The organism is Nostoc linckia z4, assembly GCF_002608075.1.
GTDB classification, from domain to species: domain Bacteria; phylum Cyanobacteriota; class Cyanobacteriia; order Cyanobacteriales; family Nostocaceae; genus Nostoc; species Nostoc linckia.
The window spans coordinates 1-57563 of record NZ_LAHA01000050.1; the positions used below are offsets into that span (position 1 = coordinate 1).

A 57563-nucleotide genomic window follows, 5' to 3' on the forward strand; every position below is an offset into this window, starting at 1 on the left:
AAACCGCTTTCCGAATTAGTAGTTGAGGTTGCATCGTTAATTGCTGAAATTAACCAGCATCCTGAGTACGAAGAGATAGAGAAAAAAGGCTACGAATCGAATGCATCAGTCGGGGATGCCTACCAAGCGATGGTTGACCTGAACTATGAAATCTGTCAGACAGAAAAGAAGGTCAACGATGAGCAAGTTTAACTGGAACTTATACGCTGCTTCCTTTGAGGCACTCGTCGAACGTGGTGCGCCCCCGGAAAAGGCTGAGGCAGCGTCACAAGTTATTGGCAGAGATGATGGCGCAAAGGACAACTTTGGCAGAACTGCCGAAGACCAGCAAGCGGTAAACGACATCCTTGAATATCTGCAAGAGGAAAGCGATGCCCAGCAGTAGCATTCCTCCCGACTGGTATCAGTCCCAGGCAGAACTCGCCGCCCAAGAACTCGACTACGACTTACATCTAGCCGCCTGCGAAGCCGAAATCAAACAAGGCATCGCCGCCAGCCTAGAGCCGATGCCCGAACCAGTGCCAGACAACTCTGTTTACAACTTCAACGCCATACTTGACGGCTTACTCGACTAACCAACAAGCCCCCAAACCACGGGGGCTAAACCTATGAACAAAGAACCATCAAAATTAACATCTGCTTTGGGGGAAGCGATGGGAGCGTTGATCATCCTTTTATTGCTCATGCCCTTAGTGGCCTTGTGTTTGAAAGCAACAGTAGATATTGTTCGCATTAACTGTGAGGTCAACAGCAATGGCAGATGAACAGCCAAAAATTGTAGTTGAAGTGCCGAGCGATCGCGGCTACTCCCCACTCCCTCCTCCCCAGTCCAACAAACTGGAGGAATTTAAGAAGGGGTGGATAAACGCGATCGCGCTGCCCGATAATATTCCCGACTTAGCTTATGAGCTTACTTCCACGGTGGCGATTCCCGCTTTATTAAGTAGCTGCTGGGTTACGCTGCCTTTGCCCGGATTTGTCCGGCTGGGAGTATGGGGAGTGTTAGCAGTGTCAGGAATTATGGTGTTTTACATACACCAAGCGATACCAGAGGTCAAAGATTTTTTGCTATTGCGCGTTGGATTGATTGCTGTAGGAGTGTTGCTAGGGTTATGAAAACCTACAAAATTAAGTACTGGGATAACGAAGGACAAGGTACTACCTTAATTGATTCATCTGAGAAATTAGATGCAGATGAGGCAGCCAACCTAGTACAAGAACAGTTACGGGAAAACGGCATTGATACCAGTCCGGTGCAAGTAGAGGAATTTCGAGAAGTCAAAAACCCTTTAGATATGTTAGTAGCAAATATTCAAAGACTGGGTTTTGGGGGATAAAAATGACCACGGATTTACACCCTTCCCAACTCCACCAGCAATTGCAAATATACACTCGCGCCAAGTGGTCGTTTTGGGGTGGCTTGGTTGTCAGTTGTGGATTATTGTTCTTTGGAACTAGTCAAAAGGCTAACAAACCGTTGATTCTAGGGGCATCTGTCGCTACTTTAGAAGTCGGTCGCAGACATCGCCAAACTGCCAAACTGCTGCAAGAATCACTAGGCGACATCGAGCAAGCATCCCGGCTAAATTATCAAGTTTGGATTAAATCTCAAACCCAACCCACGTCACAGTTAGCCCTGACAGTGGGCACTTTTGATGCCAATTGGCAACCAGAAAATATGATTACCGAACCGGTCGAATACATCCAAAAGAAACAGAAACACGTTGCCTTGATTGGTGGTACTGGGGACGGTAAATCAACCCTTACTCAGTTTCTCTCCTCCAAAATTGGTGGTCGAGTTGTTGTTTATGACAGCGATGCCAAACCAGACGATTGGTCATGGCTGGATCAAAACGATGTCATCGGGCGCAAAGGCAACTTCAGAGCCATAGACACTGCTATGGGCAAAGACTTAGAGAACCTAGAAGACCTAGTTCAGCTTCGGGGTGAAGGGGGAGACAACGCGATCGCTGGGCGGGAACGCTTTCTGATTGCCGAGGAATTCCCAATTCTGGTTGACGAATGCGGCAACGCTTCCCCTTGGTTGAAGAAACACGCCAAGCGGGGACGACGTTATAAGCAGTTCATTCTCGCCATTGCCCAAAATGACACTGCCGAGAACTTTGGGCTGCAAGGCGATAAAGACACGCTCTACAGCTGCTTTGTGCTGGTGCGTTTGGGACAGTTCGGACGCGACCACGCCAGGACTAAACTCAAAGACCCTCAACTAGAGCAATGGTTGAAAGCCGGAGGGAAAAAGCGGTTTATGGTCGATGATTGCCCTTGTGAACTCGATTTGAGCAACTGGGGACAAAGCGCGATGCCTGCGGCGGGCTTTGCCAACGCACTTCCCCAAACCTCCAGCCGGGAAGGTGATGAGGAGAGATCGCCCGCAAAAGACCTTAATGAGTACGAGCAATTTATCGTTAACTGGGGTCAGCGGCACCCTGGAGAGATTTTAAAAGCTGGTATGCTCAGCCGCGGTACACGGTTATTTGATGGTATGCAGCCAGATGAAGTGCGAATCATCTTCGCTTCTATGGCTGACAGGGGTTTGGGGGAAGTGGAGGGAAATGGCGATCGACTCGGCTGGAGGTGGTCGTAGTATTGTCTACAGTTTGTCTACAGTTTGTCTACACCTTGTCATTACTGCCTTGTGGTCGATTTTGTTAGCAAGTCTCCAATACTGCCAGTTTTACTAGAGACGACTTTCACCCCGTCACCACCTCATTAGCAGACCGTCTACAGCGTCTACAATTTTTCAGCACAAAAATCTCGGCTGTAGACGCCTAAAACCCTTGAAAAATAAGGATTTTGGCAATGTAGGCAAAATTTTTTGGAAACGCGATCGCGCTATTTAGAGGAGGGCGATCGCGACACATATCAATTAAAAACTAACACAGGGTTCAATCATGAAAGACAAGCATCTTGCCGTTAACTGGGCTAGAAATATTTTGACCGAAAATAACTGGTGTATTTTAGACACAGAAACAACAGATTTAAAGCAGGCGGAAATATGCCAAATAGCTATTATCACGCCAGAAAGACCAGGGTGGCAAACACTTGTTAAACCAACCATACCGATTTCAGAGGAAGCGATTGAAATACACGGAATAACAAATGATGCTGTAGATGATGCCCCAACATTCGATCAGGCTTTCTTGCAGTTGATGAAACGAATAGGAACCAGGGATTTAATTATTTACAATGCTGATTTTGACTTACGAGCTATCAAAAACTCTATGAGAGCGCACGGAATTCAACTAGCATTTCCAACAAGCGATCGACGCCAGTGCCGCATCTTTACAAACGGCGGCTCTATCCACTGCGCCATGCTGTGGTATTCCCAATGGGTAGGAGAGTGGAATTCTTACCACTGTGATTACAAATGGCAACCTTTACCTGGGGGCAATCATTCCGCATTAGGTGATTGCGAGGCGACTTTAAAAGTAATCGAAAAAATGGCAGCAGAATGACGGACGACGATAAATGGATGAACGTAGATCCGCGAACTAATAAGCTATCAATTCGCTTTCGTGTTCGCGGTTTTCCTAAACAGTTTTATGTTAGCAGTGGACTAAAAGATACTAAACGTAACCGCGAAATTGTCAGAATAAAACGAGATGCAATCGCCAATGACATTACACTAGGACGCTTTGACAATACATTGTACAGCTACCAATTTCGGGCTAGCGCGATCGCTGCTCCCTCAATTCTTCCCCCAGAAAGTGAGGGCGACTTAGGGAAGTTGTGGGAGATGTTTACAGCATTTCAATCCAAACAAATAGAAGTAACTACAATCTACTCTACCTACAGAGTGGTAAGGAACACTATCGAGCGTCTCCCATCACGCTCACTTTCAGATGCCCCAAAAATCAGGAATTGGCTAATGCAGAACACAAGTCAGTTTATGGCTTCAAAATATTTACTGCGATTCGATCAATGTTGTCGTTGGGCACTGGATGAAGAAATCATCAAAGCTAACCCATTTGAGAAACTCAAAATCAAGAAAGCAAAGAATAACACTGATGATTGCCTAGCTTTTACAATTGAACAGCGAGATATAATCATCGAAGCTTTTGAGTCTGATGACCGATTTTGTCATTACAGTAATCTTTTAAAGTTCCTCTTTTGGACTGGTTGTAGACATGGTGAAGCATTCGCCCTTAATTGGAAAGATGTTTCTGAAGATTGCTTGCGGATCAATATTTCTAGATCAAAAAATCTTTTAGGAATAGAGAAAGGCACAAAAAACGGTAAAAGCAGAGTCTTTCAGTGCAGTCCTGGATCTAAACTTCAAAATTTATTGCTGTCCATGAAAACAGATTCAAGTGATTCCCTCCTTTTCTTGACCAAAAGAGGACATGCGATGACCAGTTCAGCGTTAAGCCATGCTTGGAATCGAGATGGAAAAAACCAGATTGGGGTAGTGAGGAGCTTGTCAAATAATGATAATAAAAAAGTTCCGTATTTGAATCCTTACGCCACCCGACATACCTTTGCAACTTGGGCGGTTGCGGTGGGAATTTCGCCTGACAGAGTAGCGTATTTGATCGGGGATGATATAAACACGGTACTTCGTTATTACGTTCACCCAGAAGCTACCAAGGGCGAATGCCCTGATTTTTGATGATTTTGTACCTGAATTAAAAATAGAGCGACTAAATTCTACTTGCTTCAACACAAGTAAAATTTAGTCGCTTTTGGCATATTTTTGCTACTTTTTTGCTACTCAAAAATCTTTCAAAGCACCCAGGACAGGGACTGCTATTACCACCCTTGCATTTCCACTAATTCCATACACAATTCATTAATTTGTTCTACATTTGGTTTATGAGGTAGGGTGGATTGTTCGTAAACTATTTCCATTTCGGCAACTAAATCTTCTGCCATTTTCATCACTTGTTCGTAAGAATATTCACCTTTGAGAATGGCTTTTAAATCATCAGCATCGCCAGCTATTCTCCTATCTACAATCACTTTTCCTTGACGCAATATTTCTAGTCCACTGCGTAATAATCTAATGCAGTGCATCCCATGTTTGAGGTCAAAACCAGATTTGCTTTCCATTTCTGCTCTAGCGGGATTTCGGTTTTCCTGCCAAGATAAGTAAGCTTTCCATTCTCTGAGGGCTGTTTGATAACTTTGACTTTTCTGAAGCAGGCGGATAAAGTCTTTACGGCTATTAGTTAAGTTTTGGGTATATTCTAAAGTTTCGTCTGGTAAGGTATATTGTTTTAATACTCCTTTAAAATCAATATCTGCTGTTAGTAATTTATATAATTGTTCGGCTTCTTCCAAAAATTCAATTCTGCCTCTAATTAAGTTATAAAGATATTCTAAAAATGCATTTAGTTCGTCTTTGCTTAGTGCTGTTTCTTCTTCTATGCCAAAGTCAGATGGTAATGGCTTTTTTTGCGGCGGTTTTAATAACCACTTGCGATGAGTTTCCATTTTTTTGATTTGGGCGAAGGCGTAACCAGTGTAGGTATGCTTGACTTTTTTACTCAAAAATAATTGTTTGTGGTTAATTAAATGTTGTCCTACAGGAGTGAGAAAAGGATAGTTATTTAACCAAAGTAATTCTAAAACATTGGGGTTGGCTCCAGATAATAACTGGAGGATTTTTCTTAGCTCATATATAACTGTATCTTTGTTGTTATCTAGAAATGAAAATATACCTGGTTCGTCCCAACCAGCATCTTTTTGTTCTATGCGATCGAATCCCAAATAGTACTTTTTGGATGCGATAAACACTCCGCGATAATCAAAGTCCGAATCGGGACGATTTAAACCATAGCCGTGGCTACCTGCTAAACCAACTAAAATAGTTCTTTGTTCAATTTCTATTCTTTTCATGTCTACGGAGTTTTAATTACGATGATTGTGCTATTTTAGTCCACTAAATCAGAATGTCTTGTAATCTGGCGAAAATTGGGGTTTTAGAGCTTATTTGAGGGTTGGAGTTTAAACGCAGAGGAGCGCAGAGGTACGCGCAGAGGTACGCAAAGAATTTGGTATGAATTAATGAAAAGTTAGGAGTTAGAAGTTTTATCTTTGTCTTTGTTGTCCGGCTATATCAATTAATTATCTGTGCATGACGCTGCTTGCAATGTGGGGTAAATTGCAAATCTAACTTTTGATGGATGATTTAAGGTTTATATATTTGCAGATATAGATGAGAATAAACACTCTACAAGTTTATATTTCTGTAAAACTATATCACTGATATATCTAAGTTTAAATATTAATTTATACCTTGTGCTTCTTAACAAAAAGTTTCATGATTGACTTAGAAAATAAATATCAATCGAGTAAGAATTAAATTCGCTATTCAGAAAAAATAATCTAATAATCATCTCAAAAGAACTCATACTGGAGTTAGATTATTCCAATGCTAGAAGGATGGATTCAAATTATCTTAACGCTACTGATTGTAGTAGTGATTACTCCATTTTTTGGGCGCTATATGGCGCGTGTATATCAAGAACAAAGTACTTTTCTCGACCGGGTTTTAGATCCGGTTGAGAAAGTGCTTTATTCTTTGGTTGGGGTGAAAGCTAAAGAAAATATGACTGGTTGGCAGTATGGACGAGCAATCTTGTATAGCAATGTGGCAATGGGGTTGCTGATTTTCTTGATTATTATGAATCAAGGATGGCTACCATTAAATCCAACTAAGATAAATGCTCCGACTTGGGATACAGCGCTGCACACTACTATTTCCTTTATTACTAACACTAACCAGCAGCATTATTCTGGTGAAACTTACATGAGTTATGCCAGCCAAATCTGGGGGCTTGGGTATCACATGTTTACCTCAGCAGGTACTGGTTTGGCGGTGGGAATAGCTTTTATTCGCGGACTAACTGGTAAACCCTTGGGCAACTTTTATGTAGATTTAATTCGCTCGATGACGCGAATTTTGTTGCCTATTTGTATTGTCGGCGGGATTGTTTTAATGGCGGCTGGTGTGCCGGAAACATTGGGTGGTGTGGTGGTATTGCCTACTTTGGAAGATCCTAACATTAGTCAGGCGATCGCTCGCGGCCCTGTTGCCCATTTTGAAATTATCAAGCAATTAGGTGAGAACGGCGGCGGCTTTTTCGCCATCAACTCAGCACACCCCTTTGAAAATCCCAACGGATTTTCTAACTTAATTGAAATTGTCGCCATGCTTTCCATTCCCACTTCCTTAATCTACACCTATGGCTTGTTTGCTAACAACACAAAGCAAGCTTGGTTAGTGTATGGCATGGTGGGTGTTATTTATATAGTATTTATTATCGTTACAGCCATTGGTGAATACAACGGTAACCCGGCTGTGAATGCTGTGCTTTCAAGTCAACAACCGAATTTAGAAGGTAAAGAAGTCAGGTTTGGTTGGGCACAGTCTGTGTTGTTTGCAGTCAGTACCACTGGTACTATGTGCGGTGCAGTCAACAGTTTACACGATTCCTTCATGCCCAACGGCGGTTTTATTACCCTTTCCAACATGTTCCTGCAAATTATCTGGGGTGGACAGGGTACAGGAACCGCTTACTTATTTGCTTACTTGATTTTGGCTGTATTCGCCACAGGATTAATGGTGGGACGCACACCAGAATTTCTCGGACGCAAAATCGAAAAGCGGGAAGTTGTACTGGCTAGTTTCTTGATTTTGCTAGTTCACCCCATCGCCATTATGATTCCTGCTGGTATCGCCTTGGCATTTCCCGAACAATTATCAGGAATTAGCAATCCCGGCTTCCACGGCTTGAGTCAAGTTATTTATGAATACGCTTCAGCTGCTGCTAACAACGGTTCTGGGTTTGAAGGTTTAGGTGATTCCCAACCTTCGCCATTAGCAATAGCCACAGGTACACAGCCTACTTTAACCGCCTTGTGGTGGAACTTGAGTACCTGCTTTAGTTTACTAGCGGGGCGCTATATTCCCATACTCGGTTTACTGTTTTTAGCAGATAGCATGTCTCGCAAACAAGCCGTTCCCTACACCAGAGGAACATTGCGAACCGATACCGGATTATTTACAGGCGTTACCGCAGGTGTGATTTTAATTCTCGGCGCACTTACATTCTTCCCAGTACTAGCATTAGGGCCCATCGGTGAAGCGTTTTTTATCGGAAAAGGTATTGGGTGAGGAAATTTTAGATTTTGGATTTTGGATTAGTCAGATTGTTCTGATATTACTAATTAATTTGAAAAATGATTGCGATAAACGGATCGTCAAAAAGCTTATTTAGTAATTCTTCCATAATCCAAAATCTCAAATCTCAAATCCAAAATCTCAAATCCAAAATCCAAAATTGTATATGCCAATTACTACTAATTCTCCATCGCCCCGTGTTCCTTCAGGAACTCGTGATTCCCGTAAGCACACTCCCAAGGCAGATATGCGGGGAATTTACAAAAGAGCAATTCGCGAGTCATTTGTCAAGCTCGATCCGCGAATTACTGTGAAAAATCCAGTTATGTTTGTTGTTTGGGTGGGGACAGTTGTTACCTTTTTAGTCACCCTAAACCCAAATTTGTTTGGCACAATTGAGGCAAATGTCAACCAACAACGTTTATTAAATGGGTTGATTACTTTTATTTTGTTTTTCACGCTGCTTTTTGCCAACTTTGCAGAAGCTGTGGCTGAAGGACGGGGTAAAGCTCAAGCTGATTCTCTGAGAACGACGCGATCGGATACCATTGCTAATAAGATTCTTCCTGATGGTTCCATTGAAAAAGTCAATTCTACCCAACTGCGACGGGGTGATTTGGTAAAGGTAATTGCTAATAATCTCATTCCTGCTGATGGTGAAGTCATAAAAGGCATTGGTTCGGTGGATGAGTCTGCAATTACTGGGGAATCTGCCCCTGTGTTGAAGCAACCAGGTACGGATATTGCCAGTTCAGTGACGGGAGGTACGCGCTTACTTTCTGATGAATTGACCATTAAGATTACCGCCGATCCCGGTCAAGGCTTTATTGACCGCATGATTTCTTTGGTGGAAGGAGCAAAACGCACCAAAACTCCCAATGAAATAGCCTTGACGGTATTGCTAGCGGTGCTGACACAGGTGTTCTTAATTGTGGTGGCCACTATGCCGCCCTTTGTGAATTACATTGCCAATTTTATCAGCACTGTATTTAGTGTGGAGGCGGGAAATAGTTTACGTGCCGGTGCTAGCGTGGCGATTTTAATATCGTTACTGGTAGCTTTAATTCCCACAACTATTGGTGGTTTACTGAGTGCCATCGGTATTGCTGGTATGGACAGAGTTGCCCAATTTAATGTGATTGCTACCTCTGGGCGAGCGGTGGAAGCTTGCGGTGACATTAATACTTTGGTGCTAGATAAAACAGGAACCATCACCTTGGGTAACCGTATGGCTGATGAGTTTATTCCTTTAGATAATCATTCCATCGCAGATGTAGCGCGAGTTGCTTTAGCTGCTAGCTTATTTGATGAGACGCCGGAGGGCAAGTCAATTGTGACATTAGCAGAAAAGTCCCAGGTTGCGGTGGATTTTAATCTCGAAAAAGCTGAAGGTGTGGAGTTTTCCGCCAAAACCCGCATGAGTGGGACAAATTTACCCGATGGTAAACAAGTCCGCAAGGGTGCGGTGGATGCCATTAAGGGATTTGTGCGTTCTCGTGGCGGTTATGTCCCTGATGATATCGATGCAGCTTATGAGCGAGTTTCCCGCTTGGGGGGTACACCTTTAGCTGTTTGCCAAGATGAAAAAATTTATGGTGTAATTTACCTCAAAGATATTGTCAAGCCTGGTTTGCGAGAAAGATTCGACCAACTCCGCCGTATGGGTGTTCGCACCATTATGCTCACGGGTGATAATCGAATTACCGCTTCAGTAATTGCTCAGGAAGCTGGAGTAGATGATTTCATTGCGGAAGCAACTCCAGAAGACAAAATTGAAGTGATTCGCTCGGAGCAATCCCAGGGTAAACTGGTGGCAATGACTGGGGATGGTACAAACGATGCGCCCGCCTTAGCTCAAGCAAATGTGGGTTTGGCTATGAACTCTGGGACACAAGCTGCCAAAGAAGCTGCTAACATGGTGGACTTAGACTCAGACCCCACCAAATTAATTGACTTAGTAACTATTGGTAAACAGCTACTCATTACCCGTGGAGCATTAACAACCTTCTCCATTGCCAATGATATTGCCAAATATTTTGCTATTATTCCCACTATCTTTGCGGCGGCGGGAATTGGCGCACTTAATATCATGGCACTCAAGAGCGCTCAATCTGCCATTATCTCAGCATTAATTTACAACGCCTTAATTATTCCGGCACTAATTCCCTTAGCACTTAAAGGAGTAAAATTCTTGCCTCTTTCAGCAGACCAATTACTACGCCGCAACATTTTAATTTATGGTGTGGGAGGTATTATTGCTCCCTTTATTGCTATCAAAATTATAGATATCATCTTGCCCTTGTCTTAAGACTAGTACTCTGGCAACTCAACTTTGCTGAGTTCGGACTGGGAAAAGGGTAAAGGGGAAGGGGGAAAGAATCAAATTATTCATCCGCCACTCCTATGAAATTCATAGGACTTACGCAAAAGTATGAATAAACTAACCGCAAAGACGAGGCAGTGCGTTGGGCGGGTTCCCCGACTTGAAGCAACTGCCGTGCAAAGGGCACGAAGTTATAAGAGTTTGAGAGAGTTCTTGCGTAAGTCCTAATTCATTCTGAATTCTGACTCCTGACTCCTGAATTCTGTTTGATAATTTATTTCTTGAAAAATCCTGAATTCACTTATGAAATTCGTTCATATCCAACACATTATTCCCATATTCAAAGTGTCGGAAGTAATAGCTGAAATTTGGTATCAATGGCAAAGACAAAAACTGCCATTGTATTTATTTCTAGCAATGTGCTTCAACTTAGTGGTTGCACCTGTGGTTTATGCGGCCACAAGCGAACAACTTTCCAAGAGTCAAGCTTGGGGAGTGGGACTGCTAGGAGTGGTGACGGTGGGACTTTCTATTTATTTATTTTTTGTGATGTTTGTACCGGAGAAATTTTAATGAGTTTTGCACGTGAAGCTAGCAGGGCTATTCGTTCTACCTTGGTACTGTGGGTAATAGGAGCAATTATTTATCCTTTTTTGATGATTGCCATTGGGCAAATTGCGTTTCCCTTTCAAGCAAATGGTAGCCTACTGACAAATAGTACAGGTGAAGTTGTCGGTTCTGCGTTGATTGGTCAACCTTTTAGTAGCGATCGCTATTTTAACAGTCGTCCCAGCACCACTAGCTACAGTACTGCCAACCCCAAAAAAGATGATGCGGGAATTTTGCAAACTGGAGTTTCCGGTGCTAGTAACTTAGCTCCCAGTAACCCCGCATTATTAGAACGCATCAAAGGAAAAGATGACCCAGACCCCAGTAAAAAAGTTGAAGGTGATTTTAATCGTCTAAAAACAGCAGGAGTAGAGCCAACTGCGGATCTTGTCTACACCTCTGGTTCCAGCCTTGACCCCCACATCACCCCAAAAGCCGCCAAAGCCCAAATTCCACGAGTCGCCAAAGCGCGAAAAATTGAGCCAAACCAACTGGAAACTTTAATTGCTGAAAACACCGATGGGCGCTTTCTCGGTATTTTTGGTGAGCCTGGAGTTAATGTTTTGAAGTTGAATTTAGCTTTAGATAAACTCAAGGGATAATATCATGAAAATTGCCTAAAAATTTTATTGGTTCAGGCTTTAGCTCTCCGAATTTTAGAAAAATTTGGGGAGTTTTTTGTTGGCAATTATGAATAATATGAATCTTGGATTTTAAAACTATATCTCTAAGTATATGCTTTTTAATTATTTAATAGATATATCAATTTATATTTTCTCATAATGCAAAATATATCATCGATCAATCAAATTTTTCTCTAACTTGTTGGACAATGTTATTAGAGTTCAATAACAAGTTTTGTGTTAACTAACAAAAAAGCTTTAGAACCAAGTTTATTTGGTGTTTTAATCCAAGCAAATAGTATTTACTGCGGCATTTGTTTAACTGAAATTGAGTTACCAGAAAAATGTGCATTTTTGGGAATTTTAAGAAACAGTAAAGTGATTTCAGTCAGTGATAATCCGATTATTTATGCAGGAGATTATATTTTAGCGATCGCAATTCATCCAATGATGGTTCCCGCTCTGAAAGTCACTCTTAAAAAAATCCATTCTCTTTATTATTCTTTAAACAATTGCTTATTGGAAGCTCGACCAACAGACAAACAATTTTTCAATTCAGATGATGCAGAATTTATTCTTCCAAAAGAATCTTCATCAGTCTACCCTGATTGAAGTTAAACTGATTGCAACGACACATTATGACACCAAATCACGGGATGGAGATATTCCCTTTGTCGCAGTATTTTTAGCCCACATTTCCTTCATAATTGCTTGGGGGATTGTTGTTTATATTGTTTCATGTTTTTGCAAATCTTTAGAAGATTTTCCAAAAAATAAAGATGAAATAGTCAGCATCAAAACCGTACAGCAACATCCCTGTATAAACTGTCATTATTTTCACAAAAATTCTGATCTCAAGTGTGCAGTGCATCCTTCTATTGCTCTGACTAAAGAAGCGTGGAATTGCTGCGATCGCAAATCTCGATGAATGATTTTATTTAGCTGCAATTTTAATTTATGAATCTTATTGTACGACCATTGATTCCGTTGATGTTTATCTTAGCTCCATCCTTAATTAATCAAGGCAATGATTTGTTGAGACGACATATTATTCAACACCTCCAAGAAACAAGAAATTGTTTTGGTTGTAATTTATCAAGAGTTAATTTTTCAAAAGCTAATTTACAAGGAATTGATTTGCGATCGGCAAATCTTCAGGGAGCTAAGTTAAAAAACGCTAATCTCCGGTATGCAAATTTAGAATGGGCAGACCTCCGGGAAGTGAACCTCCAAGGAGCCGATTTAACTGGAGCAAACCTCAAAAATTCATTATTAACTAATGCCAATTTACAACAAGCAAATCTACAACATTCCAATCTCCAAGGCACTGATTTTAGAAATGCCAATCTTAGTTATGCCAATCTTAGTCAAACTTCCAAAAATAACGATATCCAAAATCGTAATTCTGTGATTCTCTGCAAAACAGTCATGCCCAATGGAATTAGAACGAATCACTGCTATGAAACCAGCAAAACTTGATGATTGATATTATGGCTTGATTAAACAATCACAAACTACATTTATGGAATACCAAGTAATAACATACACAAAAAAATACCATAGCAATCACATTTCAGTTGTGAATAATGTCGGTGTTGACTGTTGACTGTTAACCGTTGACAGTCAACAATTCTAACACCTAATATTTCACAAATTATTTGGGATTGCTATAGTCCCTAAAATTATCAGGATGATTAATTTTCAATTAGGAGCAAAGCAACGTGACACAACTTAATTATGAAGCTAAAAAAAACTTTCTCTACCCTTATAGTCGCTACTACGGTGTAATTACACCAAACAATCTCATATTTAATGCCAATTTGCAGGAATTCGCTCAAAAAGTTGGCTACATCAGCAGTTTAGAAACTAATGGCAAACTATCTCCCGAAGAAGCTTTGAGGAAAATCGAGCTACTTTGGCAACAGTTGAAAGCTAGTAAATAAAGTTGTGCAATTCACCCTTTGTTAAATTTTGATTGATTTAGGAAACCAAACAAATTTATGAGACAAAAAGAAACGATATTTGTGATTCCCACCCATCGATTGAGAGATGTGGCAGAAACTATCGAAAAGTATGATGAAAATTTTTGGATAAATGGTCATGCTTTAAAAATTATAGTTTTTGATGATTCTACCATTGCCAATCACGAGAAATATTATCCGCTTTTAGAGCAAACTAAAACAGTTAATGATGTATTTTATGTAGGGCCATATCAGAAAGAACAATTTATTACATTTTTAAATGAAAGATTGCGCGATCGTAAACTAGAATCCCTGGTGAAAAATTTATTTCGACCCAGCTATGGCGGTAATCGTAACTTTACCCTCATGTATACCCTTGGACATTTAATGGTCAGTGCAGATGACGATATGCGACCAGATGCATTGATTGAAACTAGTCCAGAATCTTTAACAGGGGATGAAATTTGTCGAGGTAAACTAATTAAATCTAGTCAACAAGATGGTTTTGTGCATAAATCTTTTGATTTACTCACAGCTTTTGGTGATGTTCTCGGTCAAAAAGCCAGCCATGTCCCCAAAAATTTTGAAGCTGGAGAATTAATTGTTGATACAGCGATGAATTTAGAAACTAATACTACCAAAGGTTACTTTCGAGAAAACAGTCTTTTATTACAATCAGGCAGAGTATTAAATAATGCCATCGTCAAAATTGCCCAAACTTTTCGTACCGGAACTAACGATATTGATACACTTGATTTCGTTCACCTGTATCTCAATGATGAAAACCAAATTAGTCCAAATGACCTAAATGATTTTTATATTCTCACTAATTTTAGACCTGTGATTACTAACAAAAACTGGAGAATGGATTGTGGGGTCGCTGGATATGACAATCAGCTAGGTTTACCGCCATTTTTCCCAACTCGCCTGAGATTTGAAGATTATATTTACAGACTTTGGATACAGCAAGAAGGTATTGTGGCTGCACATGTTGATGCTGTTCAAAACCATATTAGAAATAATTACATGCGTAATCCCCTAGCTAGCGAACTTTTTAATGAAGAAATATGTAGTTTGCTGAAAAAGAAGATTAAAAATAGTGTTTATCATCTTGATGACTTGGGAATCAAGTTTGATTACTCTGGCGAGGTTACCTTAGAAGACTCTGAAGAAATATTGCAAAAAATTTCTGCCATCCACACTCAAGTACTCAAAGCTTCCGCATCTGCTCAAAATGAAGACCGCAAACAGTCTCTTGAGTTGTTTGCAGCAAATTTATCAAGAGTATTTTATGGCTTTGAACCTGACTTTTTTCAGCAAAATGTCTCCAGAATCATCGACGATGTGATTAGTCAATTTCATGGCTCTTTAGAAATCTGGCCGACTCTCGTGGAAATTTGTTACTTTTATAAAGATAAAAAAGAACTACCGCAAATTAAAGTCAAAAATAAGAAGCTAAAGTCTAGAAATGGCTCAAAATCTAGCGAAATACCAGCCTAAAGATTTTTTAGTGAATTTATAGGTCAGAATTTACGAGAATACGATGAATCACAGGTCAATCATAGTAGATTCTGATTTATGTCTACTAAGTATTAAATGGAATTTTTAGGTTAGAAAAGATACTATTTTTTGCCGTTAACGGTTAACAGTCAACCGTCAACCGTAAACCGTCAACAATCAACCACCACATGCTGTTGTTTATTTTTTGCACTTGCCAATGCAGCGATCTACAAAACTTTACGATTCTTCATCCGTAAATCTTCTGTAAGACATAGCTGATGTGACTACAATCTGATAAGATTTCTACCAAGTAGAATAATTGCTTATTCTCTTTTTCTTGAACCCACTGATTTTGGGTCTTTTTTGGGAAAGGAAAATAAAAAATGTCTCATTTATTGTGGAAAACTCTGGTAGTAAGTCCAGTAGTTTTAGGAGTGACGGTGTTGGTTTCCGCTAGGGCTATAGCTGCTGAGGTAGCAAGCTTTTCTGAAGATGCAAAGGCAAAAGCTGTTCAGACAGAAGCACCAGAAGCTATTAGTGCCTCATTATCGCTGCAAATACAGCAACCAACTGCTGAAAAATTTGTGGTTGCCCAAGCTAAGACTGATGACAATAAAGTCTTAGAACAAGTTAACCGCTACAGCAACGAAGGTAAAAACCAGAATTCTCTCTCTCAAGTCACATCAGTTTCTCAGTTTTCCGACGTACAGCCGACTGATTGGGCATTCCAAGCTTTGCAATCCCTGGTTGAGCGCTACGGTTGTATTGCTGGATACCCGAATAGCACTTACCGTGGCAACCGGGCTTTGACACGCTATGAGTTTGCCGCAGGTTTGAATGCTTGTTTAGACAGAGTTAATGAACTGATTGCCACAGCAACTGCTGACTTGGTGACAAAACAGGATTTAGCGACTCTCCAGCGTTTGCAAGAAGAATTTTCCGCAGAACTAGCAACTCTGCGCGGTCGAGTAGATGCTTTAGAAGCGCGGACTGCGGAACTGGAAGCAAATCAGTTTTCCACCACCACCAAATTAGTGGGTGAAGCTATTTTTGCTGTTACCGATATATTTGGCGGTAACACTGGCGATGCTAATAACACTGTCTTCCAAGACAGGGTACGTTTAGACTTACAATCCAGCTTTACCGGTAAAGACGTACTGCACACTCGTCTTGCAGCTGGTAACGCAATAGCCTTTAACCAAATAGATAATGGTGGCGGCCTCATCGATACTGCTGAAGGCACACAAACATTTCAAATCGGTAGCACTGGTAACAATAGCGTAGTTATAGACTGGTTGTCGTACTACGTACCCATCGGCCCAGCTCAACTTTACGTTGCTGCCACCGGCGGTATTCACAGCGATTACGTTGCCACTAATAACCCTTACTTTGAGGATTATGACGGTGGTAATGGTGCGTTGTCTAGCTTTGCTTCTGAAAGTCCCATTTATCGCATCGGTGGTGGCGCAGGTGCGGCATTGACTTTACCATTTGGTAAAGGTGGTAGCATTTTCAGACCAAGTTCGCTGACTATAGGTTATTTAGCGTCAAATGCTAATAATCCTGGAGTAAGCCAAGGTTTGTTCGAGGGTAACTATGCGGCTTTGGGACAGTTGAACTTTAGTGTTGGCGATAGCATAGCGATCGCTGCTACCTACGTTCACGGTTATCATGGTGCCGGAGGCGGCAATTTATTCGATTTAGGTGGCGGTTTAGGCAGCACCAACCGCGTTGTAGGTACTGGTCAAGCTAACACCCTAACAGCCTTAAACGGATCTTCCAGTAATTCTTACGGTATATCCGCAGCCTTTAGACCCAGTGACAAACTGTCAGTTAGTGGCTTCATTTCTTACCACGATGTCACAGGCTTTGGTGCAGGTGATGATTATGAAGCTTGGAGTTACGGTCTTGGAGTAGCCTTGCCTGACTTTGGTAAAAAAGGTAACGTATTGGGCATTTTTGCCGGTGCAGAACCTTATGCCCGTAACCGACCCGGCTTTGTTGGTAATGACGTACCCTATCACTTTGAAGGCTTCTATAAATATCGCGTCTCAGATAATATCTCAATCACTCCTGGGGTGATTTGGTTGACCTCTCCTGGTCAAAACAGCGCTAACGACGATGCGATTATTGGTACTCTAAGAACCACTTTCACCTTCTAAAGGTTTAGTCAAACATTAATTGAGTCACCAAAGAAGTTAACTTTGGTGACTTAATTTTTTATTGGGCATTGGGTATGGGGCATTGGGCATGGTGCAGAGGGGAAAAACTCATCTCCCCATCTCCCCATCTCCCCATCTCCCTTGTCTACCCCTTCTCCTCACCTCAATACCTTCTAACAAATATTTATGCAGACAAAGTTAATCACATCTGCAAGTCCTGACTGAGTTTTCAAATTAGTAAAAATAAAAGGTTTATCGCCGCGCATTTTTTTAGCATCTCGTTCCATGACACTTAAATCTGCGCCGACGTGAGGTGCAAGGTCAGTTTTGTTAATCACCAATAAATCAGATTTAGTAATGCCGGGGCCACCTTTGCGGGGAATTTTATCACCAGCAGCAACATCAATGACGTAGATTGTTAAATCCACTAATTCTGGACTGAAGGTAGCAGCCAAATTATCACCACCACTTTCTAAAAAGACTAAATCCAAATCGGTAAAACGTTCCTCTAATTGTTCAATTGCTGCTAAATTCATAGAAGCATCTTCACGAATGGCAGTGTGGGGACAACCTCCAGTTTCTACACCTAAAATGCGATCGCTTGCTAAAGCCTGAGAACGCACTAAAAATTGAGCATCTTCTTGAGTATAAATATCATTCGTCACCACTGCAATCTGATACTGCTCGCGCAACCCCTTGCACAAAGCATCTACCAAAGCCGTCTTCCCGGAACCAACCGGGCCTGCAACACCTACTCTAAATGCGTTTTTAGTCATTAGTCATTAGTCATTGGTCATTGGGCATTGGGCATGGGGCATTGGGCATTGGGCATGGGGCATTGGGCATTGGGCATTGGGCATGGGGTAAAAGGAGAATAATAACTCCTAACTCCTAACTCCTAACTCCTAACTCCTAACTCTCAACTCCTAACTCCTAAACAACCTTGTATACTGCGTTTGATGCTGCATACTCGCTAGAGATAAACTCCAACTCCAACAGCCTAGTTGTTCGTCTTCTAAGGCTAGGATTTCTGATGCCACATTACTAATTAATGGTTGCAGTTCTAGTAATAACTGCTGTCCTGCTGTTTGCCCCAATGGAATCAGTTTTACGCCAGCTGTAATCAAATTACTTAGCCAACTGTGCAGATATGCTAATAATCCGACTTTGATGTTAATCTGCCAGTGGGCAAGGGCAATGCCAAAAGCGATGGCATAATTGCAAGGATTACCTACAGAATTTGTTATGGATAAAACTTCAGGTTCTAGTTTACCAAGTAATTGGATGAGCGATCGCCCCATTTGCCAACTTGAGGTGCGTAATTCTTCTGTTTCTCTGGCGGCTGATAACCACAGATTCCAAGAGGATAAAGATTCAATATCACCTATTTTTGCAGATTTCTCAGCTCGCGCCATTATCGCCGCCTCTAGCCTAATTGCCCCATAAGTTAATTGTGCTGTTAGCCAATGTTGGAGATGTGCCTGGTTGGCGATCGTACCATTTTCTATCAATGTTTCCAAGCCTTCAGAATAGCTATATGCTCCCACAGGCAAAGCAGGGCTAGCTAATTGTAAAATATTCAAAAAACAACTATCAGTGAGCGTGATGGTGTTGTCCATAAGCTCCTAATTCTGGCTGAAACGGTAAAATTTCTTCTTTAACTTCTAATCCCAGTTGTTCTAACATTGTGCGTAAAACTGCATCTGAACACAAACGTAAATAAGTCGGAGTAATTTCTACAGGTACGTGGCGATTTCCTAAATGATATGCAGCCCTGAGTAATAAAAGCGGTGTTTCAGCAAAGGCAGTCATCACTAGTTCTGGTTTAGCAGTAATTCTCATTAAATTATTACTAGCTTCATCCTGGACAATATCACCATCGTGTAAAACAGTTCCTCTCGGTAAATGTAAAAATACAACCTTCCCATCTTCGGTTTCAAAACGATGACGACTGCGGGTACGTTCTTCTGCTGTTAGCGCCAGAGTCAAACTGACTGCTGTATCATAATTGGCTGGCTTGATTTGGGTAAATGTCAGCATCAGAGTTTCGCCTGTTTTAAAACCATCGAATCATTATCTTACCTGTTTTATGGTGAGTGATGACTGATGACTGGTAAATCAGGATTTATTCTCCCTTGTCTCCCTTGTATCCCTGCTGTTAATTACACAGTCTTACAGATAGAATAAGTAATTTTTTGGTATTAGGTATTATTAGTATCTGAACATTAAATTTTGAAAAAATTTATTGACCAATAAAAGCAAATTGCTTTATAGTTATGGAATGAAATAAATAGTGATTTTAGAAATAAATATTGCAAAATGACAAGTTTTTACCAGCAATTTAATTGGTAAGTTTTTGCATATTTATTTTGTGTCACATCAACGAGCAAATATTTATCCATAAATCTTTCTCGCTTTGGAATTTTATCGAAGCAAAGGTGTTACAAGCGAGATATTTTCAATTTTTGAGTCCTCTGGTAAGAATTATGAGGTAGATTATGCGGATTTTGATGATTCAACCCAATTATCATTCCGGTGGTGCGGAAATCGCTGGAAATTGGCCACCAAGTTGGGTTCCTTATGTTGGTGGGGCACTGAAGACAGCTGGCTTTAGTGATATTTGCTTTTTTGATGCCATGACCGATTATATTCCTGATGATGTTTTAGCAAAAATGATTGCTAAGCATCAGCCGGATGTGGTGTTGGCGACAGCAATTACACCAATGATTTACCAATCAGAAAAAACTCTGAAGATAGTTAAAGAAGTTTGCCCCCAAGCTAAGACAATTATGGGTGGGGTTCATCCTACCTATATGTATAATGAAGTTCTCCATGAAGCTCCTTGGGTTGATTATATTATTCGGGGAGAAGGAGAAGAGATTACAGTTAATTTGATTAAAGCGATCGCTAATGGTACTGTAGAGAGCGATCGCCGCAATATTTTAGGCATTGCTTTCCTAGAAGATGGGCAAGTCATCGCTACACCAGCCCATCCGCCAATTGCTGATTTAGATACCCTGACTCCAGACTGGGACTTGTTAGATTGGAAAAAATATATCTACACTCCTCTTAACGTGCGGGTAGCGGTTCCCAACTATGCGAGAGGATGTCCATTCACTTGTCGTTTTTGTTCCCAGTGGAAATTCTGGCGCAAATATCGTTCTGGAAGTCCCAAGAAATTTGTCGATGAAATTGAAATTTTGGTGAAAAAACACAAAGTTGGTTTTTTCATTCTTGCTGATGAAGAACCAACCATTAACAAACCGAAATTTATCGACCTTTGTAATGAATTAATCGAACGCAACTTGGGTGTTTACTGGGGAATTAATACACGGGTAACAGATATATTGCGGGATGAAAAAGAATTACCTCTTTACCGCAAAGCCGGATTAGTTCATGTTTCCTTGGGTACAGAAGCAGCAGCACAACTAAAGTTGAATTTATTCCGCAAAGAAACGACTATCGAACAAAACAAGCGGGCGATTCAACTGTTAAAAGAAAATGGTATGGTTGCTGAAGCTCAATTTATCATGGGTTTAGAAAATGAAACCCCAGAAACAATTGAGCAAACTTATCAAATGGCTTTGGATTGGAAAACAGACATGGCCAATTGGAATATGTTTACACCTTGGCCATTTTCCGAGTTATTTGAAGATTTAGGCGATCGCGTAGAAATTCGCGATTATTCTCAATATAACTTTGTGACACCAATCATGAAACCAGACGCAATGGAACGGGAGGATGTCCTCAAAGGAGTACTGCGAAACTATGCCCGTTTTTACTTGAGGAAAACCATTGAATATTGGTTTGTCAAAGATCCCTTTAAACGCAAGTATCTTTTAGGTTGCTTGAAAGCTTTTGTAAAAACCACTCTCGACAAACGTTTTTACAACCTCAAGCGAATTAAATACAAGGGTCTACACACCGAAGTCGAACTTGGTTTTGATGAATCAAAGATTCTCACCCGCGAACAAATCACCAAGCGCCAGCAAGAACACCCAGAACTGATGGCAGATGTCAATTTCACAGGCAATATTTCCGCCTGCGGCGCACCTAATGAACTGCCAGAATTTGTTGAGGAAGAACAAGTTTCCAAAAAGTAGCCATACAGTTTAAATAAGACCAAAACGCTTGCAATAGGGTTTGGGGAAAGGGGAAAGGGGAAAGGGGAAAGGTGAAAGGGGAAAGGGAAAATACGGAACTTTTCCGCCTTTTTGCTTACGCTTTTCCCGACTTCTCTTAAAAGTCTATCCTTTACGCCTTATCCCTTAACCTTTTCCCAGACCATAAGGGAAGTTCATACTGCTTATCCGAACCGTATTGAAAACACTTGTAGAGACGGCGATTTATCGCGTCTGGTAAAACCCACAATTTTGTACAATTAGCCTTGAAGTGAAGTGTATTGAGTTAAAGCGTTGACTGTTGACGGTTCACAGTTAACAGTCAACACTCAACACTCAACAATCTTCTATGAAATATTTTTTACTTGGAAGTCCTCCTACAGTTGTCGCACCACTGGCTGACCATCTTTGACTTCACCAACTAAAACTAAATCGACGCAGTTAACAAAGATTCCATTTTCCAAAACACCGGGAATATTATTCAACGTTTTTTCTAAATTGACTGGGTCTTCAATAGAGTCAAATCTGACATCTAAAACAAAATTCCCTTGGTCTGTGATGACTGGGCCGGCTTTTTTAACGCCCATACGGAGTTCTGGTTTACCACCGAGTTTTTTAATGGCATTGGTGACAGGAGTAATTGCCATTGGAATCACTTCCACCGGTACGGCAAAACTAGAACCCAAGTTGTCTACTAACTTACCAGCATCTACGACAACGATAAACTGTTGTGCTAGGTAATCTACGACTTTTTCGCGGGTATGTGCTGCACCACCGCCTTTAATCAAATTTTTCTGAGGGTCTACTTCATCTGCGCCATCAATGGCAATATCGATGTGGTCAACAGCGTCCAAGGTGGTGAGAGGAACACCATATTCCTTTGCTAGCACTTCTGACTGAAAGGAGGTAGGTATACCAACAATATCTTTGAGTTCGCCAGACTTGAGGCGATCGCCAAGATACTGAATTGTGTATGCTGTAGTTGACCCCGTACCCAACCCCACAATTGAACCGGACTTTACTAAGGCGGCGGCGGCTTTGCCAACTTCTTGCTTCATCAACTTTACGGGATCTGCTGCTGCGGTCATTCCCAAAACTCCTGAAAAACTGACTATAGTCCATAGTAGTGGGCAGACAACACCAAAAGATGAAAGCTAAAAAACAAGTTTTTGCTGATTCTTAGTTCCTGGATGACCAAAACAAGTTGCCGTAGGTAGCCAATACGGTTGGGATAAGCAGTATGAATTTCCCTTATGGTCTGGGAAAAGAGTAAGGGGAAAGGTGGAAAGGATAGACTTTTAAGAGAAGTCGGGAAAAGCGTAAGAGGAAAGGTGGAAAAGTTTGGTATTTTCCCTTTCCCCTTTAACCTTTACCCAATATAGATATATCCCTTTGACCACAAGAGTGCCCCTTTCCCCCTTCCCCTTTCCCCTTTCCCCCTTCCCCTTTCCCCCTTCCCCTTTCCCCCTTCCCCTTTCCCCGAACCCTATTGCGTAGGTAGCTACGCAACATTGATGACTCTAAATTCGTCACTAGCTGAGTTACTGGTGATTGAAAACACCAAAATAGATGTGTAATCTCAGTAATGTAGTTTTTTAAAGCGAAAAGTGGTTATTATGATGCGTCGCCTTTCAATTACTTTATCTTTAGTAGCGCTACTACAAAACTTGCCAGCAATTGCTCAAACTCAAGTCCCAGAAACTACTTCTCAAACATCATCAGATTCCATTCAACAGGTAATTGCTGCCAAATGGATGACAAACTTTTCTGATGGCAATTTTTATCCAGAAAGGTTATTGAGTAGAGCAGAATTAGCGACGATTATGGTGAAAGCATTTCGCCTAGACAAAAGACAAGGCGCTAACAAAGAAAATTTAGTGATTCCAGATGTTCCTCGGTCTTATTGGGCATTTAATGATATACAAACGGTGTTAAAAACTGACATTATGAAAGGTTATCGAGGGAATCAATTTTTTCCTAACCAAAAGGTAACTAAAGCAGAAGCTTTGGCGATTTTCGCTCAGGCTTATGGCGTATTTCAGTTTTCGGATGATGTTGTTAATGAAATTCTCGCTGCATATCCAGATGAAAAGTCTATCCCATCTTGGGCGAGAAAAGCGATCGCCACAGTAGCTACTGAAGGATTTCTCAATACAGACGCTCAAAACAATATTTCCCCATTACAGCCCGTAACCCGTGGCGACATAGCTTATGTCTTAAGTAAATATTTGCAACGCCAAAAGCAACAACCCGAAACACCAGAGGTTCCAATTATTCCCAATAGCGAACCATCTCCTTAGCAGAATTCAGAATTCAGGAGTCAGAATTCAGGAGTCAGAATTCAGGAGTCAGAATTCAGGAGTCAGAATTCAGGAGTCAGAATTCAGGAGTCAGAATTCAGGAGTCGGGCTTTTAAATTGCACAATCACTCATAAGCTTGATTGATTGCTAACAATCAACACTCAACAGTCAACAATATCACCTTTGATTCTGACCTCTACGTTTTTCTAGAATATCGAGGAGATATGAGGCAGTGGAATTTGGTCGTTGCGTTGGCTGCTGTGAGCCATAATTTCCATAGGTGGACTGTGGTACTTGCGTCGGCTGCTGCAAGCCATAATTCCCATAGGTGGACTGTGGTACTTGTGGTACTTGTGTCGGCTGCTGTAAGCCATAATTCCCATAGGTAGGCTGTGGTACTTGTGTCGGCTGCTGCAAGCCATAATTCCCATATCCTGTGGAATTTGTGGGTGGAACAACAGTTTGATTCGGATTTTGGCTAGAGTATGGTGTAACAGAGTTGACTGGAGGCACTATTGGTGATTGAACACCATTTAAATTACTGTAGGGATTTGTCTGCAAGTTTGTACCGCTGGGAGTGTAATTTGCTCCAGAGTTTAATCCAGTATTTGATATTTGGCTGGGTAAGCTATTCAACGGTAGTGTCGATGTTGTTTCTCTATCAGATACCCGCCCCAAAGTATTTGATTGATTAGGATTCATACCATTAACACCAGATAAATTCTGGTTTGTCGATTCGTTGAGTGCTGCTTGTAAAGGGCTAATGGAGACGGAATTTTGATTTTTGTTAGTTTGATTAGTTAATTCAATTCCTAAGCCAGAAGATGTTTGTTGATTTTCTGCTTCCGAGACTCCACTGAAAGAAGAATTAACACCGATAAAGTCGTTATTTCTATCAGCTATGCCACTACGCAATAAATTTTCTGTTTGTGCAATAAATGGATTTTTAATAGTTGGTAGTGGTTCGGGATTAACTGTTATTACACCAGATTTTGATTTGTTATCATTCAGAGATTTTTGTTTATTAATTAGCTCATCTAATAGGGTTTTAGTCTTGTTTTTTCCAGTATTTTCCTGAGAGTTATTTGTTGTTGGTGGCAGAGCTGCTTCGTCAAAGTCATTAAACAATACGGGCAAATTATCAATATCCGCTGCAATAGCTTTGTTTTCTTGTGATAGTGAGGAGTCAACAGGTTTTTGTGAAGCTACTTGTTTTTTTTGCTTATAAACAAAAATATCTGGGTTTGACCAGTATTCCCAAGTTACTAGCCCGACTACAGATAAAAAGATTGCAGTTATCCAAAAGCTTGGTCGCCCTAGATTCCATAACCTAGCTCTAAGATAACGTAAGTAGGCGGGAGGATAATGACGCTTTGGCATGGGATTAGTAATTGATATTTACTAGAAATGGTTAACAATTGAGATCGGCAGCGTTGTTATCTGATATTTTTGCCTTTTTAGTCAGCAAATATCTCAACTGAAGGTGGATGCTCTAATTTCATCGTAACTGTTCAATAACTTATTAGTCATTAGCAATTGATATGTAGTAGTCAAAAATTTACGTTTCAATTTCCTTTGGGAGAGGGAATAGCAAATGGGCAACAGGTATGATTCCCACAGCCATTGCACCCCACCCCTTAATCCCCCCGAACTTCGGGGAGGAGAGACAAAGCGTAGCTTTGGCTCTTTGGGTTTTTTCAGGTTTTATAAGTCAATACAGTTCAGATCAGCCTGTTTTTTCTTTCCCCTGTTCCCTTTTCCCTGTTCCCTTACCTTCACAGAGGATCTTTCTTAACCCAAGCGTATTGTTTTATAAGTAATCAAGCGGACATGATATTATGTACAGTCTTGGGTATTTTGAAGTGTCTGGGTAAATTGGCGACAAATGGCAGTTAGTTAACTAATTATTAATTCGTAGACACAAAAAGACTTTTCACCCAGTTCCCAGTCACCAGTCCCCAGTCCCTTGCTGTAGAGAAGATTGCAACAACTCTCGCATAGATGTAGCCTGTATGTGGTCAGGGAACACAGTTAAAAAGTCATTCAGGTCTTGGATTGCTACACGGATATCTAAGGAAGCACTTTGAGATAAGGTATATCGATATAACTGTTCTGCTGGTTGATGATATTGAGCAACCAAATAGTAAAGAGCTAAGTTAAAGCTATTACGCCAGTTTTTCGGATCTTTTTCGTAATGTTCTTTAGCAAGCTTCATTGCAAGCGCTAAGTCAGTTCGTGCTTTATCTAGTTGGTTAAGGGCTAGGTAAGTTAAAGCACGCCCATACAAATACCAATCATCTTGATAATTTGAGTTAAGTACAATGGCGCGGTCTAAATTTTGGGGTGCTTCATGGTAGCGATGCATTCTTTGGTAAGTAAAACCCCTAAATCCCGTGGCTCGTTTCCATTGGAAATTGCTATCAAGCTCAATAACACGGTTAAAGTCTTGTAATGCCTCATTGTAACGTTGCATACACCGATAAGTATCAGCGCGACTAGCGATCGCCCATACAGAATTGGCATCGAGTTGAATGGCGTGGTTTAAGTCTTGCAGTGATTCAGGGTAACGTTGCATAAAGCGGTAAATTACACCTCGGTGTGCCAATGCCCATTGGTCATTGGGGTCAAGTTCAATGGCACGATTAAAGTCTTGCAGTGCTTCTTGAAAGCGTTTCATGAGGCGGTAAGCGATACCGCGATTGGCGATCGCCCATTGATAATTTGAGTTAAGCTTAATAACACGGTTAAAATCTTGCAGTGCTTCTTGGTAACACTGCATTTGGCAGTAAGTCATACCTCTAACTGTTAAATACTCAACTTCTTGAGGCACTAAATTTATCGCCTGGGTTAAATCTTCTAAAGCTTTTGAGTATTGATTAAATTGAGAGTAAATATAACTACGCCAATCTAGAGCTACTGCACGCCATTTGTCTTCAAGACTAGCATCGCTCAACAGTGTTGTGAGCATTTGGGCAGCAGCTTCATAATTTTTGTCTTCATAGGCTTTTAACCAATTGGCTAGTTGCTCCCCCCAACGCTGAACTTCAGCAGAGTCTACATCTTTACCAGCCTGAAGCATTGTTTGTGCCCAATGTTGGGCAAAAGTGCGCTGATTTTTGAGAGCAGCAAGGAATTCATTGAGAGCAATAGGTAAATACTTTTGTGGTGATTGGCATAAGCGGTGATACAAAATATTGAGCTTATGGCTTTGCCAAGTTTTATCCCGCCAAGCTTTTACTTCCTCCAGTTGCAATTCATCACCTAGTGTGTCGTAATAGTTTGCCAACTTACCATGTATCTCACCCCAACTTTGCGGCGATGAAAGGCGCTTGTGGCGTAACATTTGGGTTTTCACCACATCATGATAAGCCCAGCCATCGGTACGTTCGTTGACAAAGGATGTTTCTTTGAGCCAAGCAAATAGCTCATCTGCTTCTTTTTCTCCCCTTAATAGAGCTATTACATCTCGATTCAAACACCGAGGAATGGCAGCATCGAGAGCAACTTCTCGCCGCTTCCAGTCATCAACCCATTTTAAAAATCTTTCTACAGCACTGCTGCTAGGCTCAAATACTTGGTTGGGGTTATTGGGATGAGCATCTGCTAGCATTCCCACTAGTAGAGGCAAATTCCCAGAAAGGCGTAAAATCGTTTCTACAACCTGACTGTTAGTAATGCCTTTGCGAATTAGATATTGTTGCGCTTCTTCTTCTGTAAACGGTTCCAATGGGAAACGAACTATTAACCCTTCATAAGGTGCCCAATGATTTTTATCTAATTCATGGCGACCGGCAATGGTTATCAATATATTGAGAGATACTTCACCGTAGCGTTCGTCCAAAATTTCCCGCAGCCAGTTATCTAGGAATTCTCCTGTGCGTTCGTAAGTATCAAAAAACAAAGCAATGGCAGTTTTCTCACAAATTTGAAAAATATCTTGCAAAAATAGCGGGGTCAGCACTTGTTCAGGTTCTTGAACTAAGCGCACCTCATCTTTATTGGTAATTTTTTTTGCAATGTATGATGCCCATTCTCCCGCTTGGCTAGCCAAAGCATCCTCATCTACAAAATCAAATACAGCACCACTAACGGGAACTCGACGCGCTAGACGCACGCCTGTTTTGACCATAGTTTTGCCAACAAATGCCGAAAAACCTTGAGGAGCTTGAGGATCGGTTTCTAATTCGTGGCGCTTTTGACGGTAAACTTTATAGCGTTCTGTAAACTGCGGTAGTTTGTAACCTTGGCGTTCTAACTCCTGGGCTAAACGCCCCATGACTTCTGGTAAAGTTTTCTCAGCTTCATCGATGTAAGCCGAGATAATTTTTGCTTCATCAGCAATTTTGCGAAACTGCCGTAACAGTGTACTTTTACCAACCCCGCCTTCTCCCCAAACGTTAAACAAAAAACGACGGCGGTCATCCTCTAACGGTAAAGCTAAGTTTTCACGAAATTGGTTTACCTGGTCTTCACGACCTACAAAACCCGATTGTTGACGCTGCTTAAGAATATCTTGTAGACTCTTGGGCTTGTTTTGCGGGTTCATTACCAGATTTAACTTTGAGGCGCTAATGTTTACTGGATAACTACTAAATATGCAAGCTGTATTTCGGAATTTATCAGACTTTTTTTAAGTAATTTTGGCGCGTAAGTTTGATTTAAGCTCAAAGTTGACCTTCTGAGGTGAATGTAGAATCTCGTCGCCTTTAGGCAGGAGAATGTTTGATTTTCCTATTATTTACTAGTAAAGTCTCAAATGGTGGAGACTGAAAACTTTTCAGTTGTCAAGGCGTTCGTGGAAGCAAGCCAAGGCAGCACCGACAGTTTCAGCTAAAATACTAATGAGGCGATATAGAGCGATCGCACTAAATACTAAGGCTGCTGGAAATTGGTGTCGTAAAAGTTCATAAGCAGTGGCTTCAAACACACCCAACCCGCCAGGCGCACCCGGAATCACTAAACCTAGCAACCAAGCGCAACTAAAAGCGCCTAACAATAAAGGAATTTGACTCCAGTTAAGAGAATTGAGAGCAAATACAGTTAAAATAAACCCCACGCCACGCAAACTCAAAAAGCCCAATTCCCCTAATAAAGGTCGCAGGGGATAGCGTTTGATACTTAAAACCACACTTGGCTGAGTATTAACATCGGATTTTTTTGCTTTGAGTTTGTATAAAAAGCGAATGGCTGGATTTAAAAATCGGGGATGAACTGCACAAAGCACCACAGCTAAACTCAGCAATTGTACAAGTCGTATCACAACAGTGGTATTGTTGGCAGCAAATTGACTACTGAAGAGAATAATTAAGATTAAAGCAGCCGTCGCCATCAGTAGCGGTTCCAGCAAGACGCTTAAGGTGGCTGCACCGGCAGAAACATTGGCATTCTTGGCGGCGAGAATTCGGCCGTAATAATGCCAAATATTACCTGGTAAATACTTAGCAATATTAGTTTTTAGGTAAACTTGGATGAACTGGGAAGATGACACTGGTTGATTTAACTCTTGCAAAACCCAAGTCCAAATCCAGCCAGCCCAGGTATGCGCCAGTAAAGTGACGAATGTAGCGATCGCCATAATTCCCCATCCTACCCCATCAATGTGGATAGCAGTGACTTGAACCCAATTATCTTTCAAGGCTTTCCCTAAAAAAAATAGTGTTCCGCCTAAAATTATCCAACGTAAAAATTGCTTCATGAAATTAGTAATTTAACGGTTAGGCTAACAATAGCCAAATACTTCAAATCTTAATATATATCAGCTACATATCCAAGAGATTTAAAAATACGAAAAATATCTTTGTATTTTTTTTTACGAAGATAACTGCATATTATTTTATATCTCTCTAGAGTTAGATAAAAATATTATTCTTGTGTTAATTAAAATGTGGCCTGCGCTAGAGGTAAAAGTCGTTTTATTCTTCCTATCTTTAATAGAGGTTATTCAAAAATTAACCAACTAAACAAACCACAATAACGTACTGAACAATACCAATGATTCAGCTAAGACTTCTGCTTATTAATATTTTGGTAAGGAGGACTACGTGAAAGCTGCGATCGCCTTTTTTAAAAAACTACGACTGCGCCAAATATTAACAATTTTTCTTGCAGGATTATTGTTGATAGTTAGCACTGCTTGTAGTACAGGGAATGCTCAAGGTGCAAATCCACAAAATCCTGCTGTACAAGCAGGTGGAGCCAATAATCCTTATAAGAATGGTGGAGACAAATACACTAGAAATCCCGATTCCAAAGTAACGAACCTCAGAAACAACCAAGACCGCGACCAAGCTAGCCTACAGCCAAGCTCATTATCGATCGCTACAAATGTTGGAAATAGAGATTCGGATATACTTTATCCTGGTGCTGAAACACCAGTAGGTCGAATCAAGAAAGAAGCAGAATTGCCACTTATCACAGACCAGAATTTCCAACAACCAGAACCAGGTGGTTTGATTCAGAACGAACCCAGTGTAGGAACTCGCGTTAAAGAACGTCTTGGAACTGTGAAAGAAACTGTTGAAGAAGCTTCCGATTTTTTGAAAGACAAAGGAAATGAAGCAAGTGCTAGACCGGAATTACAACGAAATCCAGCCTTAGGCAGATAGAACTTTCATCATTTTGTCTTTTGAAATATATTGCAAACGTCAACTTAGTTGAAGTTTAACTTAGTCACAAAAATGCAAGGAGTAGAAATATGAAAAAAGTAGGTACTTGGTTGAAAAACATTCGCCCATTGAGAATTTTAACTGTTTTTTTAGCGGGCATGTTCCTATTTGTGACACAAGCTTGCGCTGCTCCAGGAGTAGCAACACAGCCACCCCAGCCTCGTGACCAAGCACCGAATGTGGAACGATACGATCCCACAAAAGATTATCCTCTCTCTTCACCCTCTGGCGGGATAAATAACTTTAGTGATGTAGATCCCAGAGCGCAAGATGAAAAGGCAATTAATGATAAAGCTGATGCGCTTGTGAGAAATGCTCAGAAAAACATTGAAGAGAAAGGAGTTAAAAATCCAGCAGAAGCTTTCCAGAATCTTCAAAAAACACCCGTTGGCGATAAACTCAAAGGCGTTGGTGAAAATCTTGGCAGTTCAGTTCAAGAAGTCGGCGAAGGTGTAGCTAAAGGGACTCAGCGAGGAATTGAAAATATTAAGGGTAATACCCAGAATGCTGCCGAAGATGTAACCAAAAATGTTCAGCGTGGAGCTGAAGATGCAGGTGACGCCGTGAAAAGAACAGTGAGAAACATTGATTAAAATTAGTCAAAAATAGTTGTTAAACTGGTGGCAAAAATCCAGTTTAACAAGAAACAATAAACGCACCGCTCGTCATAATTCATAGTGAATTTTGACGAGTTTTAATTTCAAAAACTTGGTGAATAGGTATCAGAATTAAAAACAAAACCTACCTTTGCAGGTTTTAAAACTTGAATTTTCCCTTAGGTGTGAAGGCAGGCTTTGTCTGTATATAGCAGTCCTAAATCATTCGTGAAATCTTGCTGTTGTTGACCGTTGACAGTCAACAGTCAAAGACCACTACTAAAATTTTTCACAACTCAAATAAGATTGCTATAGCCAGGAATTCTATTCGCTTTTTGTTTTAGTCAAATACCAATTCTGTAGTGCTAGCCGTTGAACTTCCCGCCAGGGAATGTTATGTTTTCGGGCTAATTCTGCACAATCTTCATATTCTGGCTGCACATTAGCAATAACTTTTTCTAGCGATCGCTCTTTCCATGCCACTTTAACGCGCACTTTACCATACTCAGTTTCCACTTGCTGAATTTCTCGCGGTAAGATGGCGCGTTGCTGATTAGTTCGCCGAATACCCAATGTTGTGGTTTCGCGGAATATAACCGCTTCACAACTGAGTAAATTTTCTGGATGACAGATAACACTCAACAAAATTCCCGGACGCGATTTTTTCATGGCGATGGCCTGAGTAAAAACATCCAGCGCACCAGCCGCAAACAAAGCCTCAAACACATAGCCGATGGCCTGAGGATTTAAATCGTCAATTTGGGTTTCTAGTACAGATATAGTTTCCACATAGGCGCTAGTATCCTGATAATCGGACAAATTTGACTCTAAAATTGCGCTTTCGCCCAGCCAGAGGCGTAAAATATTGGGGATGGGTAAATTTATGGTTCCTGCTCCCAATCCTACTTTCTTGATAGCGATGGGGGGCGGCGAACCAAATTCTCTGGCTAAGGTAGTGGCGATCGCGGCACCCGTTGGCGTCACTAGCTCTCGTTCAATGCCGTTGCTATAAACTGGGCAACCCCGCATCTCCCACAGCTTTAATACTGCTGGTACTGGTACAGCCATTTGACCATGCGCCGCCCTCACAGTACCGCCGCCAGTCGGGAAGGCCGAGCAGTACAGTAAAGGTAATCCTTCTTCATTGCTCTCAATCCCCAACCAATCCAACCCCAAGCAAGTACCCACAATATCCACAATCGCATCTACAGCACCTACCTCATGAAAATGAACTTTTTCAGGAGAAATGCCATGTACTGCCCCTTCTGCCACTGCTAGCTGCCGGAATACCGCCAAACTCCAAGCTTCTGCCCGTGGTGGCAACCCCGCTTGGAGAATCATCTGTTCTATTTCTGGCAGATGGCGTCCGTGATGATGAGTGTGTTCGTGGTCATGATGATGATGATGATGGTCTACTAAATCCACATGGACTTTAGTCGCCTGCTGACCATTTCGTTGCACAAGTTCTGCTTTTAACTCATATTCCCGTTCAATTCCCAAACCATTGAGTTTTTCAATTAAATACTCCACAGGAACACCCAAACTCACCAAAGCACCCAGACACATATCCCCGGAAATTCCTGTAGGACACTGAAAATAAACAATTTTATTCATAGTTATTAGTCATTAGTCATTAGTCATTAATCATTAGTCATTGGGTATGGAGCATGGGGCATGGGGCAGAAGAGGCAGAGGTGCAGAGGGAAGGGCAGAGGGGAAAAACTCATCTCCCCATCTCCTCATCTCCCCATCTCCCCATCTCCCCATCTCCCCATACTTCGGCTCCGCTCAGTACAAGTCTCCCCATCTCCCATCTCCCCATCTCCCCATACTTCGGCTCCGCTCAGTACAAGTCTCCCCATCTCCCCATCTCCCCAATCCCCACTATGGCAAAAATTTTCGCAGTTCATCCGGATAATCCTCAAATTCGTCGAATAGAGGAGATAAAGTCAGCGCTCTCTAGTGGTGCTGTCATGCTTTACCCTACTGATACAGTCTATGCCATCGGTTGTGATTTGAATGCCAAGTCGGCGGTAGAACGAGTGCGGCAAATTAAGCAGCTAGCAAATGATAAACCACTGACATTTTTATGTCCCTCGCTTTCAAATGTGGCGACTTATGCCTTCGTAAGTGACACAGCCTATCGGATTATGAAGCGCTTAATTCCAGGTACATACACGTTTTTGCTACCAGCTACTAAGTTAGTACCGCGATTGGTGCAAAGTCCCAAGCGCAAAACTACGGGAATTAGAGTCCCAAACCATACTGTCTGTTTGGCTCTGCTGGAAGCCTTGGGCAATCCAATTATCTCAACTTCCGCACACGTGCCACCAGATGAACCAGATAATGGCTTGGTTCGCATCGATCCAGAGACTATTCAATCGCGGGTAGAGCTGTTTGACCGTTTGGACAAATTCGTAGACATAATTGTAGATGCGGGCGAAGAACCTAAGTACGAAGTGTCTACAATTTTGGATTTAACGGGAGATGAAGCAGTAATTATACGGAGGGGGTTAGGTTGGGAAGCAGCAGCAGCATGGGTATAAGGATTAAATTTCATCAGCGCACTTGTTAGTTTCGGAAATAGTGATTTAAATGACTCCAGTTTTTAAATTGTCATAATTAAAGGCGATTGCAGTGGGTATAACAGGATGGTGGCAACACTTTCTAGAGCAAGGCATTTAACAAATTTGCAGAAATGCTGCGTATCCATTTACTAGCATTAGTGTGGTGGTTTGTGGAAGAACCGACACATTGTCACAACTATAATTCTTTCGTATTTCCTACAGTTTTAAATATGAGCTTTAGATGTGAGCATTACATGGGGCAAGCGTTGATGGATGAATGCCCAAAGATTCACCAGTCAAAACTAGCCTCTATCGCTGTGTCTGCGTTGTAATTACGGTGCAATACTACTCCCTGGAAAATTCATGAAAGCTAATGTCGCCAATCTACCAAACTCTACACCAGTTTTTGATAACCATGTTTCTGGCGAAGAATTGCCAGCTAGCAGCAGTGATACCTTAGTTCAATTGCTGTGTGAGGAAATGCAAGGACAAGTGAAAGCAGCACCCAGGTGCGTGCAAGCTTTAGCAAAGCGCATCGTTAAGGAAGTAGAACGCATTTGCGATAAAAGCTCGCGTATCCAAACATCTGGACAAATTCAGTCTTGGCAAATGACTTTGGCAAGACACCGGATGCAAAAGTGCTTGCGTTACTACCAACTCGGTTCCAAACAAGGACGGGTGGAATTACATAGCAATTTGGGCGCGATGGTTTACCGCCATGTAACTATATCCGGCTCGGAGTTGGGTTTTGACGCTCGTTACAGCTTAATTGAAGATTTTTTACAAGCATTTTATATTGAAGCAATTAAAGCTTTCCGCCGCGAAAACGAATTACCTGAAGACCACACACCTCGTACTCAGCTGCAATTAGCTGAATATATGGCGTTTACAGAACAGTACGCCAAACGTCGCATCAATTTACCTGGTGGTGCAAATCAGCAATTAATTATTTTGCGGGCCCAGGGTTTTGCTCGTCGTCAGCCCCAAGAAACTACTGTGGATATTGAAATGGCGGTGGAGTCTGCTAAGGGTGAAGAAGCAGAATCTTATCAACGGAATTCGGCAGTACAACAATTGCGATCGCAAATGATTGCCAAAGCCAGTTTCGATCCATCGGAAGAATCAGAACGCGATCGCGTCATTGCTGAATTGATGAAATACTTAGAGTCCCAAGGTCAATCTGACTGTATGGACTATTTAAGCCTGAAACTCCAAGACCTTTCTGCACCAGAAATTGACCAAATTCTCGGTTTAACCAGTCGTCAGCGCGATTATCTGCAACAAAGGTTTAAATATCACGTAGAAAAGTTTGCCAAGCAACATCATTGGCAATTGGTACATCAATGGTTGGGCGCAGGTTTGGAGCAAAAGTTGGGTTTATCTTCCCAACAATGGGAAATTTTTATCGGTCAACTTACAGAACAACAACAGCAAATTTTACAACTTAAAACTGCACGGGAAAGCGACCAAGCGATCGCCAAAGCCATCAAATGCACCCCCAAACAAGTACAAAAGCGCTGGACTCAATTATTAGAAATAGCATGGGCTATCCGCAACGGTAATACTCAAGCGCACACGGGTTGACGCCCAAGGAAAAATTACTAAAATTTATCTAACCTAAATTTAAGTTATTACAAATATTGTTATTAATACATTTGTATTTTTAGTACAAAAATACCATTTTTTTGTACTTTAAACAAAAATTTATATTTAGTCACTGACCATTTATTACTGCTTCTATGGAATCCTAGAAGAAGCAGTACTTTTGGCAGAGGAATTTAGGATGGCTCTGACTCAAGGTGGGCGGGCAAATAAGGCAGGGAGAATTTTAGAAATTAATGTAGAAGCAATTTTAAATGGGCATAATTATTTCCAAGTCGGGAATTATGTCTCCAAAGAAATTGTATTAAATGCGGCTTTATTACCAAAACGCTATGGTAAAGAAGTTTATATTGGTACTGGAATTTATCATACCGATTTAAAGGTTGACTTTTATGTTGTTGGCTTACCTGCAATGCCATCTGGTTTGATTATCGAGTGCAAATGGCAAGAAAGTCCTGGTTCGGTGGATGAAAAGTTTCCTTATTTAAATATGAACATTCAGGATTATTACCCTGCACCAACTATCGTCATACTAGGTGGCGAAGGAATGCGAGAAGGTGCAAGTAAATGGCTAAAAGCAAGAGTTAATGATAACCACAATTTATTAGCAGTTTATAGCTTAGACAGATTCATTGCTTGGGGGAATAAAAATCTTTAGAAGCAGTCAGGAGTCAGGAGTCAGGAGTCAGGAGTCAGGAGTCAGAATTCAGGAGTCAGAATTCAGGAGTCAGAAGTCAGAATTCAGGAGTCAGAATCTGATATTTGTTGAGATTAAGATATGACACTTTATTAGACAAGAGTGCAAAAGTGTTTTTTGCACTCTTGTGGGTAAAGGTAAAATACCAAACCTTTCCCCCTTTCCCCTTACCCTTTTCCCGATTTCTCTAATAAGTCTACTATTGATAATTAAATATTATTTTCATTTATTCACTTGCCAGTTATATAAAATTTTGGCTGATTTCTGAATTCTGACTCCTGAATTCCTAATTATCAAAAGACGTAATTAATAGTTCATCAATTATGCCTCGATTTTTGATGTTTGAGTTAATGGAACGCGCTGCTTTAATTGTGTGTGTTTTAAAGTCGATTTCTCTATAAATTTGTTTAATAAATTCACTATCGGAATTACATACCATAACTTTAACACCACGACTTGCTAACTCTGCACAAGTATCTCGCAATATTTCTTGGTGTTTTGTACTAAAACAATTTTGACTATAAGCAGTAAAATAGCTAGTTTCACTTATAGGATAATAAGGGGGATCGAAAAATACAAAGTCATCACTACTAGTTGCATAATTTAGAACTTGTGTAAAATCTGCCTGTTGAATTTTTGCCTGAGAAAGTGCTTGCTTAGCTAGCCTCAATAAATTCTCCGGACAAATATTGGGATTATCATATCTACCTAATGGGACATTGAAATTGCCCTGGGAATTGACTCGATAAAGACCATTGAAGCAGGTTTTATTCAAATAAATAAAACGAGCAGCTTTTTCTAAATTATTTCCACCATAATAGTTTCTGACGCTATAATAATAATCTTTTGTATGTCGTTTTTTATGTTCTTTGAGGAGGAGAATTAATTCTTCAACATTATCTCGAACACAGCAATAAGTATTAATTAATTCGGCATTAATATCAGTTAAAATCGCTGTGGGTGGTTGCAAATAGAAAAAAACAGCGCCACCGCCTAAAAATGGTTCATAGTAATTTTGATAAGTCTTAGGAAAATAAGGAATATATTGCTGAATCAACTTACTTTTACCCCCTGCCCACTTCAAAAATGGACGCGGACTAGTTTCTTTGGGGATTTGAATAACCATTTCCTGAAAATTTTACCGAAATAATTGCTACTAAATATAGTTAATATAACTGACGAAGCATATTTTATATTAACTGAGTAATTTTCCAGCGCCATAGATTACAATTAAGTAGATAAAGCATATCAAAACAAACGTAAGTCTATAACAAGGCAGTTTACATTCAGATGTTTGACGGATTTTGGGATAACGTCTTTCGCTACCCCCGCTACTTTATTACTGTCCTCTTAGGGGTATTTCTCAACACCTTCGCGCCATTAGTGCCACTGTTGAAACGCCCAATCACCTTAATTGCACTTTTGGGTTTGTTTGTCAGTAGTCTAGTATTCGTGACTCTTACCTTACGTGCCATGCTGGGCTTAAGTACAATCTAGACAAGGGTGATGCTGTGGCTTCTGCCCTCAAAACAGTTGTTTTTGGCGTTACTGCCATCAGCTAGGTAAAATCTACCCAGCTTGCATTTATATCATGTCGTACAACCTCTTTTCGGAGGCTAAACTTTTATGGCTACAAATCGCCGCGTTTCCCGTGTTGCTGAACTGATTAAACGGGAAGTTAGCCAAATGCTACTCAACGGCATCAAGGATGACCGTGTGGGTACAGGAATGGTAAGCGTTACTGATGTTGATGTTTCCGGCGATCTCCAACACGCCAAAATCTACGTCAGCATCTACGGTACAGATGAAGCCAAGGCAGAAACAATGGCAGGCTTAAAGTCAGCCACGGGTTTTGTCCGTAGCGAACTTGGTGCTAGGGTACGGCTGCGTCGTACACCAGAGGTTATCTTTGTGGAAGATCGCTCCATAGAACGTGGTAATAAAGTACTGGCACTATTAAACCAGCTCAATAACCAGCGATCGCCAGAAAATTCTACACCAGTAAAAGACAGCACAGATGGAGATGATGAGGAATTTTCAGAATAAGTAACCCAAATAACAATGTAACTTCAGAACAAATCGATCTCAGCAAATTCGCCAAACACTTTACAGACGCGACCAAATTGCGTCTGTTTTAATGTGACTATAAGCAATGGGCATTGGGCATTGGGAAAAGGGGAAAGATTAAATTTATTCCTTTTCCCTTTAACCTTTAACCTTTTCCCCTTTTCGCCTTATCCCCCTGCCCCATCCCCCCTTCTATAGATGTTTATCTAAAAAAAACCATGTAATATCAGCGCTGAAATTAACCAAGTAATTACGAATTTGTTTAAGAAATTGTTAATAGTCGCTGGCTTAAAACCCTTCATGGTGTAATTTAGCCGTTAGTTTTGCCATAGTTTATACCCTAGTTGCTGCTAAATATCCTTATCTTGTTTACCTTCAGATAGATACCAGCACTTCTAGACACAGCTTTTAGGTGATTATTTGATCTGTGAGCGATCGCTTTGTCTACTCTTCTCACTAGCCAAATTACGTCTCAAGGCACTGATAGCAAAACTTTTAGACCCGTTGAATAAAAGCCACATCTCAACAGTAGTATGTTTAGTTAACTACTTTGACTTTGTTTTGTGAAGCGTATTTTTCGGAAATGTCAGCTTTTGTTGACTTTCTTAACATTTCTTGAGATAATTTCAGGATGTGTAGCGTCAAAATGAAATTAGTTCCGTATAGCAAACTACAAAAGCATAGCCACAAGTCAAATCCCTGTCATGTTTGTTCCTAATAGCTAGCGGGAACACTATCTAAGTGTTAATTTGTGAGTAAAAACCATGAGTGTGAATACGGTGCCTTCTATTAATTACTACTCTCTGGATGTCATCCAAGACGAAGCACGCCGACTGGTGCAAAAGGGAATGGTCAGCCGACAACAGCCAATATATACACTCTGCCAATACATCCCAGCGAGAGAGTGGGTTTGCGTTGAATGTGAACTAGAAAAATGTGACTTTTTGTTACGCGATCGCATTGGTGATTTGATTGGTCGTGAAGAATGGGACAACGACTAATCAATGTTTAATTTTAGATTTGAGATTGGGAGTTTATTTTTGGGATGTGATTTCACGAACGAGGATTTGACGCCCAATCTGGCATAATCTCTGGCTTTTGGTAAGCATTGCTCAATCTAGAATCTTGCGTCTTTCTTTAATACGGAAACATTAGAGTCTCAATTTATACAAGTTTTCAGGTGAATTTAGGCATCAAAACCAATATTTTTGGTGCTACAGCTTGAGTCTAGTATGTAGATTCTCTTACCGGAGTGGTTCTTAATAGTGAACTGCTCCGGTAATTTTTATAGAAATGGGGATGGGGCATGGGGCATGGAGCATGGGAAAAGGGAAAAGGGAAAGGGGAAAAGGGAAAAGGGAAAAGGGAAAAGGGAAAGGGGTAAGGGGAAAAGGGGAAAAGGGGAAAGATTAAATTTATTCCTTTTCCCTTTAACCTTTAACCTTTTCCCCATCTCCCCCTACCTCCCCATCTCCCCCTACCTCCCCATCTCCCTCATCCTACTTGGTCTAAATACTGATTTATATCATCAATGATGCGAGTCAATTCGGCTTCTGTAGTTATGCGGATGTTGATATTACGAACAGTCAGCAGGACTTTGGCTGCGAAGGGACTAGGCCAAATATTTGGATTACAGAAAACTTCTAAAAAGACTTCGCCAGTGTAACGATATTCCAGGGGGGGTTGGGGAGTCGCTTTAGCGCCGCCAGGAGTGGGTTTAGCAGCGACAGCCTTGAGGCGTTCCATTAACTGGTCTATTGCTGCCTTTAATTCTCGTGCTGCTTGGGGAGAAAAACTGAAGGACACAGAACCTTCAACTAAGTTGAGTGTTAGAGGAGTTGAAGACATTAGCTTTGTATTGAAACTGATTGGTAATTACTCATGTTACTGGAATAAGTAGTCATGTTAATGCTAAAAATATTCTCTTATTTGCAGAGCTAATATCAATGTTTATCTATTTTGTAGCGGTAATTATTTATAATAAATATCAATAAAATGAATAAAAATTTTTAGTTAAAGAGATAATTAATCCTTAATCTGTAAGAGTTTGATAAATTTTATTTGTGTTGATTGATGTTTTGAGTTTTACATTAGAAGTCATAGAACTTAATGCAATCAAAAATCTATGATTTCCGATAACCGTGCCGAAGTACGAAAAGTTTTAATTATCACCCTAATACTCAACCTGTTCGTAATGGGATTAAAAGCAATAGTTGGCTCCTGGACGGGTTCTTTAAGTTTATTAGCTGATGCTTTGCATAGTGTCACCGACAGTGCCAACAACGTTTTAGGATTAATTGCGAGTAAATTTTCTTCTCCCCAACCCGATCGCGAGCATCCTTACGGACACAGCAAGTTTGAAGCAGTGGGAGCATTAGGAATCGCAGCTTTTTTGGGGATAGCTTGTTTTGAAATTCTCCAGGGAGCAATTGAGCGAATTCTCAAGGGTGGCGAACTCGTGAAAATATCACTCCCTGAATTGTGGTTATTACTGATTGTACTGGGGATAAATATTTTTGTTGCGTTTTACGAACGTGGTGTAGGTAGGCGGGTAGGTAGCCCGATTCTCATTGCTGATGCGACACACACCATGAGCGATATTTGGGTAACAATTTCTGTAATTGGCGGCTTGATCGGAGTTTGGCTTGGTTATCAATGGATGGATGTGGTGTTAGCTTTTCCTGTAGCTTTGTTGGTATTTTGGAGCGGGTGGTCAGTTTTAAAAGAAAATTTACCTTGGCTGGTAGACCAAATGGCGATCGCACCAGAAGTAATTCACGCGATCGCTACTTCTGTTCCTGGTGTAATCAATTGTCATGATATCGCTTCTCGCGGTGTTGTTGGTCGTCAAGTGTTCATTGAAATGCATTTAATCGTAGAGGCACCAGATGTACAAACCGCCCACCAGATCACCGAACAAGTGGAAAGCTTATTAGAAGAACGGTTTCGTCCAGTGAGAATTTTAATTCACGTGGAACCACCAGGATACAAGTCTGAGCAAATTAGCTTTGAAAACAAGGAATAAAGGGTAGAGGAAAAATCACTATAATTTGTATTAATTGTTACAAGTATTAACCAAGTTTGCAACGATCGCCACTAGTTCGCTTGGATCTACTGGTTTAGATACATGCATCTGAAAGCCTGCTTCTAGGGCGGTGTTACGGTACTCGCGATCGCCATAGGCGGTTAAGGCGATGGCGGGAAGTTTGCCGTAAATGTCTGGTTGTAGCGTTCTGATTTTGCGAATCAGTGTGTAACCATCTTCATTAGGCATAGCGATATCACAGATCAAGATATCAGGCTGCAATTGAGGGAGTGCTTTTAATGCGGCCGCTGCCGATGCAACTGCTGTGACGGATGCTCCATCTGCCTCCAATACAGTTGTTACGTAGAAGCGGCTGTCCTCATCATCATCAACGACAAGGATGTTTAAGCCAGCAAGAGAGAGAGGAGGTTCCATAACACTTCCCTTCGAGTTGATAGAATAAAACTTAATTGCTCATGACCTACTTGTTTTACTTTCTCAGTGGCCACATCATTGGTCATTTTACTGCGAACCTGCCTATTTTTCTAGAAAATAACTCAACTCTTTGAGAGATTATTCAAGTTACAGCTAATTTTTCTTTGAGATTGATATTCTTGTCTAGATGAATTTATTTTTTCAAATGTCTAAATTCATTTAAGTAAATAGATTTCATTTTAATTAATTAACAGATTTTCACAGAATATTTGCAGCAAATAATTTTATAATAAATTTAAATTGTATTTCTGAAGATAGATTAAATCAAAAAATTGACAACTCAATTCCACACTATTTGTCGCCTGAGGTAAATTTCTCAGACGCTAGTCATTCATTGGTACTAAAACGTGAACAATAAAGATATTCGCATTCCCTTTGAAGTTGACCTGACTAACTGCGATCGCGAGCCAATTCACATTCCTGGCTATATTCAACCTCATGGACTTCTTTTGGCCTTAAAAGAACCAGAATTAACTATTCTCCAGTGCAGCAATAATACTTATTCTTTAATTGGCATCAACCCAGAAGAATTACTAAATCAACCTTTAAGCAATTTTTGGGAATCCGAACAAATAAATTTTTTGCAGGATTGTTTATATGAAAAAGATTTACAATTGGTCAATCCTCTAGAAATTAGCATAAAAATTGGAACTGAAGATTTACATTACGATGCTATTATTCATCGGAGCAATCAAATTTTAATTCTCGAATTAGAACCAGCATTTTTAAAAAAGACTAATGGATTTTTTAAATTCTACCATTCAGTAAAACAGGCTATATCTAAATTACAAATAGCATCAAATGTTATAGAACTCAGCCAAATTCTTGCTCAGGAAGTCAAAAAAATCACTGGTTTTGAACGAGTGATGGTTTATCGTTTTGATGAAGATTGGAATGGCGTTGTGATTGCCGAACAAAAGCCAGAATATCTGACTTCTTATTTAGGATTACACTATCCAGCTTCCGATATTCCCGTACAAGCTAGGGAACTCTACAGCCAAAATTGGTTGAGATTAATACCGAATGCTTACTATCAACCAGCAGCAATTTTGTCTACAAATAATCCTTTAACTGGGCAGCCTTTAGATTTAAGTAAGTCGGTTTTGCGAAGCGTTTCCCCTTTACACGTTGAGTATATGCATAATATGGGTGTAACGGCATCAATGTCAATTTCCATTATCAAAAACCAAAAATTATGGGGACTAATTGCTTGCCATCACCAATCGCCTAAATATGTTCCCTACGAAATTCGTAATGCCTGTGAATTTTTAGGACAAATTACCTCTGTAGAACTGAGTGCAAAAGAAGATAGTGAAGATAGCGAATATAAAATTAAATTGAAATCCGTTCATAGTAAGTTAGTCGAGTACATGTCCGCAGAAAAAAATTTTCTTGAAGGTTTAATTCAGTATCAACCGAATTTACTAAATCTTGTCAATGCCCAAGGAGCAGTGGTTTCTTTTGATAAAGAATACTTGACAATTGGCAACACTCCAGAAAAAGCAGATATTCAAAATTTAATTGAATGGATAGATCGCAACATCCAAGCAGAAATTTTTTACACTGACTCCCTATCAAAAATTTATCCAGAGGCAGAAAAATTCCGGGATGTAGCTAGTGGCTTCATGGCACTTTCATTTTCCAAAGTCCACAAAAACTATGTTTTGTGGTTTCGTCCAGAGGTAGTGCGGACTGTGAATTGGGGAGGTAATCCACATAAAGCCGTGGAAGTAACTGGAAATGGAAATTTGCGTCTATCACCCCGGAAATCCTTTGAGTTATGGAAAGAAACGGTACGCTTAAAATCTTTGAATTGGAAAACTTGTGAAGTGAATGCAGCACTGGAGTTGAGGAGCGCTATTATTGGTGTGGTGTTGCGAAAAGCAGATGAATTAGCGCAGTTAAATATCGAATTAAAACGTAGTAATAATGAATTAGATGCCTTTGCTTACATTGCTTCCCATGATTTGAAAGAACCACTGCGCGGTATTCATAATTATTCCAATTTTTTGATTGAAGATTACGGCGAAATTCTCAACGAAGAAGGTAGAGAAAAATTAAAAACTTTGATTCGTTTGACTCAGCGGATGGAAGATTTAATTGATTCGCTGCTACACTTTTCTCGCTTGGGAAGAGTGGATCTTTCTATGCAGCACACTGATATTAATGGTGTTGTACAGCGAAATTTAGATTTGTTGAGTGCCCGAATTGAGGAGATGAAGGTAGAAATTCGGATTCCTCGACCGTTACCAACAGTGTATTGCGATCGCGTCCAAGTAGGCGAAGTCTTCAATAATCTAATTGCCAACGCCATTAAATACAACGACAAACCTGAAAAATGGATTGAAATTGGCTATATTGAAGCTGCTGCACCTACACCAGCGATATTTTACGTCCGAGATAACGGCATTGGCATTCGAGAAAAACACTTTGAGGCAATTTTCCGCATCTTTAAACGGCTACACGGGCCAAGCAAATATGGTGGCGGTACAGGGGCGGGATTGACCATTACGAAAAAAATTGTGGAGCGACATGGCGGTAAAATCTGGGTGGAGTCAACCTACGGCGAAGGTAGTACATTTTATTTCACGTTATCAGCAGGAGACTGAATTCATGGTTGGCAAAACCGCCCAAGCTTTGCTGGTGATTGAAGACAGCGACGAAGACTTTGAAGCCTTATGTCGAGTCATGCGCCGACAAGCTGTGATTAATCCGATTTTTCGCTGCACTGATGGCGATGAAGCGCTGGACTTTCTTTACCACACAGGCGCTTTCACTGATTCTCAAAAGTTCCCTTCTCCCTCAATTATTTTGCTCGACCTGAATTTACCAGGAACCGATGGGCGAGAAGTTTTAGAGCAAATCAAGGAAGATAGAAATCTCAAAAATATTCCGGTGGTTGTATTTACCACCTCTTCTAACCCCAAAGATATTGAAGTATGCTATCGATATTGCATTGCTAGTTATATCCTAAAACCAATCGACATTAACAGATTGGTACAAACTATTCAAAGTTTCATAACTTATTGGTTAGATATTGTCATTCTCCCTGATACTCTTAGCAAGTAGTGATGGTGCAACCGCTAACCATTCTTATCATTGATGATTCTCCTGAAGACCGACAGGTTTATCGTCGCTATCTCCTGCAAGACCAAGAACACAGCTACACAATTCTCGAAGCAGAATTGGGAGAAGAGGCGTTGGCATTATGTCAACAGTTGCAACCTGAGGGCATATTATTAGATTTTTTGTTGCCAGACATGGATGGACTGGAATTTCTGGCGGAATTACAGCAACATGCAAAGGTAACTATGCCAGCTGTAATTATGTTGACAGGATATGGCAACGAATCCGTAGCTGTCCAGGCGATGAAAAGTGGCGTGCAAGATTATCTCATCAAGGGACAGACAACCGCAGAACGTTTGCGTTCTACTGTCTACTCAGCAATTAAAAATACTCGGTTACGCCAGCAACTACAACGCAGCGAGGAACGTTTTCGCACTTCTGTAGAAAATATGCTCGATTGTTTTGGCATTTACTCAGCTATTCGTAACGATAAAGGTGAAATACTTGATTTTGATGTTGATTATGTCAATGCCGCAGCTTGTGAATTTACCGGGATGAACAACGAAGAACAACTGGGCAAAGGACTGTGTGAAATTCTGCCGAATTTTCGAGCCAATGACTTATTTGATGACTGTTGCCAAGTTATAGAAACGGGTAATCCTTTGGCGAAAGAATCACTCATCTACACTTCAAATTTTGATAGTAACCAGCTACTAGCCAAAACCATCGATATTCGCATCACCAAAATGGGAGATGGGTTTGTTGCTTCTTGGCGGGATGTCACTGAGAAATACCAAGCACAAGAACGACTGCGCTCAAGTCAGGAGTTCATCGAACGCATTGCGGAAACTACTCCTGGAATTTTGTATGTTTACGATTTAGTTGAACAACAAAATGTCTACATTAATAGTCAAGTTAGTAAATTGCTTGGCTACACTCCAGAGCAAATTCAACAAATGGGAACGCAGTTTTTACCCAGACTTATGCATCCTGAGGATTTCGCTCGATTTCCTTGTTTATTCCAAGAACTTGGTTTAACTGAAGATAACAAGATTGTGGAAAATGAATATCGGATGCGACACGCCAATGGAGAATGGCGTTGGTTTTTTAGTAGAGATACGATATTCACCAGAAATCCTGATGGTTCCCCACACCAAATTATCGGTACAACCTTTGATATTACAGAACGCAAGCAAACCGAGGAACAGCTACGTTTGAGCAACGAGCGTTTTCAACTAGCAACAGCGGCGGTTAATTGCCTTATTTATGACTGGGATGTGATCAACGATAGAATTGAGAGAACTGAAGGAGTAACTAAAATTTTGGGTTACTCTTTAAAGGAAATACCAAAAACCCATCAATGGTGGAAAGAGCAAATTCATCCCGAAGATAGAGAGCGTTTAATCACTGAACTCCAAAGTATCATCTGTGCCAATGAAAATCATTATACAATTGAGTATCGGGCACGACACAAAGACCAGAAATATCGATATGTGTTGGATCGGGGATTGATTACAAGGGATGCTAATGGCCGGGTAATTAGGGCAGTAGGTAGCACCACAGATATTAGCCAACGCAAAGGTGCCGAAGTCGCTTTGCAAGAAAGTGAAGCTAAGTTCCGGCGTATTGTCGAGTCTAATATAGTTGGTATCTATTTCGGTGACTTCAGCGGCCGAGTCTATGAAGCAAACGACGCTTTCTTAGAAACTTTCGGTTACACCCGCGAAGATTTGGCAGCGGGAATCATCCACTGGAATTTCATGACACCTCCAGAATATCAAACCCTCGACCAACAAAAAATTCAAGAACTGCAAGTTTCTGGTGTTTGCACTCCTTTTGAGAAGGAATATCTTCACAAAAATGGCACTCGGATTCCTGTTTTACTAGGAATTGCCAGGATAGAAAGTACAAAGGACAATGGTTATAGCGTCTGTTTCGTTCTCGACCTCACCCAAAGCAAACGCACTGAACTTGCACTGCGTCAAAGCGAAGAACGCTACCGCTACTTATCCAATGCCATGCCACAGCTTGTCTGGATCTGCAATCCTCAAGGCCAATGCGAACATGTCAACGAACGCTGGTATGAATTTACTGGGCAACGGACTCAAGAGGCGATGGATTTTGGCTGGACAAAAGTTATCCATCCAGATGACATCGTAGCAGCTATGGAAGAATGGACTCAAGCTTTGGAAACAGGGGAACTTTACCAACAAGAAATCCGCTATCAAAAACGCGATGGTAACTATTCCTGGCATTTAGTCAGAGGTGTGCCCATCAAGGACGAACAAGGAACTATCATCAAGTGGTTTGGTACAAGTACGGATATTGACGATCGCAAACACTTAGAAGCCGAACGCAACCAATTTTTGCAACTTGAGCAAGCCGCCCGCGCCCAAGCTGAAGCTGCTAACCGCGCCAAAGATGAGTTTGTGGCAATGGTTTCCCACGATTTACGCTCTCCACTCAATGCCATTCTCGGCTGGGTACAACTGCTGCGGACTCGGAAATTTGATGAAGCCCACCTCACTAAAACTCTGGCAACCATCGAACGCAATGCCAGGTCTCAAGAAAAACTCCTAGAAGATTTGCTAAATATCTCTCGCATCCTCCAAGGCAAACTACAGCTTGAGGTTAGCCAAATTAATCTGGCGGTAATTGTCAGCGCTGCAATTGAAACTGCTTACCCATCGGCAAATGCCAAAAATATTTGCTTAGAGTCCAAAATTGACAGGTCAATTTTACCAATTTCCGGCGATATCAATCGTTTACTGCAAGTTATCGGTAATTTACTCGCCAATGCCATTAAATTCACCCCCTCAGGGGGAAAAGTAGAAATTAGTTTGTTTCGCAATGGCTCTCATGCCCAAATCTCAGTCAGCGATACAGGCATCGGCATTAGCCCAGAGTTTCTGCCCTATGTTTTTGAACGCTATCATCAAGGACATTCCACTCACAAACAAGGCGGCTTAGGACTGGGTTTAGCCATCGCTCGTCATCTTGTAGAATTACATGGCGGCTCTATTCAAGTTGCTAGTCCTGGCCTTGGACAAGGAGCTACCTTTTCCATCCAGCTGCCGTTATAAAAATTTAAAATTAATCACTTGAACTTGGCATTAATCAAAATAGTTATAGCAGTAGCCAATAATAACCAAGAATTTTAGGATATCAGAAAAGCTTGTAATTAGCCAACTCCTAAAACCAGGATTGTTGACTGTTAACCTTTGAGAGTCAACAGTCATTGAGAATTCCTCTATTCCCACTCAATGGTTCCAGGCGGCTTGGAGGTGATGTCGTAAACTACTCGATTTACCCCTTTGACTTCATTCACAATGCGAGTAGAAATCACTTCTAGTACATCGTAAGGCACTCTTGCCCAATCAGCAGTCATACCATCTTCACTAGTGACAATCCGTAAAACAATGGGATAAGCGTAGGTACGTTGGTCTCCCATAACGCCCACACTCCGAATTGGCAGCAATACTGCAAATGCTTGCCAGTAACTATGATACAAGCCGCGTTGGTTAATTTCTTGCCGCACAATTAAATCGGCATCGCGCAAAATATTTAAGCGTTCGGCGGTGACTTCACCCAGAATACGAATTGCCAAACCAGGGCCGGGGAATGGTTGGCGTTGGACAATTTCTTCTGGTAAACCAATGGAACGCCCTACTTTACGGACTTCATCTTTAAAGAGTTTCCGCAGTGGTTCCACTAATTTAAATCTTAAGTCTTTGGGCAAACCACCAACGTTGTGATGGCTCTTAATTTTCACTGCTACCCGTTCGCCAGTTTGGGGATCGACGTTGGTATCAGCCGATTCGATCACATCTGGATACAAAGTTCCTTGAGCTAGATAATCAAAGTGACCGAGACGTTTGGATGTTTCTTCAAAGACGCGAATGAATTCGTGACCGATGCGGCGACGTTTTTCTTCGGGATCTGTAACGCCAGCAATGGTGGCTAAAAAGCGATCGCGAGCCTTGACATATTCTACAGGAATATGAAACTGTTCTTGAAAAAGCTTCACCAATCGCTCTGGCTCGTACTTCCGCATAAAGCCTTGGTCGATAAACACACAAGTCAGTTGGTCGCCGATGGCTTTATATAACAAGAAGGCCAAAGTCGAAGAATCCACACCGCCAGACAATGCCAACAATACCCGCTTTTGACCAACTCTGGCGCGAATTTCCCGAATTGCTTCTTCCACAAAAGCCGCTGTTGTCCAAGTGGGTTCGCAATCGCAAATATGGTAGACAAAATTCCGAATTAATGCTATGCCCCCAACTGAATGTACCACCTCTGGATGAAATTGCACGCCGTAAAGTTTCCTTTCGTGGTCGGCAATGGCAGCGCAGGGGGTATTTTCTGTGTGTGCCAGCAATTCAAACCCAGATGGCATTTTGGTAACTGAGTCTTGGTGACTCATCCACATGGTGGTACCGTCTTCGACATTAGTGAGCAAATCTGTGGGATCGTCTATATGTAATGATGCTTTGCCATATTCGCCCCGGTCAGCCTTTGCTACTTCCCCACCGAGTTGATTCACCATCAGCTGCATCCCATAGCAAACACCCAAGATGGGTATGCCCAAATTCCAGATTTCTGGGTCGCAATGGGGAGCATTCTCGCCATAAACTGAACTTGGCCCGCCAGAGAGAATGATTCCCTTAGGATTGAGTTGGCGCAAATGTGCAGGACTAGTGCGATAAGACAAAACTTCAGAGTATACTTGAGTCTCGCGGATGCGACGGGCAATCAGCTCGGAATATTGAGAGCCGAAGTCCAAAATCACAATCAATTGGCGATTCAGCTGCCCAAGGTTTTCTAATATTTCGGCTGCTTGTTCTGTTGGTAGAGTCACCGCTGTGTTCATGACGGGGAGAGTTATGTCTGTGAAGGATAAATTGATGCCCTGTAATCTATAGCTTGATGCTATTATTCAGCCTGGGCAGGCTGATAATGGTATAAGAGACCTTGACAAACGCACCTTTATATGCGTTTGTCTGTTTCCGGAGTCGGAGATGGTATTAGAAGGATAAACTTACCCGAAAGTGATTACTTAAAAGGTTATTTATGTTAATTGTTTACGATTATTCATAATAAGTTAACATAATTTTCCCATTAGCAGACCAGCAGTTTTACTCTTCACGATAATTTTGCGATCATGATCGAAAAGCATGGAACCACAGACTGTAACATCTGTACCTCTTTGGCTGTGGCTTTGGATGTATTCTTGGCAACGCACATCGATAGTTTCGGCGATGGCGCTGTAAACTTGGTTTACCCAATGGCTACCTGTGGACGTGTCTAGGGATCGCAAGTATTTTAATGCGGCTTCAGCAGTAGGGCTGTCAAACACAGCTTGGATATCCGATGATTTTAAACCAGCGATGGCACAGTGGGCTGCTAAAATTTCCCGGCGTCCATCAGCTAAGTGGTGGTGGGTGTGAAAAATTCCTCCCGCTAACTTCATCAGTTTTCCGTGATAGCCAAATAATAAGATTTCTTGCACACCCAGCGCATCAGCTTCTACTAGCATTGGCCCAAGCCAGTTAGCAGTTTTCACCAATTGTTCGGGATTAATCCCTAGTTTACGCGCTAAATCTAGACCATTCTCGCCGATACAAAATACCAAACTTGCAAAACCACTGGCTTTATTTTGTAACTCTGCCCGAAAAGCTGCAAGTTGGTCTGGTGTACTCAAAGGTTGGGAAATACCTGTTGTGCCTAAAAGGGAAAGTCCTTCAACCACACCGAAAGCAGAATTGGAAGTTCTAACAGCAAGCGATCGCCCTTCGGGTAAAATAATCGTCACCGTGATTTTTTCTCCCGGTGTCAAAATTCGTTGTAAATTTTCTTGCAACAACCTTTGAGCATAAGCATAAATAGCCGGCCGTTCGTCAGCATTCGCTTGTTTACCAATTCCTTCCCCACCCTTAATAATTACCGCCTCTTCCACCGCAGACGCAAATACTAATTTCTTGGCGTCCCCGCGTAAGAGTGTCCCCGCGTCCCCGCGTCCTCTCCATTCCACCATTGCCCAAATAGGTGTATTTCTGGTCAAATCAAGATTATCACCAGGGTCGCTGCGGGTAATTGCTAAAGCACTATTTTCAGATAGTCCAGCTACCTGTTCGATTGGAATTTCTGCGATTTGGTTTGGTTCAATAAGATCTATCGACGCTATTGTTAATGATTGGCGATCGCGTAACCAGTGTAAAGCTGCAACGGCCGCAGCGCAGGCAAATACAGGAAGTGTGTATCCAGAACGGGACATTTTATAAATTCAACTTGACGCGATTTGCTCAAATGTAGTCTGGCTCTTAGTCTGCTGCTACACTAACACCAAAATACTTTCTACTTCACTATCTCCAAATTGGCTGATTATACCAAAGTTATTTCGCAGAATTTGGACAATTTTATAAATTGGGCTGTTGCCAATACGGAGATAGATAAATTTAGGTGGATTAGCTATTAGTTAGACTCCCACCTCTGATAATAGAAATTCCATCGCTTCCCAAGAAACTCCTTGTTGAATATAACGAGGGGCTTCAGGATTGTAAGGACTGGCCAGTCGGTCAATATTGAGAATAATTGCTTCATCTGGCAGAACCGGGACATCTAAATCGAATGCTGTTGGCTGCATCAAAGAACTAGAAAAACCTTTGAAAATTGCAATTGTATCTTCCTCGCCGGCAATTTCTACCGTTACCAATAAGACTTCTTGGGGGCGTTTAGTGGTGTATTGTTCCAGTCGTTTGCCAATGGAATTCATGTTTTGCAGTTGAAATTTTCAATTTTGCATTGAACCACAACAACAATTATTGAGGTGTAGCTGTGCGTCCCTGCTTGCCTAGCTTAATCAAAACAAAATAACTTAAGTACAGCACATAAATGACTAAAGTAGTTATGCCGAGAAAACCTAAAAATCCAGCTTTGCTATTAGCATGAAAATATTCTTTGAACAGTAACGGAGCCTCGAACCAGACGCGACAATATGGTGTTTTGAGGGCAGTGGTAGAAAAAGCACAATTTAAAAAAAGCGTAGAAGCCACTGCCCCTAAAAGGCAATAAACAGTTACCGCCCAGCGCCAAGAAGTAAAAATTAATTTTAAAAATCCAGTGGTTTGATACTCAATTTCATCGTTGAGATCCACCCAAAACCATAGCGAAATTGGTATCAAAATCTGAGCCATTAATGCAGAAATAAAGCTCACTGGATACTCGGCAATCATCAGATAAACTGTGATTACTAATAAGCTTGATACTCGCCAGTATATTGTTAATAAGCGTTGTATGCCTTCTGCCTTTTGCACAAATGCCCAAATCAGGATAATTAGGGGAATAATTACCAAAAATAATACTGCCAATCGATAATCAATCCAGACAAAAGGGCGAAACCAAATGTTATAATCCATATTTTTTTCAAATGATAATGACAAGGAGAATGTAGACTTCAGAATCGAGAATCAACAGCATGGAAGATTGAAATCAGGCATTAAAAAGCAAGTAGTGGAAATTTTTAAATTACCTAAATGGTGTACAAATTGGCATGATAAATTCTTCCAGTCAATCAACTCCGACATACTTCTAAGCTATTAACTATAGCAATTCTATACGTGTTCTCAGAAGAGGCAACGTGTTACAGGGGAGTCTCCATTGTAGTGACTGCCATCACGAAGATGTAAAAACAAAAAATTTACGTCTGATGTGAATTATCCTCGCCCGTCCGGGGCGGGCTAGAAGCCATTAGCGTCAACTTAAGCTCAAACTCTCGCCCCACAATCATTTTACCCCACCCCTTGGCAAGGGGAGGGGAGGTTTTGCGCCAGCAAAGCCGGGGTGGGGTAACGCGGGGTGAGCGAAAAAAGGTGTGGGAAGTGTGGGAAGTGTGGGGAGTGTGGGAAGTGTGGGAAGTGTGGGGAGTGTGGAGGGTAATTTTTTGGATACTTAGCTAGAAATCCCACACAAAATTTCGTTCACCCGGTAACGCGAAGCATGATGGTAAGTTAGTGAATTCAAAATCGCGTTTTTACAAGGGTTTCACGTTAAATTGACACCAATGGCTAGAAGCCCACCCCACAAGAAGTTTTATTGCGACATTTAAGACTTGCCACGCCAGTAGGGGCGCACAAATGCACACATTGGCGTCAACTTAACGCGAAACGGACGGTTAGAAACCGCGTCTACAGAGGCAAAATCCGCCTGCGTGGGTTAAATTCTCTTAGTCCACGCAGGCGGACTTTATTTGTGTAGTAGCAAATTCTATTTGCCAGGGCTTAAGTTTACACGTATGCACAAATGCACGCCCCTACAAGCAGTCAATTTGTTACATTTTTATTGTGTGTAAAAACTTACTTATTAATAAATCTGGGATTACCTGCTAACTAAACAAAAAATTTCTTAGTTTCAATTTACATGGAACTTTGAGTAGAAAATATTTCGTTACTAATGTTAACTGTTAACCGTTGATGGTTAACAGTCAACGTTCTAGAGCAGAATAATTTATTTTTAAAGTTCCCTAGTCATCATAAACCCGGCATTCAATTGCTTCTGGGTTATCATCGCAATATTGTTCTAGGGAATTTTTCGGCTTGTTTTGGCGTTGGTGAGAAGCTTCGGCTTGCAATTCTTCTACTGCATCCCAAGCAGCAGCACACTCTGGTGAGTTGCTACCGTTGATATCACAGACAGAACGCGCTTGTTCCACTTCTTTTTGGATTTGTTCTTGAATGCCGTTTGTTGCTGTTTCTTGAATGTTTGTCATTGTTTTAGTCTCGTTGTGTGTTGTTAGTACTAGTATAGAAAAACTTCAAAAATGACAGTTTTTGGTTTTATTACTAACTATTCTAACCATTTAGCTGATAATTAAGTTAGGGTTTGAGTCTATTGATTTTTCATCAATACAGCAGCCAGTGACATTTATAATACATTCACCTTTATTTTTTAAGATTTTATGGAATCAGTACTACAGATAGACAATCATACAATATATTTAGATGCATGTATTAGGGAATGACAACCCCGGTTTGCTGGGATGGTGAATACAAACAACAGGGGACAGCTCTTGTAGGATGCAATTCTTCCCAAAATGAAAAATCAAAAACTACTAGCCTAAAAAGCAAAAGAAGCCCAAAACTCATGGCAGACCAAATGCAGTGGGCAAACGCCCTATCAACCCATCATTCATTGGAAGCAGCAGTCGCAGATGTGGTACAACGAGCTGTCTCATCGTTAACAGTACCTGCGGATTTAGGGCTGGTATTCATTTCGTCTGCTTTTACAAGTGAGTATTCTCGATTATTACCTTTGTTGGCTGAGAAACTTGCTGTGCCGGTGCTAATTGGCTGTAGCGGTGGTGGTGTAATTGGAACAACGATTACTGGAGAAACGCAAGAACTAGAAGCTGAACCAGCTATCAGTTTGACTTTAGCGCACCTTCCAGGAGTGCAGGTGCGGGTATTTCATGTGATTGCTGAAGAACTACCGGATTTAGATAGTTCCCCTGATGCTTGGCTTGATTTGGTTGGTGTACCAGCATCACCCACACCCCAGTTCATTTTACTTTCTAGTTCCTTTGCTTCTGGAATCAATGATTTGTTGCAGGGGCTGGATTTTGCTTATCCAGGATCGGTGATAGTGGGGGGACAAGCTAGTGGTGGGGGTATGGGTGGTCGTGTTGCCTTATTTTGTAAGGATGACTATGGGGATTTGGGTCAAAGATTGTATCGTGAGGGAACCATTGGCATAGCTTTGACTGGAAATATTGTTTTGGAAACGATTGTCGCCCAAGGATGCAGGCCCATTGGCAAACCGTTGCAAGTCACCAAAGCCGATCGCAATATCATTCTAGAGTTAGATGAACAAGTACCTTTAATCGTGTTGAGAGATTTGATTGCCAGTCTCAGCGAACAAGAACGGACTTTAGCACAGCACTCTTTGTTTGTGGGTGTGGCAATGGATGAATTTAAGCTAGCTTTACAACAGGGAGACTTTTTAATTCGCGGTATCCTTGGTGTAGATCCTACAGCAGGAGCGATCGCAATTGGCGATCGCGTTCGTCCCGGTCAAAGACTGCAATTCCACCTCCGCGACGCCCAAGCCTCCGCCGAAGATTTAGAATTACTCCTCCAAAGCTATCAAGACCAACGCAACACCGAACCCTCTGCCGTAGCTGCTTTAATGTTTGCCTGCTTGGGAAGAGGTGAAGGACTATATGGTAAACCCAATTTTGATTCCGAACTTTTTCGGCGCTACATCAAAGATATTCCCGTAGGCGGCTTTTTCTGCGGCGGTGAAATCGGCCCTGTTGGCGGCAGAACCTTCCTACACGCCTATACTTCAGCGTTTGGAATTTGTCGGCAAAATCAGTCCTAAGTTAAAAGTTGGGAGTTAGGAGTTAAAAGTTAGGAGTTAGGAGTTAGGAGTGAGGAGTTATGAGTTGGGAGTTAAAAATTAGGAGTTGGGAGTTAAAAATTAGGAGTTGGGAGTTGGGAGTTATGAGTTATGAGTTATGAATTGGAAGTTATGAGTTGAAATATTTAACTCCTCACTCCTCACTCCTCACTCCTCACTCCTCACTCCTCACTCCTCACTCCTCATTCCTCACTCCTCATTCCTCACTCCTGAGTTTTAACTCCTGTCTAGCAAAAGTGTGCTGTTATTATCAATCATAGTTAGGGTTCCACCAGCGGCTATGCCTGGGTTGGAATGTGATGCACCGTAAGTTTGAATGTAGTGGCGTACTTCTTGTGGGAAATGCGGGTAGTCTAAAACGGCATCGCCGTCGGCAATGGTGGCCCAGAAATCACGTAGGCTAGGAGCTAATTCTTTGGCCTGTGATAATGGTAAGTTTAACGGAGAGTTGGTTAGTAGTTTGATTAAAAAGGGGAAAGAGCGATCGCCCATCCACTGCCTTGATAAGTGCTGTAAGTCGGGAAAATCGGGCACTGATTCTACTCTATGGGATAAAATTTGTAACCATTCTCTACCTTGGCGATCGCGACGAAATTCTAGCACGCGATAAGGATGAGGATAGCTAACTAAAGAGCCAGTGGTAATATCATATACTCCTCGGTCGTAAGCAACATCCTGGACGTGCAAATGCCCCGTAAATACTAACTTGACTCCGTAGCGCCTGAGTAACTGCAATAATTCTGCTGAATTCGCCAGCATATAGCGATTTGCCAGTGGGTGACGCGATTGATTGGGTAAATGCTCAACCACATTATGATGCACCATCACCAAAATTAATTCATCACTGGATGCCGCTAGCACTTCTTCTAACCAGCGTAGCTGTTTGCTATCCAAACGTCCCACCTGCTCGCCTTGGTCGTTAAAAGAGTTAGAATTCAGTCCAATCAGCTTGACTCCAGGTAGCAACTCACGAATGTAGTAAATCTGTCGCGGATCTTCATAGCCACACTTGGTGTAAAAGTAGGGAAAATCCGCAAAAGCAATTGATTGCTCATTGGCCAACACTACGGGAACATCATGATTGCCAGGAACAACATAGGCGGGAAAAGGTAGCTTAGCTAAGCGCTGTTGCAACCAAGCGTGATTTTCTCTTTCGCCGTGCTGGGTTAAATCTCCTGGCAACAACAGAAAATCTAAATCGAGTTGTGTTAAATGTTCTAGTACACTTTCAAAAGCCGAGATGCTGACTTCCACCAGATGAAACCGACTAGGATGATTCCAGATTGTGTGGGGAAGTGCTAGGTGTAAGTCACTGACGATCGCAAAGCGAAAATTGAGAGTCATCGATTTAGGAAAATGTTAAAAGAAGGAGCTAAAACAAGTCTTTTCCAAAAAGTATAACCCTTACTTTATATTCCTGCTCAGCAGTGCGCTCATTTAACATTTGTACACATTGAGCATCGATTACACGCTATAGTAACAATTGACTTTAAAACCTACCAGATGTATTCAATTTGAAAAAATCAAAAAAATATGAACAAAATAGAATTCAAGAGTCAAGACTCAGAATTCAGAATTAATTTTAGATGAATGGCCGATGTAGCTTGCTTTTTCATAGCAGTATAAACAGTTTTAATATCCATCACATCTAGGATTTGATGGTCTTCAATCAGCGATAAATTCAGAACCTCCACTAATTGCATTCTAACTTCTGAGTTCTGAATTCTGAATTCTGAATTCTGAGTTCTGAATTCTTCTTCAAGACTAAAAATTACGAATTAGGAGAGTAAATTTTGGCAGCAGTCCGAGTCCGCCAGCATGTGAACCCACTTGCCCAAAAGTATCAAACACCAGTAAGTCCTCTTGAGTGGGAAAAAGTTTATGCCAAGCCAAATCAATCTCTACATTTAGATATTGGCTGTGCTAAAGGACTGTTTTTGTTGAATATGGCCAAGATAGAACCAAACTGGAATTTTCTCGGCTTAGAAATTCGGGAACCGCTAGTGGTGGAGGCCAATAAATTACGTTCTCAGTTAGCTTTAACAAATTTGCATTACTTATTTTGCAATGTCAATAATTCCTTGAAATCGCTTTTATCTTCATTACCTCCGGGAAGTTTGCAACGGGTGACAATTCAATTTCCCGATCCTTGGTTTAAAACCCGCCATGCGAAACGTCGTGTAGTCCAACCCGAACTAGTGGCAGAATTAGCTAATTATCTGGCGGTTGGGGGAGTTGTATTTCTGCAATCCGATATGGAATTTGTGGCTGTGGAAATGCGCGATCGCTTTGCCGTTCACCCAGCTTATCAGCAAGTCGGTACAGAAGAATGGCTAGCCGCAAACCCCCTACCAGTAGCCACAGAGCGAGAAATATATACTCAAAATAAGGGCGAACCTGTTTACCGCGCTTTGTTTATCAGGCGAGACACTGGGAATCAACAACAATAACAGCGCCATCTCCAGACAAAAAAGTTTTTAGGGCATAAATGTTTTAGTTGCTGTTCAAAATTTGAATTGCAGCGTAGGCGTAGCCAGCCGTAGGCATCGCTTTTGTCTTCAATAAAGACAGCAATTTTCCCTTATCTCCTCATCTCCCCATCTCCTCATCTCCCCATCTCC

Annotated in this window: 56 protein-coding genes; 36 read left to right on the top strand and 20 right to left on the bottom strand. The window is 41.3% G+C overall.

Annotated features, from left to right (window positions below):
* From VF06_RS41390 to VF06_RS28725, 9 genes are all read left to right on the top strand, one after another.
* Positions 1–192: hypothetical protein (locus VF06_RS41390; protein ID WP_180267946.1), on the top strand; the 192-nt coding region annotated here is incomplete at its 5' end.
* On the top strand, positions 179–385 hold the full coding sequence (locus VF06_RS28695) for a hypothetical protein (RefSeq protein WP_099068256.1): 207 nt from the start codon (positions 179–181) through the stop codon (positions 383–385). The genes VF06_RS41390 and VF06_RS28695, both read left to right, overlap by 14 nt.
* Positions 372–575, top strand: a complete 204-nt coding sequence (locus tag VF06_RS28700; RefSeq protein WP_099068257.1) for a hypothetical protein — start codon at positions 372–374, stop codon at positions 573–575. Before VF06_RS28695 ends, VF06_RS28700 begins: the two co-directional genes overlap by 14 nt.
* Before the next feature lie 33 nt (positions 576–608).
* Positions 609–764: a hypothetical protein gene (locus VF06_RS41395; RefSeq protein ID WP_180267592.1), complete on the top strand. Its 156-nt coding sequence runs from the start codon at positions 609–611 to the stop codon at positions 762–764.
* Positions 754–1116 carry a hypothetical protein gene (locus VF06_RS28705; protein ID WP_099068258.1) on the top strand — a complete coding sequence of 121 codons (363 nt, stop codon included), beginning with the start codon at positions 754–756 and terminating at the stop codon, positions 1114–1116. The genes VF06_RS41395 and VF06_RS28705 overlap by 11 nt, the downstream gene beginning before the upstream one ends.
* Positions 1113–1337 carry a hypothetical protein gene (locus VF06_RS28710; protein ID WP_099068259.1) on the top strand — a complete coding sequence of 75 codons (225 nt, stop codon included), beginning with the start codon at positions 1113–1115 and terminating at the stop codon, positions 1335–1337. Before VF06_RS28705 ends, VF06_RS28710 begins: the two co-directional genes overlap by 4 nt.
* Positions 1338–1339: 2 nt before the next feature.
* Complete coding sequence (locus VF06_RS28715) at positions 1340–2605, top strand: type IV secretory system conjugative DNA transfer family protein (RefSeq protein WP_099068260.1); 1266 nt, start codon at positions 1340–1342, stop codon at positions 2603–2605.
* Positions 2606–2912: 307 nt separating this feature from the next.
* Positions 2913–3476 carry a 3'-5' exonuclease gene (locus tag VF06_RS28720; protein WP_099068261.1) on the top strand — a complete coding sequence of 188 codons (564 nt, stop codon included), beginning with the start codon at positions 2913–2915 and terminating at the stop codon, positions 3474–3476.
* Positions 3473–4630, top strand: coding sequence for a tyrosine-type recombinase/integrase (locus VF06_RS28725; RefSeq protein ID WP_099068262.1), 1158 nt, complete (start codon positions 3473–3475; stop codon positions 4628–4630). The genes VF06_RS28720 and VF06_RS28725 overlap by 4 nt, the downstream gene beginning before the upstream one ends.
* Positions 4631–4770: 140 nt before the next feature.
* Here the strand turns inward: VF06_RS28725 and VF06_RS28730 are convergent, their stop codons facing one another.
* Entirely contained in the window at positions 4771–5859 is a 1089-nt protein-coding gene (locus tag VF06_RS28730; protein WP_099068263.1) for a nucleotidyltransferase domain-containing protein, read from the bottom strand.
* A gap of 535 nt (positions 5860–6394) precedes the next feature.
* Here VF06_RS28730 and kdpA point away from each other — a divergent pair.
* The 9 genes from kdpA (at position 6395) to VF06_RS28780 (ending at position 17324) form a co-directional block, all read left to right on the top strand.
* On the top strand, positions 6395–8140 hold the full coding sequence (gene kdpA, locus VF06_RS28735) for a potassium-transporting ATPase subunit KdpA (RefSeq protein ID WP_099068264.1): 1746 nt from the start codon (positions 6395–6397) through the stop codon (positions 8138–8140).
* 172 nt (positions 8141–8312) lie between these two features.
* Positions 8313–10454 (top strand): potassium-transporting ATPase subunit KdpB, encoded by a 2142-nt coding sequence (gene kdpB, locus VF06_RS28740; RefSeq protein ID WP_180267591.1) that lies wholly within the window; start codon positions 8313–8315, stop codon positions 10452–10454.
* 318 nt (positions 10455–10772) lie between these two features.
* The gene (gene kdpF, locus VF06_RS28745; protein WP_099068265.1) at positions 10773–11042 is read left to right on the top strand and encodes a K(+)-transporting ATPase subunit F; all 270 of its coding nucleotides are present in this window, start codon (positions 10773–10775) and stop codon (positions 11040–11042) included.
* On the top strand, positions 11042–11680 hold the full coding sequence (gene kdpC / locus VF06_RS28750) for a K(+)-transporting ATPase subunit C (RefSeq protein WP_099068266.1): 639 nt from the start codon (positions 11042–11044) through the stop codon (positions 11678–11680). Before kdpF ends, kdpC begins: the two co-directional genes overlap by 1 nt.
* Before the next feature lie 258 nt (positions 11681–11938).
* Positions 11939–12313: a TrkA C-terminal domain-containing protein gene (locus VF06_RS28755; RefSeq protein WP_099068267.1), complete on the top strand. Its 375-nt coding sequence runs from the start codon at positions 11939–11941 to the stop codon at positions 12311–12313.
* 345 nt (positions 12314–12658) lie between these two features.
* Positions 12659–13180 (top strand): pentapeptide repeat-containing protein, encoded by a 522-nt coding sequence (locus VF06_RS28765; RefSeq protein WP_244918100.1) that lies wholly within the window; start codon positions 12659–12661, stop codon positions 13178–13180.
* Between the two features lie 242 nt (positions 13181–13422).
* A complete protein-coding gene (locus VF06_RS28770; RefSeq protein ID WP_099068269.1) occupies positions 13423–13644 on the top strand; it encodes a DUF7219 family protein in 222 nt (73 codons plus the stop codon).
* Positions 13645–13701: 57 nt separating this feature from the next.
* A complete protein-coding gene (locus tag VF06_RS28775) occupies positions 13702–15162 on the top strand; it encodes a hypothetical protein (protein WP_099068270.1) in 1461 nt (486 codons plus the stop codon).
* Between the two features lie 383 nt (positions 15163–15545).
* The gene (locus VF06_RS28780; RefSeq protein WP_099068271.1) at positions 15546–17324 is read left to right on the top strand and encodes an iron uptake porin; all 1779 of its coding nucleotides are present in this window, start codon (positions 15546–15548) and stop codon (positions 17322–17324) included.
* A gap of 173 nt (positions 17325–17497) precedes the next feature.
* Here the strand turns inward: VF06_RS28780 and ureG are convergent, their stop codons facing one another.
* The 3 genes from ureG to ureE all read right to left on the bottom strand — a co-directional run bounded on the left by ureG (position 17498) and on the right by ureE (position 19364).
* Positions 17498–18100, bottom strand: a complete 603-nt coding sequence (gene ureG, locus VF06_RS28785; RefSeq protein ID WP_099068272.1) for an urease accessory protein UreG — start codon at positions 18098–18100, stop codon at positions 17498–17500.
* A gap of 150 nt (positions 18101–18250) precedes the next feature.
* Positions 18251–18943 (bottom strand): urease accessory protein UreF, encoded by a 693-nt coding sequence (locus tag VF06_RS28790; protein WP_099068273.1) that lies wholly within the window; start codon positions 18941–18943, stop codon positions 18251–18253.
* Positions 18918–19364 carry an urease accessory protein UreE gene (ureE, locus tag VF06_RS28795; protein ID WP_099068274.1) on the bottom strand — a complete coding sequence of 149 codons (447 nt, stop codon included), beginning with the start codon at positions 19362–19364 and terminating at the stop codon, positions 18918–18920. The genes VF06_RS28790 and ureE overlap by 26 nt, the downstream gene beginning before the upstream one ends.
* Positions 19365–19822: 458 nt before the next feature.
* Between ureE and bchE the strand changes: the two genes are divergently transcribed.
* Complete coding sequence (bchE, locus tag VF06_RS28800) at positions 19823–21427, top strand: magnesium-protoporphyrin IX monomethyl ester anaerobic oxidative cyclase (RefSeq protein ID WP_099068275.1); 1605 nt, start codon at positions 19823–19825, stop codon at positions 21425–21427.
* Positions 21428–21822: 395 nt separating this feature from the next.
* On the opposite strand, the gene rpiA is transcribed toward bchE, so the two are convergent.
* On the bottom strand, positions 21823–22533 hold the full coding sequence (gene rpiA, locus VF06_RS28805) for a ribose-5-phosphate isomerase RpiA (protein WP_099068276.1): 711 nt from the start codon (positions 22531–22533) through the stop codon (positions 21823–21825).
* A gap of 531 nt (positions 22534–23064) precedes the next feature.
* Here rpiA and VF06_RS28810 point away from each other — a divergent pair.
* Positions 23065–23745, top strand: a complete 681-nt coding sequence (locus tag VF06_RS28810; RefSeq protein WP_099068317.1) for an S-layer homology domain-containing protein — start codon at positions 23065–23067, stop codon at positions 23743–23745.
* Positions 23746–23923: 178 nt separating this feature from the next.
* Here VF06_RS28810 and VF06_RS28815 read toward each other — a convergent pair whose 3' ends face one another.
* The 3 genes from VF06_RS28815 to VF06_RS28825 form a co-directional block, all read right to left on the bottom strand.
* A complete protein-coding gene (locus tag VF06_RS28815) occupies positions 23924–25126 on the bottom strand; it encodes an FtsB/FtsL family cell division protein (protein WP_099068277.1) in 1203 nt (400 codons plus the stop codon).
* Positions 25127–25694: 568 nt separating this feature from the next.
* Positions 25695–28292: a tetratricopeptide repeat protein gene (locus VF06_RS28820; RefSeq protein ID WP_099068278.1), complete on the bottom strand. Its 2598-nt coding sequence runs from the start codon at positions 28290–28292 to the stop codon at positions 25695–25697.
* Between the two features lie 231 nt (positions 28293–28523).
* Positions 28524–29441 (bottom strand): lysylphosphatidylglycerol synthase domain-containing protein, encoded by a 918-nt coding sequence (locus VF06_RS28825; protein ID WP_099068279.1) that lies wholly within the window; start codon positions 29439–29441, stop codon positions 28524–28526.
* Between the two features lie 346 nt (positions 29442–29787).
* Between VF06_RS28825 and VF06_RS28830 the strand changes: the two genes are divergently transcribed.
* Positions 29788–30351 (top strand): DUF6658 family protein, encoded by a 564-nt coding sequence (locus VF06_RS28830; protein WP_099068280.1) that lies wholly within the window; start codon positions 29788–29790, stop codon positions 30349–30351.
* Between the two features lie 89 nt (positions 30352–30440).
* Complete coding sequence (locus tag VF06_RS28835) at positions 30441–31004, top strand: hypothetical protein (RefSeq protein WP_099068281.1); 564 nt, start codon at positions 30441–30443, stop codon at positions 31002–31004.
* A gap of 327 nt (positions 31005–31331) precedes the next feature.
* Here VF06_RS28835 and larC read toward each other — a convergent pair whose 3' ends face one another.
* Complete coding sequence (gene larC, locus VF06_RS28840) at positions 31332–32621, bottom strand: nickel pincer cofactor biosynthesis protein LarC (RefSeq protein ID WP_099068282.1); 1290 nt, start codon at positions 32619–32621, stop codon at positions 31332–31334.
* 125 nt (positions 32622–32746) lie between these two features.
* Positions 32747–32869: a hypothetical protein gene (locus tag VF06_RS42995; protein ID WP_257208141.1), complete on the bottom strand. Its 123-nt coding sequence runs from the start codon at positions 32867–32869 to the stop codon at positions 32747–32749.
* 24 nt (positions 32870–32893) lie between these two features.
* Here VF06_RS42995 and VF06_RS28845 point away from each other — a divergent pair, with 24 nt between their 5' ends.
* From VF06_RS28845 to VF06_RS28855, 4 genes are all read left to right on the top strand, one after another.
* Complete coding sequence (locus VF06_RS28845) at positions 32894–33553, top strand: L-threonylcarbamoyladenylate synthase (RefSeq protein ID WP_099068283.1); 660 nt, start codon at positions 32894–32896, stop codon at positions 33551–33553.
* Between the two features lie 152 nt (positions 33554–33705).
* Positions 33706–33906 (top strand): hypothetical protein, encoded by a 201-nt coding sequence (locus VF06_RS39665; RefSeq protein ID WP_143861644.1) that lies wholly within the window; start codon positions 33706–33708, stop codon positions 33904–33906.
* Between the two features lie 31 nt (positions 33907–33937).
* Entirely contained in the window at positions 33938–35158 is a 1221-nt protein-coding gene (locus tag VF06_RS28850; RefSeq protein ID WP_099068284.1) for a HetZ-related protein, read from the top strand.
* 199 nt (positions 35159–35357) lie between these two features.
* Positions 35358–35834, top strand: coding sequence for a PD-(D/E)XK nuclease superfamily protein (locus VF06_RS28855; protein WP_099068285.1), 477 nt, complete (start codon positions 35358–35360; stop codon positions 35832–35834).
* Between the two features lie 325 nt (positions 35835–36159).
* Here the strand turns inward: VF06_RS28855 and VF06_RS28860 are convergent, their stop codons facing one another.
* Positions 36160–36999 (bottom strand): DNA adenine methylase, encoded by an 840-nt coding sequence (locus VF06_RS28860; protein WP_099068286.1) that lies wholly within the window; start codon positions 36997–36999, stop codon positions 36160–36162.
* Between the two features lie 164 nt (positions 37000–37163).
* Here VF06_RS28860 and VF06_RS28865 point away from each other — a divergent pair, with 164 nt between their 5' ends.
* From VF06_RS28865 to VF06_RS28875, 3 genes are all read left to right on the top strand, one after another.
* Positions 37164–37370: a DUF751 family protein gene (locus tag VF06_RS28865; RefSeq protein ID WP_099068287.1), complete on the top strand. Its 207-nt coding sequence runs from the start codon at positions 37164–37166 to the stop codon at positions 37368–37370.
* A 129-nt stretch (positions 37371–37499) separates the two neighbouring features.
* A complete protein-coding gene (gene rbfA / locus VF06_RS28870; protein WP_099068288.1) occupies positions 37500–37919 on the top strand; it encodes a 30S ribosome-binding factor RbfA in 420 nt (139 codons plus the stop codon).
* A 785-nt stretch (positions 37920–38704) separates the two neighbouring features.
* Positions 38705–38941: a DUF4327 family protein gene (locus VF06_RS28875; RefSeq protein ID WP_096537447.1), complete on the top strand. Its 237-nt coding sequence runs from the start codon at positions 38705–38707 to the stop codon at positions 38939–38941.
* A gap of 493 nt (positions 38942–39434) precedes the next feature.
* Here the strand turns inward: VF06_RS28875 and VF06_RS28880 are convergent, their stop codons facing one another.
* A complete protein-coding gene (locus VF06_RS28880) occupies positions 39435–39788 on the bottom strand; it encodes a hypothetical protein (protein ID WP_099068289.1) in 354 nt (117 codons plus the stop codon).
* A gap of 277 nt (positions 39789–40065) precedes the next feature.
* On the opposite strand from VF06_RS28880, the gene cdf31 reads away from it, so the two are divergent.
* Complete coding sequence (gene cdf31 / locus VF06_RS28885; RefSeq protein WP_099068290.1) at positions 40066–40965, top strand: CDF family zinc efflux transporter Cdf31; 900 nt, start codon at positions 40066–40068, stop codon at positions 40963–40965.
* Positions 40966–40995: 30 nt separating this feature from the next.
* On the opposite strand, the gene VF06_RS28890 is transcribed toward cdf31, so the two are convergent.
* Positions 40996–41400 (bottom strand): response regulator, encoded by a 405-nt coding sequence (locus tag VF06_RS28890; protein WP_099068291.1) that lies wholly within the window; start codon positions 41398–41400, stop codon positions 40996–40998.
* Between the two features lie 407 nt (positions 41401–41807).
* Between VF06_RS28890 and VF06_RS28895 the strand changes: the two genes are divergently transcribed.
* The 3 genes from VF06_RS28895 to VF06_RS28905 are packed head-to-tail and all read left to right on the top strand — an operon-like array spanning position 41808 to position 47609.
* Positions 41808–44069: a sensor histidine kinase gene (locus tag VF06_RS28895; RefSeq protein WP_099068292.1), complete on the top strand. Its 2262-nt coding sequence runs from the start codon at positions 41808–41810 to the stop codon at positions 44067–44069.
* A gap of 4 nt (positions 44070–44073) precedes the next feature.
* Complete coding sequence (locus VF06_RS28900; protein ID WP_099068293.1) at positions 44074–44529, top strand: response regulator; 456 nt, start codon at positions 44074–44076, stop codon at positions 44527–44529.
* Positions 44530–44531: 2 nt separating this feature from the next.
* Positions 44532–47609: a PAS domain S-box protein gene (locus VF06_RS28905; RefSeq protein WP_099068294.1), complete on the top strand. Its 3078-nt coding sequence runs from the start codon at positions 44532–44534 to the stop codon at positions 47607–47609.
* A gap of 167 nt (positions 47610–47776) precedes the next feature.
* Here the strand turns inward: VF06_RS28905 and guaA are convergent, their stop codons facing one another.
* From guaA to VF06_RS28925, 4 genes are all read right to left on the bottom strand, one after another.
* On the bottom strand, positions 47777–49399 hold the full coding sequence (gene guaA, locus VF06_RS28910) for a glutamine-hydrolyzing GMP synthase (RefSeq protein WP_099068295.1): 1623 nt from the start codon (positions 49397–49399) through the stop codon (positions 47777–47779).
* Positions 49400–49630: 231 nt separating this feature from the next.
* Entirely contained in the window at positions 49631–50803 is a 1173-nt protein-coding gene (cbiD, locus tag VF06_RS28915) for a cobalt-precorrin-5B (C(1))-methyltransferase CbiD (protein ID WP_099068296.1), read from the bottom strand.
* A gap of 201 nt (positions 50804–51004) precedes the next feature.
* Complete coding sequence (locus VF06_RS28920) at positions 51005–51301, bottom strand: DUF7734 family protein (protein WP_099068297.1); 297 nt, start codon at positions 51299–51301, stop codon at positions 51005–51007.
* A 46-nt stretch (positions 51302–51347) separates the two neighbouring features.
* The gene (locus tag VF06_RS28925; RefSeq protein ID WP_099068298.1) at positions 51348–51944 is read right to left on the bottom strand and encodes a DUF3177 family protein; all 597 of its coding nucleotides are present in this window, start codon (positions 51942–51944) and stop codon (positions 51348–51350) included.
* A gap of 405 nt (positions 51945–52349) precedes the next feature.
* Between VF06_RS28925 and VF06_RS43000 the strand changes: the two genes are divergently transcribed.
* Positions 52350–52484: a hypothetical protein gene (locus tag VF06_RS43000; RefSeq protein WP_257207674.1), complete on the top strand. Its 135-nt coding sequence runs from the start codon at positions 52350–52352 to the stop codon at positions 52482–52484.
* A gap of 563 nt (positions 52485–53047) precedes the next feature.
* On the opposite strand, the gene VF06_RS28930 is transcribed toward VF06_RS43000, so the two are convergent.
* Positions 53048–53293, bottom strand: a complete 246-nt coding sequence (locus VF06_RS28930) for a Calvin cycle protein CP12 (protein ID WP_099068299.1) — start codon at positions 53291–53293, stop codon at positions 53048–53050.
* 374 nt (positions 53294–53667) lie between these two features.
* Between VF06_RS28930 and VF06_RS28935 the strand changes: the two genes are divergently transcribed.
* Positions 53668–54903: an FIST signal transduction protein gene (locus VF06_RS28935; protein WP_099068318.1), complete on the top strand. Its 1236-nt coding sequence runs from the start codon at positions 53668–53670 to the stop codon at positions 54901–54903.
* Positions 54904–55158: 255 nt separating this feature from the next.
* Here the strand turns inward: VF06_RS28935 and VF06_RS28940 are convergent, their stop codons facing one another.
* Positions 55159–56286, bottom strand: a complete 1128-nt coding sequence (locus tag VF06_RS28940; RefSeq protein WP_099068300.1) for a metallophosphoesterase family protein — start codon at positions 56284–56286, stop codon at positions 55159–55161.
* A gap of 212 nt (positions 56287–56498) precedes the next feature.
* The gene (locus VF06_RS41400; RefSeq protein ID WP_180267572.1) at positions 56499–56645 is read right to left on the bottom strand and encodes a hypothetical protein; all 147 of its coding nucleotides are present in this window, start codon (positions 56643–56645) and stop codon (positions 56499–56501) included.
* 90 nt (positions 56646–56735) lie between these two features.
* Here VF06_RS41400 and trmB point away from each other — a divergent pair, with 90 nt between their 5' ends.
* A complete protein-coding gene (trmB, locus tag VF06_RS28945) occupies positions 56736–57392 on the top strand; it encodes a tRNA (guanosine(46)-N7)-methyltransferase TrmB (RefSeq protein WP_099068301.1) in 657 nt (218 codons plus the stop codon).
* The last annotated feature ends 171 nt before the right edge of the window (positions 57393–57563 follow it).

Coding starts and splice junctions, on each gene's coding strand:
- VF06_RS28695 (WP_099068256.1), top strand. CDS start 179: ATGAGCAAGTTTAACTGGAACTTATACGCTGCTTCCTTTGAGGCACTC.
- VF06_RS28825 (WP_099068279.1), bottom strand. CDS start 29,441: ATGAAGCAATTTTTACGTTGGATAATTTTAGGCGGAACACTATTTTTT.
- VF06_RS39665 (WP_143861644.1), top strand. CDS start 33,706: ATGCTGCGTATCCATTTACTAGCATTAGTGTGGTGGTTTGTGGAAGAA.
- kdpB (WP_180267591.1), top strand. CDS start 8,313: ATGCCAATTACTACTAATTCTCCATCGCCCCGTGTTCCTTCAGGAACT.
- VF06_RS28715 (WP_099068260.1), top strand. CDS start 1,340: ATGACCACGGATTTACACCCTTCCCAACTCCACCAGCAATTGCAAATA.
- rbfA (WP_099068288.1), top strand. CDS start 37,500: ATGGCTACAAATCGCCGCGTTTCCCGTGTTGCTGAACTGATTAAACGG.
- kdpA (WP_099068264.1), top strand. CDS start 6,395: ATGCTAGAAGGATGGATTCAAATTATCTTAACGCTACTGATTGTAGTA.
- VF06_RS41395 (WP_180267592.1), top strand. CDS start 609: ATGAACAAAGAACCATCAAAATTAACATCTGCTTTGGGGGAAGCGATG.
- VF06_RS28820 (WP_099068278.1), bottom strand. CDS start 28,292: ATGAACCCGCAAAACAAGCCCAAGAGTCTACAAGATATTCTTAAGCAG.
- bchE (WP_099068275.1), top strand. CDS start 19,823: ATGCGGATTTTGATGATTCAACCCAATTATCATTCCGGTGGTGCGGAA.
- VF06_RS28890 (WP_099068291.1), bottom strand. CDS start 41,400: ATGGAACCTCCTCTCTCTCTTGCTGGCTTAAACATCCTTGTCGTTGAT.
- VF06_RS28705 (WP_099068258.1), top strand. CDS start 754: ATGGCAGATGAACAGCCAAAAATTGTAGTTGAAGTGCCGAGCGATCGC.
- cbiD (WP_099068296.1), bottom strand. CDS start 50,803: ATGTCCCGTTCTGGATACACACTTCCTGTATTTGCCTGCGCTGCGGCC.
- VF06_RS42995 (WP_257208141.1), bottom strand. CDS start 32,869: ATGGGGAGACTTGTACTGAGCGGAGCCGAAGTATGGGGAGATGGGGAG.
- rpiA (WP_099068276.1), bottom strand. CDS start 22,533: ATGACCGCAGCAGCAGATCCCGTAAAGTTGATGAAGCAAGAAGTTGGC.
- guaA (WP_099068295.1), bottom strand. CDS start 49,399: ATGAACACAGCGGTGACTCTACCAACAGAACAAGCAGCCGAAATATTA.
- VF06_RS28880 (WP_099068289.1), bottom strand. CDS start 39,788: ATGTCTTCAACTCCTCTAACACTCAACTTAGTTGAAGGTTCTGTGTCC.
- VF06_RS28765 (WP_244918100.1), top strand. CDS start 12,659: ATGAATCTTATTGTACGACCATTGATTCCGTTGATGTTTATCTTAGCT.
- VF06_RS28860 (WP_099068286.1), bottom strand. CDS start 36,999: ATGGTTATTCAAATCCCCAAAGAAACTAGTCCGCGTCCATTTTTGAAG.
- VF06_RS28810 (WP_099068317.1), top strand. CDS start 23,065: ATGCGTCGCCTTTCAATTACTTTATCTTTAGTAGCGCTACTACAAAAC.
- VF06_RS28865 (WP_099068287.1), top strand. CDS start 37,164: ATGTTTGACGGATTTTGGGATAACGTCTTTCGCTACCCCCGCTACTTT.
- VF06_RS28845 (WP_099068283.1), top strand. CDS start 32,894: ATGGCAAAAATTTTCGCAGTTCATCCGGATAATCCTCAAATTCGTCGA.
- VF06_RS28875 (WP_096537447.1), top strand. CDS start 38,705: ATGAGTGTGAATACGGTGCCTTCTATTAATTACTACTCTCTGGATGTC.
- kdpC (WP_099068266.1), top strand. CDS start 11,042: ATGAGTTTTGCACGTGAAGCTAGCAGGGCTATTCGTTCTACCTTGGTA.
- VF06_RS28700 (WP_099068257.1), top strand. CDS start 372: ATGCCCAGCAGTAGCATTCCTCCCGACTGGTATCAGTCCCAGGCAGAA.
- larC (WP_099068282.1), bottom strand. CDS start 32,621: ATGAATAAAATTGTTTATTTTCAGTGTCCTACAGGAATTTCCGGGGAT.
- VF06_RS28815 (WP_099068277.1), bottom strand. CDS start 25,126: ATGCCAAAGCGTCATTATCCTCCCGCCTACTTACGTTATCTTAGAGCT.
- VF06_RS28900 (WP_099068293.1), top strand. CDS start 44,074: ATGGTTGGCAAAACCGCCCAAGCTTTGCTGGTGATTGAAGACAGCGAC.
- kdpF (WP_099068265.1), top strand. CDS start 10,773: ATGAAATTCGTTCATATCCAACACATTATTCCCATATTCAAAGTGTCG.
- VF06_RS28780 (WP_099068271.1), top strand. CDS start 15,546: ATGTCTCATTTATTGTGGAAAACTCTGGTAGTAAGTCCAGTAGTTTTA.
- VF06_RS28935 (WP_099068318.1), top strand. CDS start 53,668: ATGGCAGACCAAATGCAGTGGGCAAACGCCCTATCAACCCATCATTCA.
- VF06_RS28725 (WP_099068262.1), top strand. CDS start 3,473: ATGACGGACGACGATAAATGGATGAACGTAGATCCGCGAACTAATAAG.
- VF06_RS28775 (WP_099068270.1), top strand. CDS start 13,702: ATGAGACAAAAAGAAACGATATTTGTGATTCCCACCCATCGATTGAGA.
- VF06_RS28940 (WP_099068300.1), bottom strand. CDS start 56,286: ATGACTCTCAATTTTCGCTTTGCGATCGTCAGTGACTTACACCTAGCA.
- VF06_RS28930 (WP_099068299.1), bottom strand. CDS start 53,293: ATGACAAACATTCAAGAAACAGCAACAAACGGCATTCAAGAACAAATC.
- VF06_RS28855 (WP_099068285.1), top strand. CDS start 35,358: ATGGCTCTGACTCAAGGTGGGCGGGCAAATAAGGCAGGGAGAATTTTA.
- VF06_RS28920 (WP_099068297.1), bottom strand. CDS start 51,301: ATGAATTCCATTGGCAAACGACTGGAACAATACACCACTAAACGCCCC.
- ureE (WP_099068274.1), bottom strand. CDS start 19,364: ATGCTGACATTTACCCAAATCAAGCCAGCCAATTATGATACAGCAGTC.
- VF06_RS28710 (WP_099068259.1), top strand. CDS start 1,113: ATGAAAACCTACAAAATTAAGTACTGGGATAACGAAGGACAAGGTACT.
- cdf31 (WP_099068290.1), top strand. CDS start 40,066: ATGATTTCCGATAACCGTGCCGAAGTACGAAAAGTTTTAATTATCACC.
- VF06_RS28730 (WP_099068263.1), bottom strand. CDS start 5,859: ATGAAAAGAATAGAAATTGAACAAAGAACTATTTTAGTTGGTTTAGCA.
- VF06_RS28720 (WP_099068261.1), top strand. CDS start 2,913: ATGAAAGACAAGCATCTTGCCGTTAACTGGGCTAGAAATATTTTGACC.
- VF06_RS28850 (WP_099068284.1), top strand. CDS start 33,938: ATGAAAGCTAATGTCGCCAATCTACCAAACTCTACACCAGTTTTTGAT.
- VF06_RS28905 (WP_099068294.1), top strand. CDS start 44,532: ATGGTGCAACCGCTAACCATTCTTATCATTGATGATTCTCCTGAAGAC.
- VF06_RS28925 (WP_099068298.1), bottom strand. CDS start 51,944: ATGGATTATAACATTTGGTTTCGCCCTTTTGTCTGGATTGATTATCGA.
- VF06_RS28835 (WP_099068281.1), top strand. CDS start 30,441: ATGAAAAAAGTAGGTACTTGGTTGAAAAACATTCGCCCATTGAGAATT.
- ureG (WP_099068272.1), bottom strand. CDS start 18,100: ATGACTAAAAACGCATTTAGAGTAGGTGTTGCAGGCCCGGTTGGTTCC.
- VF06_RS41400 (WP_180267572.1), bottom strand. CDS start 56,645: ATGCAATTAGTGGAGGTTCTGAATTTATCGCTGATTGAAGACCATCAA.
- VF06_RS28790 (WP_099068273.1), bottom strand. CDS start 18,943: ATGGACAACACCATCACGCTCACTGATAGTTGTTTTTTGAATATTTTA.